General features: G+C 37.8%; 63 protein-coding genes and 1 other RNA gene (2 of these 64 cut by a window edge). 31 read left to right on the top strand and 33 right to left on the bottom strand.

Features of this window, described 5'->3' with window-relative positions:
- The 6 genes in view from rseP to lpxA are tightly spaced (at most 41 nt apart) and all read left to right on the top strand, a layout consistent with a single transcriptional unit that may run on beyond the window.
- Positions 1–977, top strand: the 3' portion of a protein-coding gene (gene rseP, locus BMW42_RS02940) for an RIP metalloprotease RseP (RefSeq protein WP_092766347.1). The gene continues 379 nt to the left of window position 1, outside the view; 977 of the gene's 1,356 nt are visible here — the last part of the coding sequence; the start codon falls outside the window, past its left edge; its stop codon occupies positions 975–977.
- Positions 978–1,018: 41 nt separating this feature from the next.
- Entirely contained in the window at positions 1,019–3,541 is a 2,523-nt protein-coding gene (bamA, locus tag BMW42_RS02935; protein WP_092766346.1) for an outer membrane protein assembly factor BamA, read from the top strand.
- A 28-nt stretch (positions 3,542–3,569) separates the two neighbouring features.
- Positions 3,570–4,058, top strand: coding sequence for an OmpH family outer membrane protein (locus BMW42_RS02930; RefSeq protein WP_416224312.1), 489 nt, complete (start codon positions 3,570–3,572; stop codon positions 4,056–4,058).
- 3 nt (positions 4,059–4,061) lie between these two features.
- A complete protein-coding gene (gene lpxD, locus BMW42_RS02925) occupies positions 4,062–5,132 on the top strand; it encodes a UDP-3-O-(3-hydroxymyristoyl)glucosamine N-acyltransferase (protein ID WP_092766345.1) in 1,071 nt (356 codons plus the stop codon).
- 1 nt (position 5,133) lies between these two features.
- Positions 5,134–5,616 (top strand): 3-hydroxyacyl-ACP dehydratase FabZ, encoded by a 483-nt coding sequence (gene fabZ, locus BMW42_RS02920; RefSeq protein ID WP_035263658.1) that lies wholly within the window; start codon positions 5,134–5,136, stop codon positions 5,614–5,616.
- Entirely contained in the window at positions 5,613–6,401 is a 789-nt protein-coding gene (gene lpxA / locus BMW42_RS02915) for an acyl-ACP--UDP-N-acetylglucosamine O-acyltransferase (RefSeq protein ID WP_035263657.1), read from the top strand. The genes fabZ and lpxA overlap by 4 nt, the downstream gene beginning before the upstream one ends.
- A gap of 46 nt (positions 6,402–6,447) precedes the next feature.
- Here the strand turns inward: lpxA and BMW42_RS02910 are convergent, their stop codons facing one another.
- Entirely contained in the window at positions 6,448–7,275 is an 828-nt protein-coding gene (locus BMW42_RS02910; RefSeq protein ID WP_092766344.1) for a YbgF trimerization domain-containing protein, read from the bottom strand.
- A 285-nt stretch (positions 7,276–7,560) separates the two neighbouring features.
- Between BMW42_RS02910 and ffs the strand changes: the two genes are divergently transcribed.
- Positions 7,561–7,657: signal recognition particle sRNA small type (ffs, locus tag BMW42_RS02905), an RNA gene on the top strand.
- 27 nt (positions 7,658–7,684) lie between these two features.
- Here the strand turns inward: ffs and BMW42_RS02900 are convergent.
- The 4 genes from BMW42_RS02900 to BMW42_RS02885 all read right to left on the bottom strand — a co-directional run bounded on the left by BMW42_RS02900 (position 7,685) and on the right by BMW42_RS02885 (position 10,686).
- Complete coding sequence (locus BMW42_RS02900; protein ID WP_416224311.1) at positions 7,685–8,260, bottom strand: regulatory protein RecX; 576 nt, start codon at positions 8,258–8,260, stop codon at positions 7,685–7,687.
- A 119-nt stretch (positions 8,261–8,379) separates the two neighbouring features.
- A complete protein-coding gene (gene recA / locus BMW42_RS02895) occupies positions 8,380–9,423 on the bottom strand; it encodes a recombinase RecA (RefSeq protein ID WP_035263652.1) in 1,044 nt (347 codons plus the stop codon).
- A 146-nt stretch (positions 9,424–9,569) separates the two neighbouring features.
- Complete coding sequence (locus tag BMW42_RS02890) at positions 9,570–10,010, bottom strand: RNA-binding S4 domain-containing protein (protein ID WP_035263651.1); 441 nt, start codon at positions 10,008–10,010, stop codon at positions 9,570–9,572.
- On the bottom strand, positions 9,994–10,686 hold the full coding sequence (locus BMW42_RS02885; protein WP_092766342.1) for an HAD-IA family hydrolase: 693 nt from the start codon (positions 10,684–10,686) through the stop codon (positions 9,994–9,996). Before BMW42_RS02885 ends, BMW42_RS02890 begins: the two co-directional genes overlap by 17 nt.
- A 297-nt stretch (positions 10,687–10,983) precedes the next feature.
- Here BMW42_RS02885 and BMW42_RS14700 point away from each other — a divergent pair, with 297 nt between their 5' ends.
- The 3 genes from BMW42_RS14700 to BMW42_RS02875 all read left to right on the top strand — a co-directional run bounded on the left by BMW42_RS14700 (position 10,984) and on the right by BMW42_RS02875 (position 13,091).
- A complete protein-coding gene (locus BMW42_RS14700) occupies positions 10,984–11,121 on the top strand; it encodes a hypothetical protein (protein ID WP_171076720.1) in 138 nt (45 codons plus the stop codon).
- Positions 11,122–11,443: 322 nt separating this feature from the next.
- Complete coding sequence (locus BMW42_RS02880; RefSeq protein WP_092766341.1) at positions 11,444–12,292, top strand: 3'(2'),5'-bisphosphate nucleotidase CysQ family protein; 849 nt, start codon at positions 11,444–11,446, stop codon at positions 12,290–12,292.
- Between the two features lie 61 nt (positions 12,293–12,353).
- On the top strand, positions 12,354–13,091 hold the full coding sequence (locus tag BMW42_RS02875; RefSeq protein WP_092766340.1) for a histidine phosphatase family protein: 738 nt from the start codon (positions 12,354–12,356) through the stop codon (positions 13,089–13,091).
- 78 nt (positions 13,092–13,169) lie between these two features.
- Here the strand turns inward: BMW42_RS02875 and rpsT are convergent, their stop codons facing one another.
- Positions 13,170–13,439 carry a 30S ribosomal protein S20 gene (rpsT, locus tag BMW42_RS02870; RefSeq protein WP_035263646.1) on the bottom strand — a complete coding sequence of 90 codons (270 nt, stop codon included), beginning with the start codon at positions 13,437–13,439 and terminating at the stop codon, positions 13,170–13,172.
- A 215-nt stretch (positions 13,440–13,654) separates the two neighbouring features.
- On the opposite strand from rpsT, the gene BMW42_RS02865 reads away from it, so the two are divergent.
- The 7 genes from BMW42_RS02865 (at position 13,655) to BMW42_RS02835 (ending at position 21,824) form a co-directional block, all read left to right on the top strand.
- On the top strand, positions 13,655–14,320 hold the full coding sequence (locus BMW42_RS02865; RefSeq protein WP_092766339.1) for a nucleoside-diphosphate sugar epimerase: 666 nt from the start codon (positions 13,655–13,657) through the stop codon (positions 14,318–14,320).
- Between the two features lie 11 nt (positions 14,321–14,331).
- Positions 14,332–14,841: a ribonuclease E activity regulator RraA gene (rraA, locus tag BMW42_RS02860; RefSeq protein WP_035263643.1), complete on the top strand. Its 510-nt coding sequence runs from the start codon at positions 14,332–14,334 to the stop codon at positions 14,839–14,841.
- A 30-nt stretch (positions 14,842–14,871) separates the two neighbouring features.
- Positions 14,872–15,657: a glutathione S-transferase N-terminal domain-containing protein gene (locus BMW42_RS02855; RefSeq protein WP_092766338.1), complete on the top strand. Its 786-nt coding sequence runs from the start codon at positions 14,872–14,874 to the stop codon at positions 15,655–15,657.
- A gap of 99 nt (positions 15,658–15,756) precedes the next feature.
- Positions 15,757–16,107: a hypothetical protein gene (locus BMW42_RS02850; RefSeq protein WP_092766337.1), complete on the top strand. Its 351-nt coding sequence runs from the start codon at positions 15,757–15,759 to the stop codon at positions 16,105–16,107.
- A 101-nt stretch (positions 16,108–16,208) separates the two neighbouring features.
- A complete protein-coding gene (mfd, locus tag BMW42_RS02845) occupies positions 16,209–19,667 on the top strand; it encodes a transcription-repair coupling factor (protein ID WP_092766446.1) in 3,459 nt (1,152 codons plus the stop codon).
- A gap of 224 nt (positions 19,668–19,891) precedes the next feature.
- A complete protein-coding gene (locus tag BMW42_RS02840) occupies positions 19,892–20,329 on the top strand; it encodes an HIT domain-containing protein (protein WP_035263634.1) in 438 nt (145 codons plus the stop codon).
- A gap of 52 nt (positions 20,330–20,381) precedes the next feature.
- Positions 20,382–21,824, top strand: a complete 1,443-nt coding sequence (locus BMW42_RS02835) for an adenylate/guanylate cyclase domain-containing protein (RefSeq protein WP_035263632.1) — start codon at positions 20,382–20,384, stop codon at positions 21,822–21,824.
- Positions 21,825–21,889: 65 nt separating this feature from the next.
- On the opposite strand, the gene fdx is transcribed toward BMW42_RS02835, so the two are convergent.
- From fdx to BMW42_RS02795, 8 genes are all read right to left on the bottom strand, one after another.
- On the bottom strand, positions 21,890–22,228 hold the full coding sequence (gene fdx / locus BMW42_RS02830; protein ID WP_035263630.1) for an ISC system 2Fe-2S type ferredoxin: 339 nt from the start codon (positions 22,226–22,228) through the stop codon (positions 21,890–21,892).
- A 16-nt stretch (positions 22,229–22,244) separates the two neighbouring features.
- Positions 22,245–24,104: a Fe-S protein assembly chaperone HscA gene (hscA, locus tag BMW42_RS02825; protein WP_092766336.1), complete on the bottom strand. Its 1,860-nt coding sequence runs from the start codon at positions 24,102–24,104 to the stop codon at positions 22,245–22,247.
- Between the two features lie 37 nt (positions 24,105–24,141).
- The gene (gene hscB / locus BMW42_RS02820) at positions 24,142–24,657 is read right to left on the bottom strand and encodes a Fe-S protein assembly co-chaperone HscB (RefSeq protein WP_092766335.1); all 516 of its coding nucleotides are present in this window, start codon (positions 24,655–24,657) and stop codon (positions 24,142–24,144) included.
- Between the two features lie 101 nt (positions 24,658–24,758).
- Positions 24,759–25,079 carry an iron-sulfur cluster assembly protein IscA gene (iscA, locus tag BMW42_RS02815; RefSeq protein ID WP_035263624.1) on the bottom strand — a complete coding sequence of 107 codons (321 nt, stop codon included), beginning with the start codon at positions 25,077–25,079 and terminating at the stop codon, positions 24,759–24,761.
- Positions 25,080–25,109: 30 nt separating this feature from the next.
- On the bottom strand, positions 25,110–25,496 hold the full coding sequence (gene iscU / locus BMW42_RS02810; RefSeq protein ID WP_035263622.1) for a Fe-S cluster assembly scaffold IscU: 387 nt from the start codon (positions 25,494–25,496) through the stop codon (positions 25,110–25,112).
- 103 nt (positions 25,497–25,599) lie between these two features.
- On the bottom strand, positions 25,600–26,817 hold the full coding sequence (locus BMW42_RS02805; RefSeq protein WP_035263620.1) for an IscS subfamily cysteine desulfurase: 1,218 nt from the start codon (positions 26,815–26,817) through the stop codon (positions 25,600–25,602).
- Position 26,818: 1 nt separating this feature from the next.
- Positions 26,819–27,292 carry an Rrf2 family transcriptional regulator gene (locus BMW42_RS02800; RefSeq protein WP_035263618.1) on the bottom strand — a complete coding sequence of 158 codons (474 nt, stop codon included), beginning with the start codon at positions 27,290–27,292 and terminating at the stop codon, positions 26,819–26,821.
- Between the two features lie 139 nt (positions 27,293–27,431).
- Positions 27,432–28,082, bottom strand: a complete 651-nt coding sequence (locus tag BMW42_RS02795) for a hypothetical protein (RefSeq protein WP_092766334.1) — start codon at positions 28,080–28,082, stop codon at positions 27,432–27,434.
- Positions 28,083–28,315: 233 nt separating this feature from the next.
- Between BMW42_RS02795 and BMW42_RS02790 the strand changes: the two genes are divergently transcribed.
- The 3 genes from BMW42_RS02790 (at position 28,316) to BMW42_RS02780 (ending at position 31,179) form a co-directional block, all read left to right on the top strand.
- Positions 28,316–28,744 (top strand): phasin family protein, encoded by a 429-nt coding sequence (locus tag BMW42_RS02790; RefSeq protein ID WP_092766445.1) that lies wholly within the window; start codon positions 28,316–28,318, stop codon positions 28,742–28,744.
- 168 nt (positions 28,745–28,912) lie between these two features.
- Positions 28,913–29,185: an HU family DNA-binding protein gene (locus BMW42_RS02785; RefSeq protein WP_035263613.1), complete on the top strand. Its 273-nt coding sequence runs from the start codon at positions 28,913–28,915 to the stop codon at positions 29,183–29,185.
- Positions 29,186–29,313: 128 nt separating this feature from the next.
- Positions 29,314–31,179 (top strand): SurA N-terminal domain-containing protein, encoded by a 1,866-nt coding sequence (locus tag BMW42_RS02780; protein ID WP_092766333.1) that lies wholly within the window; start codon positions 29,314–29,316, stop codon positions 31,177–31,179.
- Positions 31,180–31,254: 75 nt separating this feature from the next.
- Here BMW42_RS02780 and BMW42_RS02775 read toward each other — a convergent pair whose 3' ends face one another.
- Positions 31,255–32,187 carry an AraC family transcriptional regulator gene (locus BMW42_RS02775; protein ID WP_092766332.1) on the bottom strand — a complete coding sequence of 311 codons (933 nt, stop codon included), beginning with the start codon at positions 32,185–32,187 and terminating at the stop codon, positions 31,255–31,257.
- Between the two features lie 188 nt (positions 32,188–32,375).
- Between BMW42_RS02775 and BMW42_RS02770 the strand changes: the two genes are divergently transcribed.
- Positions 32,376–33,587, top strand: a complete 1,212-nt coding sequence (locus tag BMW42_RS02770) for an alkane 1-monooxygenase (RefSeq protein ID WP_035263607.1) — start codon at positions 32,376–32,378, stop codon at positions 33,585–33,587.
- Positions 33,588–33,625: 38 nt separating this feature from the next.
- On the opposite strand, the gene BMW42_RS02765 is transcribed toward BMW42_RS02770, so the two are convergent.
- The 6 genes from BMW42_RS02765 to BMW42_RS02740 form a co-directional block, all read right to left on the bottom strand.
- Positions 33,626–34,111 (bottom strand): GNAT family N-acetyltransferase, encoded by a 486-nt coding sequence (locus tag BMW42_RS02765; protein WP_092766331.1) that lies wholly within the window; start codon positions 34,109–34,111, stop codon positions 33,626–33,628.
- Between the two features lie 73 nt (positions 34,112–34,184).
- Positions 34,185–35,384, bottom strand: a complete 1,200-nt coding sequence (locus BMW42_RS02760) for an acyl-CoA dehydrogenase family protein (protein WP_035263603.1) — start codon at positions 35,382–35,384, stop codon at positions 34,185–34,187.
- Between the two features lie 30 nt (positions 35,385–35,414).
- Complete coding sequence (locus BMW42_RS02755) at positions 35,415–36,710, bottom strand: acyl-CoA dehydrogenase family protein (RefSeq protein WP_092766330.1); 1,296 nt, start codon at positions 36,708–36,710, stop codon at positions 35,415–35,417.
- Positions 36,711–36,937: 227 nt separating this feature from the next.
- Positions 36,938–38,311: an ABC1 kinase family protein gene (locus BMW42_RS02750; RefSeq protein ID WP_092766329.1), complete on the bottom strand. Its 1,374-nt coding sequence runs from the start codon at positions 38,309–38,311 to the stop codon at positions 36,938–36,940.
- 144 nt (positions 38,312–38,455) lie between these two features.
- Positions 38,456–38,761 (bottom strand): hypothetical protein, encoded by a 306-nt coding sequence (locus tag BMW42_RS02745; protein WP_092766328.1) that lies wholly within the window; start codon positions 38,759–38,761, stop codon positions 38,456–38,458.
- 123 nt (positions 38,762–38,884) lie between these two features.
- Positions 38,885–39,094, bottom strand: coding sequence for a cold-shock protein (locus BMW42_RS02740; protein WP_035263597.1), 210 nt, complete (start codon positions 39,092–39,094; stop codon positions 38,885–38,887).
- A 371-nt stretch (positions 39,095–39,465) separates the two neighbouring features.
- On the opposite strand from BMW42_RS02740, the gene prmB reads away from it, so the two are divergent.
- From prmB to BMW42_RS02725, 3 genes are all read left to right on the top strand, one after another.
- Positions 39,466–40,476, top strand: coding sequence for a 50S ribosomal protein L3 N(5)-glutamine methyltransferase (prmB, locus tag BMW42_RS02735; RefSeq protein ID WP_092766327.1), 1,011 nt, complete (start codon positions 39,466–39,468; stop codon positions 40,474–40,476).
- 14 nt (positions 40,477–40,490) lie between these two features.
- Positions 40,491–41,576, top strand: a complete 1,086-nt coding sequence (gene aroC / locus BMW42_RS02730) for a chorismate synthase (RefSeq protein ID WP_092766326.1) — start codon at positions 40,491–40,493, stop codon at positions 41,574–41,576.
- A gap of 98 nt (positions 41,577–41,674) precedes the next feature.
- Positions 41,675–42,028 carry a hypothetical protein gene (locus tag BMW42_RS02725; protein ID WP_143047393.1) on the top strand — a complete coding sequence of 118 codons (354 nt, stop codon included), beginning with the start codon at positions 41,675–41,677 and terminating at the stop codon, positions 42,026–42,028.
- Positions 42,029–42,071: 43 nt separating this feature from the next.
- Here the strand turns inward: BMW42_RS02725 and BMW42_RS02720 are convergent, their stop codons facing one another.
- Positions 42,072–42,548 (bottom strand): hypothetical protein, encoded by a 477-nt coding sequence (locus BMW42_RS02720; protein WP_092766324.1) that lies wholly within the window; start codon positions 42,546–42,548, stop codon positions 42,072–42,074.
- 148 nt (positions 42,549–42,696) lie between these two features.
- Positions 42,697–43,245, bottom strand: a complete 549-nt coding sequence (locus tag BMW42_RS02715) for a hypothetical protein (protein ID WP_092766323.1) — start codon at positions 43,243–43,245, stop codon at positions 42,697–42,699.
- Positions 43,246–43,515: 270 nt separating this feature from the next.
- On the opposite strand from BMW42_RS02715, the gene BMW42_RS02710 reads away from it, so the two are divergent.
- Both BMW42_RS02710 and BMW42_RS02705 read left to right on the top strand, forming a co-directional pair.
- Positions 43,516–43,749 (top strand): hypothetical protein, encoded by a 234-nt coding sequence (locus BMW42_RS02710; RefSeq protein WP_035270711.1) that lies wholly within the window; start codon positions 43,516–43,518, stop codon positions 43,747–43,749.
- Positions 43,750–43,843: 94 nt separating this feature from the next.
- Positions 43,844–45,010 carry an MFS transporter gene (locus BMW42_RS02705; protein ID WP_092766322.1) on the top strand — a complete coding sequence of 389 codons (1,167 nt, stop codon included), beginning with the start codon at positions 43,844–43,846 and terminating at the stop codon, positions 45,008–45,010.
- Between the two features lie 4 nt (positions 45,011–45,014).
- Here BMW42_RS02705 and BMW42_RS02700 read toward each other — a convergent pair whose 3' ends face one another.
- A complete protein-coding gene (locus tag BMW42_RS02700; protein ID WP_035270707.1) occupies positions 45,015–46,481 on the bottom strand; it encodes a GGDEF domain-containing protein in 1,467 nt (488 codons plus the stop codon).
- A 252-nt stretch (positions 46,482–46,733) separates the two neighbouring features.
- On the opposite strand from BMW42_RS02700, the gene BMW42_RS02695 reads away from it, so the two are divergent.
- Entirely contained in the window at positions 46,734–47,216 is a 483-nt protein-coding gene (locus tag BMW42_RS02695) for a hypothetical protein (RefSeq protein WP_035270703.1), read from the top strand.
- An 83-nt stretch (positions 47,217–47,299) separates the two neighbouring features.
- Here BMW42_RS02695 and accC read toward each other — a convergent pair whose 3' ends face one another.
- The 5 genes from accC to BMW42_RS02670 form a co-directional block, all read right to left on the bottom strand.
- Entirely contained in the window at positions 47,300–48,664 is a 1,365-nt protein-coding gene (accC, locus tag BMW42_RS02690; protein ID WP_035267832.1) for an acetyl-CoA carboxylase biotin carboxylase subunit, read from the bottom strand.
- Positions 48,665–48,679: 15 nt separating this feature from the next.
- The gene (gene accB / locus BMW42_RS02685) at positions 48,680–49,099 is read right to left on the bottom strand and encodes an acetyl-CoA carboxylase biotin carboxyl carrier protein (protein ID WP_092766321.1); all 420 of its coding nucleotides are present in this window, start codon (positions 49,097–49,099) and stop codon (positions 48,680–48,682) included.
- Positions 49,100–49,117: 18 nt separating this feature from the next.
- Positions 49,118–49,573: a type II 3-dehydroquinate dehydratase gene (gene aroQ / locus BMW42_RS02680; protein WP_035267826.1), complete on the bottom strand. Its 456-nt coding sequence runs from the start codon at positions 49,571–49,573 to the stop codon at positions 49,118–49,120.
- Positions 49,574–49,810: 237 nt separating this feature from the next.
- Positions 49,811–51,142: a Y-family DNA polymerase gene (locus BMW42_RS02675; RefSeq protein WP_092766320.1), complete on the bottom strand. Its 1,332-nt coding sequence runs from the start codon at positions 51,140–51,142 to the stop codon at positions 49,811–49,813.
- Between the two features lie 28 nt (positions 51,143–51,170).
- Positions 51,171–51,788 carry a LexA family protein gene (locus BMW42_RS02670; RefSeq protein WP_092766319.1) on the bottom strand — a complete coding sequence of 206 codons (618 nt, stop codon included), beginning with the start codon at positions 51,786–51,788 and terminating at the stop codon, positions 51,171–51,173.
- 151 nt (positions 51,789–51,939) lie between these two features.
- Between BMW42_RS02670 and BMW42_RS02665 the strand changes: the two genes are divergently transcribed.
- Together BMW42_RS02665 and BMW42_RS02660 are read left to right on the top strand one after the other, a co-directional pair.
- Positions 51,940–52,290 (top strand): immunity protein Imm33 domain-containing protein, encoded by a 351-nt coding sequence (locus BMW42_RS02665; RefSeq protein WP_035267817.1) that lies wholly within the window; start codon positions 51,940–51,942, stop codon positions 52,288–52,290.
- The gene (locus tag BMW42_RS02660; RefSeq protein WP_051586583.1) at positions 52,290–52,661 is read left to right on the top strand and encodes a hypothetical protein; all 372 of its coding nucleotides are present in this window, start codon (positions 52,290–52,292) and stop codon (positions 52,659–52,661) included. Before BMW42_RS02665 ends, BMW42_RS02660 begins: the two co-directional genes overlap by 1 nt.
- Before the next feature lie 246 nt (positions 52,662–52,907).
- Here BMW42_RS02660 and BMW42_RS02655 read toward each other — a convergent pair whose 3' ends face one another.
- Genes BMW42_RS02655 through tusD form a run of 4 tightly spaced genes read right to left on the bottom strand, consistent with a single transcriptional unit; the run spans position 52,908 to position 54,327 of the window.
- Positions 52,908–53,231, bottom strand: coding sequence for a TusE/DsrC/DsvC family sulfur relay protein (locus BMW42_RS02655; RefSeq protein WP_035267814.1), 324 nt, complete (start codon positions 53,229–53,231; stop codon positions 52,908–52,910).
- Between the two features lie 27 nt (positions 53,232–53,258).
- Complete coding sequence (locus tag BMW42_RS02650) at positions 53,259–53,558, bottom strand: DsrH/TusB family sulfur metabolism protein (protein WP_035267811.1); 300 nt, start codon at positions 53,556–53,558, stop codon at positions 53,259–53,261.
- Between the two features lie 5 nt (positions 53,559–53,563).
- Positions 53,564–53,914: a hypothetical protein gene (locus BMW42_RS02645; protein ID WP_035267809.1), complete on the bottom strand. Its 351-nt coding sequence runs from the start codon at positions 53,912–53,914 to the stop codon at positions 53,564–53,566.
- Positions 53,915–53,958: 44 nt separating this feature from the next.
- A complete protein-coding gene (gene tusD / locus BMW42_RS02640) occupies positions 53,959–54,327 on the bottom strand; it encodes a sulfurtransferase complex subunit TusD (protein WP_035267807.1) in 369 nt (122 codons plus the stop codon).
- A gap of 71 nt (positions 54,328–54,398) precedes the next feature.
- Here tusD and BMW42_RS02635 point away from each other — a divergent pair, with 71 nt between their 5' ends.
- Both BMW42_RS02635 and fumC read left to right on the top strand, forming a co-directional pair.
- Entirely contained in the window at positions 54,399–55,400 is a 1,002-nt protein-coding gene (locus tag BMW42_RS02635) for an NAD-dependent epimerase/dehydratase family protein (protein ID WP_092766318.1), read from the top strand.
- A gap of 110 nt (positions 55,401–55,510) precedes the next feature.
- Positions 55,511–56,856, top strand: the 5' portion of a protein-coding gene (gene fumC / locus BMW42_RS02630) for a class II fumarate hydratase (protein ID WP_092766317.1). The gene runs 49 nt beyond the window's last position; the window shows 1,346 of its 1,395 coding nt (coding positions 1–1,346); the start codon lies at positions 55,511–55,513; the stop codon falls past the right edge of the window.

The raw sequence follows: 56,856 nt of genomic DNA, 5'->3' as shown, positions 1-56,856 counted from the left end.
TAAACACTCGAGTTGGTAAAGTGATTGAAAATACGCCAGCCGCACAAGTAGAGATGCGTTCTGGTGATAAAATCATAGCAGTGGATGGAACTGCGACACCAACTTGGGAAAAATTGAATTATGCGCTGATTGATCGCGTAGGTGAAACTGGTACGATTCAAATTCAAGCTGATCGTGATGGTCAGGTACAAACTTTTAATTTACCGATTCAGCAATTTTTAAAAGATCAGTCTCAATCACCATTGGATGTCTTGGGGTTTTTACCATATCGACCTCATATTCAACCAGTTGTACATAAATTATCTGAAGATGGTGCTGCTATACGCCAAGGGATGAAAGAAGGTGATGTAATTGTCGCGATTGATAATAAAAAAATTAACGATTGGTTAGAAGTTGTTGATATAGTACAAAAATCACCAGAAAAACTATTGAATATCGAAGTGATGCGTCAAGGCGAGATTGTTCAATTAAAGGTCATGCCGCAAGGAAAGCGTGACAATATGGGCAATATGACAGGAATGTTGGGAGTGCAAGCTCAATCTGGTCAGATCAATATTCCTGCTGAATATAAGCATACAATTCAATATGATCCAGCGGAAGCTTTTGTGGTTGCGGTTGAAAAAACGGGTCAATTATCTTCTATGATCCTTGGCTCAATTGTCAAAATGATTCGAGGATTGATTGGGTTGGATAATCTCTCGGGTCCAATTACGATTGCTAAAGTTGCAGGTCAAAGTGCTGAAATGGGGTGGCAAACTTTCATTTCATTTATGGCATTAATGAGTGTAAGTTTGGGGATATTAAATTTGCTTCCGATTCCGATGTTGGATGGTGGGCATTTAGTTTATTACATAATTGAATTAATTCGTGGTAAACCTGTTTCTGAACAAATACAATTGGTTGGATTAAAAATTGGTATGGTGTTGCTGGGAAGTATGATGTTTCTCGCAATATTTAATGATTTTATGCGTTTATAAGCGTTATAGATGGATAATTAACTTACTGGAAAACAATAGGCATGCAGCACAAACATTTATTTATGCCATTGGCACTCGTTAGCGCCATGGCAGCAGTACAACAAGTATATGCAGCAGACGAGTTTATCGCGCGGGATGTGCGTGTTGATGGATTAGTTCGACTAACGCAAGCTAATGTACTCGCAATGTTACCGGTGAATGCTGGGGATCGCATTAATGATCCAGTGATTGCGAATGCGATTCGTGCGTTGTATGCCTCTAATTCGTTTGATGATATTCAAGCTTTCAAAGAAAACGATGTTTTGGTTTTCAAAGTCGTTGAACGTCCTATTATTTCTAAAATCAATTTCAAGGGTAATAAGCTCATTCCAAAAGAAGCCTTGGAAGAGGGCTTGAAGAAAATGGGTCTAGCTGAAGGTGAGGTGCTCACTAAATCTGCACTTCAGACGCTAGAAACTGAGCTTGAACAGCAGTATTCACAACAAGGTCGCTATAATGCGGATATTCAGGTCGAAACTGTTGCAAAAGCCAATAACCGTGTTGATGTCAATATTAATTTCATTGAAGGTAAACCAGCTAAAGTTTTTGAAATTAATTTAATTGGTAATACTGTATTTAAAGACGATGAAATTAAGCAAGTCTTTGCTGTCAAGGAAAGCGGATGGTTATCTGTCATTTCCAGAAATGATCGCTACGCGCGTGAAAAAATGGCAGCAAGCCTTGAAGCATTAAGAGCTTTATACCTTAATAAAGGTTATATCAATTTTGAAATTACCAACTCTAATTTGAATATCAGTGAAGATAAAAAAAATATTTTCATTGAAGTTTCAATGAATGAGGGTGAGCAATTTAAATTTGGTGAAACCAAATTTTTAGGTGATGCTTTATATAAAGACGAAGATCTTCGTGCACTAAAGATTTATAAAGATGATGCAACTTACTCACAAGAGTTGGTGAATGCAGTAAAACAGTTGTTACAGCGTAAGTATGGTAATGCTGGTTATTACTATGCTGAAATTAATGTTGTGCCTCAAATTGACAATGAAACAAAAAAAGTTAATTTGAATTATTACATCAATCCGGGTCAGCAAGTTACGGTTAGACGTATTAATTTTACAGGTAATACCAAGACTGCTGATGAAGTTTTACGTCGTGAAATGCGCCAGATGGAAGGTGCATTAGCGAGTAACGAAAAAATTGATCTTTCAAAAGTCCGTTTAATGCGTACTGGATTTTTCAGTAAAGTAGATGTTAAGCCGGTACGTGTTCCGGGGGCGCCTGATCAGATTGATTTGAATATCGCTGTTGAAGAACAACACTCAGGATCAAGTACTTTAGCTGTGGGTTATTCGCAAAACGGGGGTATTACGTTCCAAGCAGGTTTAAGTCAAACTAACTTCTTAGGTACAGGTAACCGTGTAGCGATTGATCTTTCTCGTTCTGAGACACAAGATTATTATAACCTAAGTGTTACTGATCCATACTTTACAATTGATGGTGTCAGCCGTGGTTACAATCTCTATTATCGTAAGACGAAATTAGACGAAGACTATAACGTTAACAATTATGTTACAGATAGCTTCGGTGGTGGTCTGAGCTTTGGTTACCCTATTGATGAGAATCAGAGCTTAAGTGCTGGTATTAATATTGATCAAACTGAAGTAACGACTGGTCCATTTGTTTCTACTTATGTGCGTGATTATTTACTTGCCAATGGGGGTAGGGAAACAAGTACTGGTAAGTATTGTCCAGTCGACTTAGAGCCAATTAAAGATGATAACGGTAATGTAATTGGTTATGAACCTTGCTCTGAACCTGAAGTTGAGTACGGTAATGAGTTTAAAGGTGATTTCTTTACTTATAGTTTAAATTTAGGTTGGTCTTATAACACATTAAATAATCCACGCTTCCCAACGTCGGGTATGTCTCATCGTGTTAATGCAGAGATTGCATTGCCGGGTAGTGATGTTGAATATCAGAAGGTAACATACGATACTCAAGCCTTTATTCCTTTAGGAAAGGATTTTGTATGGCGTGGTTATGGTAAGGTAGGTTTCGGTAATGATTTACCATTCTATAAAAACTATTACGCTGGTGGTTATGGGTCTGTTCGTGGTTATGATAATAGTACATTAGGTCCAAAATATCCGAGTATTACAGATGCTGCTCTAACTCGAGAAGATAGAAACCCTGAAGAGGTGGGGGGTAATGCATTAGTTCAATTTGGTACTGAATTAATCTTACCAGTTCCTTTTAAAGGCGACTGGGCGCGACAGGTCCGTCCTGTTATTTTTGCAGAAGGTGCTCAAGTGTTCGACACTCAATGTGACGTACCTACTGGAAATATTTATTTTGGCGCAACCAATTCGACTGCATTCGATGCTAGACAATACTGTAAAGACAACTTTGGTTTCGATGCTGGAAATATGCGATATAGTGTTGGTGTAGGCTTCACATGGATTACGATGATTGGTCCACTATCATTAAGCTATGCGTACCCATTGAATGATAAGCCTGGTGATGAAACTAAGTCTGTTCAATTTGAAATTGGTCGTACTTTCTAGTACGGCCTTTTGCCTTTAAGGAATAATAATGAATATGTTTAAAACAACGATTTCAACGGTTTTACTCACATCTGTAGTTGGCTTTGCGCATGCAGCAGGATATGGAGTAATTGATTTAGAAAAAGTCGTTGAAAATAGCACGTACTTAAAACAGCAGAATACTCAGCTTGAGCAGTCAATTAAACCGCAAACGGTAAAATTAGAACAATTGGGTAAAGAAATTGAAGCGTTGGCTAAATCAGCTCAAGCCAATCAATCGAATGCCCAGCAACTATCCTCTCAATATCAAACGAAGATGAACGAATTTCAATCTTTGCAACAGACTGTTCAATCACGTGTTCAAAGCACCATTCAAAATACCAATAAAGTTTTCGACTTAAGAATTAAACAAATTGCTGAACAATTGCGCAAAGAAAATAATCTTGATTTAGTTTTAAATAAAAATGCTGCCTTGGCATATGACCCAAAATACGATTTAACTGCTAAAATGATTCAAAAGGTTAATGCAATCAAATAGTCAATGAAATCAAATCAATTTCGTCTCGATCACTTGGCCAAACTTGTACAAGGCCAAGTTATTGGTGATGCAGATCTGTTGCTAGAGGGTCTTGCAAGTTTAACTCAAGCGAACTCAAACCAAATTTCTTTTGTAAATTCTGATAAGTATTTAGACGAAGCGATTTCATCTCAAGCAGGTGCCTTAATTGTCACTTCTGAGATGCAGGCTCAGCTTAATCAGCATAATAATTTTATTGTCGTACAAAATCCGTATCTTGCTTTCGCGATTTTAACTCATGTGTTCGAATCTAAAACTGTGCAACGTGGTATCGAGGCCACCGCAGTAATCGATCCGAGTGCTATGATTGGAGATAATGTATACATTGGTCATTACGTTGTAGTTGGCCCACATGCCGTGATTGGTTCAAATACAGTAATTCATTCGCAAACTAAAATTGATGAGTATGTTGAAATCGGTGAGGATTGTTTCATTGATTCACATGTCACGATTACGGGTCGATCTAAAATTGCTAAACGTGTTCGTATCCATGCGAATACCGTAATTGGAGGAGAGGGTTTTGGCTTTGCTCCTTATCAAGGTAAGTGGAACCGAATTGCTCAACTCGGGTCTGTTCAAATTGGAAATGATGTCAGAATTGGTTCTAACTGTAGTATTGATCGTGGCGCTTTGGATGACACTATACTTCATGATGGTGTGATTATTGATAATCTTGTGCAAGTCGCACACAACGTTCAAATCGGTGAAAATACTGCAATTGCTGCAAAATGCGGTATTGCGGGCAGTACTGTGATTGGCAAAAACTGTATCCTTGCAGGTGCTTGTGGTATCTCAGGACATCTAAAAATTGTAGATAATGTGACGCTAACTGGAATGTCAATGGTCACAGGTAGCATTTTAGAAGCTGGTACATATTCTTCAGGAATGGGATTGCTCGAAAATTCTCGTTGGAAACGAACAGTTGTTCGTCTAAGACAATTAGCAGATGTGCCATTGACCAAATTAGTCAAACAAATAGATGATATGCAGGCTCAGTTAGAGTCAATCGAATCAACTTTAAAATTGCGTAAATAATATGACAGAGTCTACTTTATCTTTTTCAATTCCTGAATTGCCGATGAATATTCAAACAATTCGTGAATATTTGCCGCATCGTTATCCATTTCTATTGGTAGACCGTGTTACAGAAGTGACTGAGAATGGAATTGTCGGATTTAAAAATGTCTCCATAAATGAAGAGTTTATGCAAGGTCATTTTCCAGGTTATCCAATCATGCCGGGTGTCTTAATCGTTGAGGCGATGGCACAAATTTCTGGCGTTCTTGGCTTTATTATGAACAATGAAAAACCCAAACCTGGTTCACTTTTTCTTTTCGCTGGCGCTGAAAAAGTTCGTTTTAAAAAACAAGTCGTTCCTGGTGATCAACTCGTGTTAAAATCAGAGCTTGTAATGCAGAAACGTGGTATTTACAAGTATCTTTGTAGTGCGAGCGTTGATGGTGTAATTGCAGCGACAGCTGAAATTATTATTTCTCATCAGAAACTAGAGCAAGCATGAGTAACAGTGATTTAATCCACCCTACAGCAATTATTGATCCTACGGCAACGATTGCTTCTGATGTAAAAATTGGTCCTTATTCGATTATTGGTCCTCATGTGACGATTGATAGTGGGACAGTGTTACATTCTCATGTGGTGGTTGGTGGATATACCCGCATCGGTAAATCAAACGAAATTTTCCAGTTTGCCAGTGTGGGTGAGGTGTGTCAGGATCTTAAGTATGCTGGTGAAGAAACTTGGCTTGAGATTGGCGACAACAACAAAATTCGTGAGCATTGCAGTCTGCATCGCGGTACAGTGCAGGATCAAAGTATTACTAAAATTGGTAGTAATAATCTGTTGATGGTCAATACGCATATTGCGCATGACTGTGTGGTGGGTAATAACAACATTTTTGCAAACAATGTTGGTGTCGCAGGTCATGTGCATGTTGGTGACTTCGTTGTTGTCGGTGGCAACTCCGGTATTCATCAATTCTGTAAAATCGACTCATACAGCATGATTGGTGGAGCATCATTGATTTTGAAGGATGTTCCTGCTTATGTGATGGTGTCTGGTAATCCGGCGCATGCATTTGGAATGAATGTAGAAGGTATGCGTCGTAAGGGTTGGTCCAAAGATGTAATCAATGGTTTACGAGAATCATTTAAGTTGATTTATAAAAGTGGTCTGACGACACAACAAGCCATTGAGCAGATTACTGCTGAAATTTTACCAAATGTTTCTGAAGCTCAGCTCCTCATAGATTCTCTAAATGAATCTAAGCGCGGTATTGTTCGTTAAGAGCTTTTGCTAGCAATAAAAAGACATCTTATGATGTCTTTTTTATTTAACTTTTTTTGAAATATCCAGCTTCTTCTGAGTCAGGATAGGTGCTTAGTAGTTTATTTTTATAAATTTCAGCAGTTTGAGCATTTTTATTTACATCTTTCGCGATGCTATACAGCTGATATAAAGATCGCGCTGCTTTTCCTGAATTTGGAAACTTCGAAGCGACAGTTTCATAGTGTTTTCTTGCTTCTTCATAATTGGGTGGTTCAATTGCTAAATTGAATTCAGCTAACCAAAAATAGGCATTACCTGTATACACACTATTTGGATTGTTACGTACAAAGTTTTGCATAGGTGCAATGGCTTTTTTTGCGCCACCTTGTTTGTATGCATCTAAGGCAACTGTATAAGCCGCTTTATCAAGTTCTTGTTGGTTGGTTTGATTCAAGTTCGTTGCATTTTGTGATGCTGTGGTATTGGAGTTAGTGCTAGTGCTTGGTGCAGTTGGCTCGTTAGGAATGGGTGGTGCAGCATTAGGATCATCGGCATTGGACTCCTCCACAGGATCAATTTTTTGTTGAAGGAGTTCTAATCTTTGATCTAGATCTGTATAGCGATTTTTTAATTCGTTGGTCAGTTGATTAATTTGATGTTCTTGTTCTTCTAATTTGCCTTGAAGTGCACGAATTTGATTTTCTAAGCGTTGATTTTGTTGGATAAGCTGCCAACTGGTATTGGTAGGGGCTGTAGCGGTGTTATTCGCTGCGACTGCTGTTTGGTTCAAACTCGAATTTTGGCTTAATCCTTTTGATTCGATAGGAATATTGGCAAAAACTGATGTTGGGCTCATCAATGCTAGTGCAAGAAAAGTACGCTTATTGAGCATGTTCATTATTCCATTTGTGTCCATACTCAAATTTGAACTTTGAGTATTTTCAATTCTTAATAATCAGATCATTAAAAACGTCATAGCATTTAAAATCAATATAAATTTACAATGAAACTGTATAAATGAAGAAATTTAAGTTGAAGTTATTTAGATGAAAAATATCAAGTTTGTTGTTAATAGATTAGTAAATATTCACTTGAACTTTTTTAGTGCCTTTAAAGCCCATTATGGTCTTGCAAGATCGTTAAAAATCTCTATACTCTGTTCTTGCAATGGTAGCCCTGCTGGTGGCTTCGCAATTATACTCTGAGAACCCCGCCAGGACCGGAAGGTAGCAACGGTATCAGAACTATGATGTGCCGGAGTTTTGCTAGTAGGGTTGCCACCATTATAATAATTTTATTTCTTATTCTTCATTCTCTTTTCTTTTTATAGCTTTCATAATCGCATCCATTTCAAAGCCTCTATATTGTAAAAAGCGAATTTGTTTTGCTTTTAATTTTGCGTCCTGAGCAACTTCATAGCCATATTTTTTGACCTTCAATAAGTATGCTTGTTCATACCAATTTATTTCTTCCATTTCTGGTTCAGCCAAGGCTTTATCAACGTGTTTGCTTTTAAGCGCTAGCTTTATTCGATTTGGACCTTTTCCTTTACGTAATTGGCTGCGTACCGTCATTTCTGCAACGCGAGCATCACTTTGATAATTTTCTCGCGCTAGCTCATCAACTAAGCTCAAAACCTCTTCCTTATTTTGTGCATACAAAGCAAGTTTATCGATTAAGTCTTTTTTTGAGTATTCTTTGCGAGTTAAGACTGCAAATGCATACGATCTCAAACGAGTTCCTGTTAAGCCTTTATTTTGTGCTAGAGCTGATGAAAGGTTGTCATCTAAATCACATTCATCTGATGCTTGATTTTTCGGGTGTTGGCTAGCAACATGTTGATCATTGATGAGATGTTGAGGTTCATCTTCATTCATTATTGATTTTAAGTCCTCATAATGAATGAACTTGGGAAACTTCTCTGACATTTTAAATCCATGCTCTTAAACAAAAGCGCCCATAATTTGGGCGCTTCGATTTCAAATTTTTTGAAAAATTATACTTCAAATAAATCTGCTTCTTCGTCATTTTCTTCAGTTGGAGCTGGTGTCGCTGTGGTTAACAACTGTTCACGAATCATGCGATCAAGATCTTGTGCAAGTTGAGGATTTTCCTCAAGATGACGAATCACGTTGTTCTTACCTTGTCCAATCTTGTTACCTTGGTATGAATACCAAGCACCAGCTTTTTGAACAAGTTCTTGTTGTACAGCGAGATCGACCAATTCAGCAAGCTGATTTGTACCTTTACCGTACATGATTTGGAATAATGCTTCACGGAAAGGAGGTGCCATTTTGTTCTTCACCACTTTAACGCGTGTTTCAGAACCAACAATCTCATCGCCTTCTTTCACTTGACCAATGCGGCGAATATCTAAGCGTACAGAAGCATAGAATTTGAGCGCATTACCACCAGTAGTGGTTTCTGGACTTCCAAACATGACACCAATTTTCATACGAATTTGGTTAATGAAGATCACCATGCAGTTGGAGCGCTTTGCATTACCTGTAATTTTACGCAATGCTTGGCTCATCAAGCGTGCTTGTAGACCCATATGAGAGTCACCCATTTCACCTTCAATTTCGGCTTTAGGGGTTAAGGCTGCTACAGAATCGACAACAATTAAGTCGATAGCGCCAGATCGTACCAGCATATCTGCAATTTCTAGTGCTTGTTCACCGTGATCAGGTTGTGACACCAATAAGTTATCGATATCAACACCAAGTTTGCGAGCATATTGAGGATCTAAAGCATGCTCAGCATCGATAAATGCACAAGTACCACCAGCTTTTTGACATTGCGCAATCGCTTGAAGTGTCATGGTGGTTTTACCTGATGATTCTGGACCATAAATTTCAATAATACGGCCTTTAGGTAAACCACCAATACCTAATGCGATATCCAGTGTAAGAGAGCCTGTAGATACAGCTTCTACAGCTTGAACAGTATTGTCACCAAGGCGCATTACCGTATTTTTACCAAATTGTTTTTCAATTTGGCTTAAAGCAGCACTCAGTGCTTTGCTTTTATTATCATCCATCTCATAACCTCAAAACGATGTAAATCACTGATAACTTAAGTGGATGTCTTTAATTAAGTCTAATGTCCACGGCATTTATAGTGACAGAAAAAATCGGACTGTTCTATAATTTTAAACTTCAAAACGACAGTATTTGTCGCTTTAACTTATTCATCATCGTATGACCAAACTTCGTCATATTGCTGACCATTTTGTTGACGGAATCTTGTAATATCACGTCGATCTTTTTTGCTTGGTCGATGATCTGGTCGTGCAAGATTATGCAATTTTCTTTGTGCAGAAAGCAACTCACGACGCGCGATACTGACTTCAGTTTCTTCATAGAGTAATTGTGCAGTAGGTGCCCCGCCTCTTACAGATGATAATGCTTTCACAATGACGGTTTTCTTTTCAAATCCCTGCTGAATCGTTAACTCCATTCCTACACGTACTTCTCTGGAAACTTTAACACGATCATTGTTGTGATGAACTTTACCACCTTCGATTGCTGCTTTGGCAATTGAGCGGGTTTTAAAAAAGCGTGCTGCCCAAAGCCACTTATCAATTCGCATTGAATCTGTGATTTTAGTTTCATGCTGTTTTGACATTCATTTCTTTCTCATGGTTAATTTGGTCTAAATAGGGGATTAATGATCTTAGATCATTGATTGCAGGATACTGAAGTTTAGATCTTTCACGCTCAGGTTGAGAGCTAGATGGTTGGGTAATTGTGATTAGATGCTCAATACCAAAAGATTTAGCACCTTCGAGTACAACCGCAGTATCATCAACGAGAACGCAGTGACGAGGTTCAAATGGGTGCATGTGCTGTAATTGATCCCAAAATTCAAAACGCTCTTTAGCAAAACCGATTGTTTCACTACTGATCATCACTTCAAAATAAGAGGAGAGGTCAACTTGATTCATTTTCAATGCCAATCCTCTTTCATCAGCATTGGTGACTAACCATATTCGGTATCCAGCTTGCTTAAGGCTTGATAATAACGCAATGCATCCCTGTCTCGGCTTGATGAATTCTTTGTGATCGTGTTGAAGCTGAAAAGTATCAACGCCGACTTTGGCTGTCCAAAAGCGCGTAGAATACCAATCGAGCGTGTGCTTATGATCTTGATAAAATTTAAATAGAATTTGATTGCTCTGCTCTAAACTGATTTGATGAGTTTTGGCATGTCGCTCAGGGAGTTTGTGATTCCAAATTAAATCGTCAAAAGCAAGATCGAGTAGGGTTCCATCCATGTCGAACATGATGATGGGTTTATTCATTCATCTTTCCTCAGGTATTGTTGCAATTTAGCACAAATAAAAACAACAAAATGGGTGTTATTTAAATATCAATTTACACCATCATTTGATGCAAATGGTTGGACTCGCATCAGCATTTTAAAATAGAACTTCAAGAATGGGTGTGCGTGGAGACTTCTATATTTCATTCCATTCGTATTATATCGAATTAGATGTGTGAGGTCACAAATTTAGATCTTGATAATGAATACAAAAATAGTATAGAAGTCGCTATGAAAGCATCATATTTTTTGAAAATGGTGCATAGGAGTTTGAAGTATGACAAAACATGATAATAGTTCGAAACCACACAAAGAATCTAATGAGGATAAAGGGAATCAGGACTCTTTTAAAAATAAAGAGCCTGTAAAAAAACCGAATGAACAGCCTGAAAGTCCAGTCAAAGAGCAAAAATAAAAAACAAGCCTTCTTTAAGAAGGCTTGTTTTTTTATGTTTATACTGACTCTAAGGCGCGCTCTGATTTTTGGAACTATTGCGGGTGTTATTTAAGATGTATTGAGGGTTGTTGGCAATCACGCTTCGGATTTTGTTTTAAAAGTGTTAGAGTTCTTATGATTGAAATGGGTTATGTGTTTCAAAGTGGTTATATTTTATAGGTTTGCTACTATAAATATAAATCCAACAATGCAAATTAAATCACGCTGCATTTTAGGCTGAGGTTCTTAATATGATCGTCGTGCTTAGAGTGTGTAGCGCCAGAAAAAATAGGTTTTATCCATGTTTATCACAACGCATGCTCCCCAAGATCAACAAATGTTAAATTTGGTTCCGATTTTGGCTGTAGCAAGCCAAATATTATTAGAAGAATATCAAAACTATTGTGCTGGACGTGATTTTAAAATCAACGAAAAAGATGACCGTTCTCCTGTAACTCAAGCAGATTTAAAGGTCAATCAATATCTGCTCAGAGAGCTTGCAAAACTTACACCTGATATTCCGATCATTTCTGAAGAAAGTGATTATTCAGAGCGACATGAATGGCCTCAATGTTGGATGCTAGACCCTTTGGATGGTACGAAGGAGTTTATTCATGAACGTGATGAATTTACAATTAATCTGAGTCTTATTCAGAACCATCAAACTGTATTTTCAGTCATAGTCGTGCCGACTGAGAAAGTTATGTATATGGGCTATTTGACGGATCTTCCTTATAAATATTCATTTATGAACAATATTTGGGAAAAATATTGCAAATTTAAAGCCTCACCAGTCGATGCCATCCAAATTGGGCTGAGTCATAGTAGTAAAAATCCTAAGTATCAACACTATATTGATTATATTGAAAGAGAAATACCGGTTATACGTCGTGAAGCTGGAAGTGCTTATAAATTTTGTATGATGCTTGAGGGTGAAATAGATATTTACCCAAGATTTCATCCAACCTCCGAGTGGGACACTAGTGCTGGACAAGGCTTGCTAGAGAGCATAGGAGGTGGTTTGTTGACCTTGGATTCTGTGCCATTTACCTATAATCAGCGTGATACTGTTTTGAATAATGGTTTTATCGCCTATCGTGATCCTGAAATGAGGCAATTGGCTTTAGATGCGTTGTCAAATGTACTTTAGGGGAGTGGAACTATAATTTCATCGTGTTATAGTCAAATTAATTTCATTTATTAGAATTATTATGTCGCTGAAATTGCTTCCTCCAAGTATGCTCAGAGCGGTTGATTTACTGCCCGATGTTGCTGTGCCTGTTACACTATTTACTCGCCACTCAATTCGTGAAATGGTGGTGGGCCAAGGACTCGCTGGATATGATTTGCAATTAACAGATCAAGGTAAGGATCTGGCGCAGGCTTGGGGGGCTTATCTTATTGATCAAACAGATCGTGTGATTGAACACTGTATTTCTAGTCCAATTCAACGTTGTATTGATACTGCAGCACTGATGATTCAAGGTGCTGATCAAATCAATCCTAAGTCAAATACCCATCATATTAAAATTGTTGAGCAGGGGCTTTTGGTCGAGCCTGGTAGCTTCGTTTTAGATATCGAGCAAGCTGCGCCATATTTTAAGCAACAAGGTGCTTTGGGATTTATCAATAGCTTTGTAAACAATACTTTACCTGGGATGAAGCAGCCAATTACAGGTGTGATTGATGTTTTACATTTGCTTTATCAAACTCACCCTCAACAGAATCATGGATTAAGTTTGGCGGTTAGCCATGACACTATTCTGGCTGGTATTCTGGCTGTGATTTCAGGTAAAACACAGATTATTCAGCAGGATTGGCCAGAAATGATGGAAGGTTTGTTTGTTTGGTTTGAAGGTGAAGCATTCATAGATGCAAAATTGAAATGGATATGGCGTGGTGAACGTAATGAGCTGTCTATTCGTGAATTTGTAGAGCAAGAAAGATAGTAATTTTAATATTATTTAAGTATTGTTGATAAATTTAAGATATAAAAAAAGCCCTTAAAGGGCTTTTTTTAACGCAACTTAGTTAGAAGCTAAAGCTTTAACTTGTGCATTTAAACGGCTCTTATGACGAGCAGCTTTGTTCTTGTGGATGATACCTTTGTCAGCCATACGGTCGATTACAGGTACTGCAGTTTTGTAAGCTTCAGAAGCTGCTGCATAGTCACCCGCAGCGATCGCTGCTACTGTGCGTTTAAGGTAAGTACGAACCATAGAACGTAAGCTTGCGTTGTGTTTACGTGCTTTAACGTTTTGACGAGCACGTTTTTTTGCTTGAGCAGAGTTTGCCACTCGTGCACTCCTTGAAATTGATTGGTCTGGGCGGGCTGAAATTTCAACTAAATACAAACATTAGAAGAATTTACACCAGCCCGTAAACAAGTGCCATATTGTGATTAAATGATGCGGCAAAGTCAAGTCTTGACATGCTTTGACAACATTTTTGATGCAGATAAAATGCGGTTAGCGCGTTAGATTATATGAATATAGGAAGGAATGGCGAAAAAATGATTAAAAATATTAAAAGTGCAATAGTTATAGGGGCAACTGGTTTAGTTGGTCGATCTTTGGTAAATCATTTGAATCAATTGGTAGATTGCGAAAGAATTGTCGTAGTTGTTCGTAACCATGATGAACAATTTGAAAAGTTCACTAAAGTTGATCAGTTGGTCATTGATGACTTTTTAATGTTAAATGATGAGGACGCTTCTGGATTCTCACATGCGTTTAGTTGCCTAGGAAGTACAATTAAAAAAGCAGGCTCTAAAGAAAATTTTTACAATATCGATTTTGAGATAAATGCTCATTTTGCTGATTTGCTCGTGAATACCGATACTTTTTTTGCAATTGTAAGTGCGGAAGGTGCGAATGAAAGATCTCCATTCTTTTATAATCAAGTGAAGGGAAAGTTAGAAAATTATCTAAAATCATTATCACTCTATCAATTGGCGATCATTCGACCTTCACTCTTAATTGGTGAAAGAGCTGAAACAAGGACACTCGAAGATATTTCTCAGAGTATTTTCAAGCGGGTATCGCAATTTCTGCCAAATACATTCAAATATAAGCCAGTGACAGCAGAGCAAGTCGCTAATACTATGGTCGTGAGCGCAAGAACTCAAAATGAAAAAATTAAGATTTATGATAATTTAGAGATTCAAAAACATAACTGAGGGTATAAAAAGTGACAACGCCAACATTTGTGACGTGTGATTTACTGGATGACCATCCTGATTTAGATATTCAAGTATTGTATCCATCTATTGATGGAAAATTCTTCAAAAGTTACGGTGGTGTAAAAAGCTTTGGGGGTGAAGCTGTCACTGTTAAATGTTTTGAGGACAATTCACGAGTAAAAGAGTTACTCGCTACAGATGGGCAAGGCAAAGTTTTAGTTGTAGATGGTGGTTCTTCCATGCGTTGTGCATTGATGGGAGATATGATTGCTGAGTCTGCCGTTAAATATGGATGGAGTGGTGTCATTATTAATGGTTGTGTTAGAGATGTTGATGCCATTGCGAGTTTAAATCTAGGCGTGCACGCACTTGCGGCTATACCTCAAAAAAGTAATCGCAAAGGGGTGGGCGAAACCAATATCACGATTCAAATTGGAAATATCACAATCCAACCAGGTGATTATATCTATGCAGACAATAATGGAATTATTGTGTCCAAGACAAAATTAGTCGATTAATTTAAATAAAACAAAAACGAGGTAATCAGTATGGTGATTCATCAATTAAAAGTGGCTCAGGCGCTAGCTTCAGCTGTTGCAGAAGGTGGACGTGGGACTTCAGGTACACCGTTTCCTAAACAGCCAGAAAAAGCATTAAAGCTTTACGAATTTGAAGGATCACCATTCTGTCGTCGTGTAAGAGAGGTGTTGACTTTACTTAATCTTGACTACGAAGTGTATCCTTGTCCGAAAGGTGGAAGGGTCTATCGAGATCAAGTAAAAACACTTGGTGGTAAGATTCAATTTCCTTTTTTAATTGATGAAAATACTGGGGCTAAACTTTACGAGTCTCAGGATATTATTTACTATCTTTTTAAGCATTATGGTGAGACAGGTCAAACACCGAAGCAATTCTCACACTACCCCAAATTGCCTGTAGTTGCTCTAGCTGGAACACTGATTAATGGTGCTCGTGGGATTTTTATAAATAAAGCGATTAAGCAGAGACCACAACCCGAGCATTTAATTGAGCTGTGGGGGTTTGAAGCGAGTCCATACACCAGAATCGTGCGCGCTGAACTCACAGAACTTGAATTACCATTTAAGTTTCATAATGTTGCTAAAGAACGTTGGCAGGATCAAGGACCAGCGATTTTACGATTGAAGCCTGGGAAATATATTCCTTTGGCAGGCGGTAAACGCGAGCAGGTTGTAAAGGTAATGAATCGCAAGGGGAAGGATATACAAGTCCCGTATTTAGTTGATCCTAATACAGGCGTAAAATTGTTCGAATCGAAGAAGATTGTAGAATATTTAAGAAAAAATTACGGTTAATTTTAGTTTGAGTGCTTTTTGGTCATGAATATAGGTGTATTCGTAACCAGATGCTAAGATAGACCATCATTTTGAGTTTTCAGCTTTTCTTCCCAAACTATGTTTAAAAAAATTTCTGATTTGTTTCAAAAAAAACCATCGGCTGAGCAAGTTTATTTACAGACCCATCAAATTCGTCATGATCCTGAATTAGGATATATTATCGATGACGTTGTTTTGAATGAACTAAATGAAAGATTGTCATATTTTTCGAACCGAAAGGTTACTCGTTTTGATGATTTGGAAAATTTATTTTATCGGGGAATGTTGATCAAAGAGAAAATAGATCTCGAGTTGAATACAGGTCGTTTTACTACGAGATTAGGTAATAATCAACAGAATCTAGAACAGTTAAAAAAATTCGTGATATTGCTCAATGATTATTATCGTGAATTCAAACGTGAGTGCTAATGTTTGCGACTGAATGTTTGTGATATCTAAAAATAACTCATTCTCGATTTTGAACATGATAAAATAGTGCAATGTCCTACCAGACTTTTAAAGCGATCTTCATGTTCCAAAAAGAAATTTCTCAACTTAATCTATCACAAATAAAATCTGGCGAAAAAAGATGGTTAGGGGCGCTTAAAGGCTCTGCCATCGCTTTGCTTTTAAAAGAAATAAGTCAAAACTCTGATCGACTCTTTGTTCTGGTAGCTAGAAATAATCAACATTTAGCTCAACTTGAGAGTGAACTTGAATTTTATGGTGTGAAGCCCACCATCTTTCCAGATTGGGAGATCTTACCTTACGATCGGTTGTCTCCGCATCAAGATATTGTCTCAGAAAGATTATCAGTGCTCTCTAATATGCCAGCAAAAGGGATACTACTCATTTCAAGCACAACTTTGGCACAACGTGTTGCGCCGACGTCTTGGGTGTTAGGTGAGCATTTTGATATTAGCGTTGGGCAAAAATTTGATTTAGAAAAGCAGAAACAACGCCTGATTCAGGCTGGTTATCATTTGGTCGATACTGTATATGATCATGGAGAGTTTGCTGTTCGGGGAAGTTTAGTTGATATTTTTGCTTCAGGGCAAGATGCTCCAATTCGAATAGATTTGTTTGATGATGAAATTGATTCTTTAAAATTTTTTGATCCAGAAACTCAAAGGACCACGACGAAACTTGAACATTTTAAGGTTTTACCAGCTAAAGAGTTTCCTTTAAAAGAAGGTAGAGCTCAATTTCGAGACCGTTATGCTGAAGAGTTTCCAACGGCGAACCCGAAAAAAAATCCGATTTATCAGGATGTAATGGAGGGTATATCTTCACCCGGATTGGACTATTACTTTCCGCTGTTCTTTTCAAAAAAAGAAATGCTAGAACAAAGTGGTATTACATCATACTTACCAAATCATTCTATTGTCATTACAGATCGAAATATTGAAAGTGAATTAACTCAATTTTGGAAAGATATTTATCAGCGTTATGAAGACCGACGTCATAATGTTGATCAACCTTTATTAGCTCCAGAACAAATCTTCTTTCAACAAAATCAAATTTTTGAACAACTCAATCAGTTTCCTCGTATTATCGCATCTGACGAAGTTTTTGAACCTAAAGCGGGTGTAATTAATACCTCTGCTGAACAGCCACCTCGTTTAGCGGTAGAGCCTAAACATCAACAGCCATTTCATGCTGTAAAATCATTTATTGATGCTGCACAACACCCTGTCTTACTCGTTGCTGAAAGTGCGGGACGTCGTGAATCGTTAAAGGACTCCTTGCGAGCAAGTATGGGTGAAATTCCTGTTGTAGAGCATTATCAGGAGTTTATTAATCAACAATATTCAGTAGCAGTAACGCATGCACCACTTGAACGTGGCTTGGAGATTAAAGGACAAATATCTGTCATTTCAGAAAATCAACTCTATGATCATCGTGTTGTACAACGCCGTAGAAAACGCCAGCATGAAGTTTCTGAAGAGTTCTTAGTTAAAAGTTTAACTGAATTAAGTATAGGTGCTCCTGTAGTTCATATTGATCACGGTGTAGGTCGCTATGCGGGATTAGTGACTTTATGTATTGATGAGCAAGACCACGAATTTTTGCAACTTAATTATGCTGATGATGCCAAAGTCTATGTTCCTGTCACCAATTTGCATCTGATCAGTCGATACAGTGGAGGTGATCCTGATTTAGCACCACTGCATAAACTTGGTACTGATGCTTGGAATAAAGCTAAGCGCAAAGCACTAGAGCAAATACATGATGTTGCAGCCGAACTTCTTCATATTCAAGCAAGACGCCACTCAAAACCAGGTATTCAATTTGAATTAGATCACACTACTTATATGCAGTTTGTTAGTGGTTTTGCTTATGAAGAAACGCTTGATCAAGCGAATGCTATCGAAGCGACTTTATACGACATGCAACAAGCTAAACCAATGGATCGTTTAGTCTGTGGTGATGTTGGATTTGGTAAGACAGAAGTGGCGATGAGAGCTGCTTTTGTTGCTGTACAGAACAATAAGCAAGTTGCTGTTTTAGTTCCAACAACTTTACTTGCGCAACAGCATTATGAATCTTTCAAAGATCGATTTGCTGATTGGCCTATCCGTATTGAAGTGTTATCTCGATTTGGCTCAAATAAAACACACTTAAAAACGATCGAAGATTTGGCAGAGGGTAAAGTTGATATCGTCATTGGAACGCATAAAATTTTGCAGGAAAATGTCCAGTTTAAACAACTTGGATTGATGATTGTTGATGAAGAACATCGCTTTGGTGTGCGAGATAAAGAACGTATTAAAGCGATGCGTGCCGATGTAGATATGCTGACGCTAACCGCTACGCCAATCCCGCGTACCTTAAATATGGCGTTTTCAGGTATGCGTGACCTCTCAATTATTGCTACACCACCTGCACGCCGTCTCGCTGTTAAGACCTTTGTCAATGAGCAGACCGATGCCACGATGAAAGAGGCGATCTTGCGTGAACTATTACGTGGTGGTCAGGTTTATATTTTGCATAATGAAGTGGATACCATTGAACGAGCGGCTGAAAATATTCGGTTGTTAGTTCCTGAAGCTCGGGTTGCAGTTGCGCATGGTCAAATGCGTGAGCGTGAGTTAGAACAGGTCATGCAGCAGTTTTATCATAAAGAATATAATGTATTGGTGTGTTCGACCATTATTGAAACGGGAATTGATGTACCAAATGCCAATACAATTATCATTGAGCGAGCAGACAAGCTAGGTTTGGCACAACTTCATCAACTGCGTGGTCGTGTGGGGCGCTCTCATCATCAAGCCTATGCGTATCTGATGGTTCCGTCTATTAAAGGCTTAAAAGGTGATGCTGAAAAACGACTTGATGCCATTCAGCGTGCTTCTACTTTAGGCGCTGGTTTTGTATTGGCGACAGAGGATTTAGAAATACGTGGAGCAGGCGAGCTTCTAGGTGAGCAGCAAAGTGGTTCAATGCATGCAATTGGATATAGTCTATATATGGAAATGCTTGAGAAAGCGACTAAAGTCATCCAAAATGGTAAGACTCCTAACTTTGATGCACCTTTGTCACTCACCGCAGAAATTAGTTTACATATGCCTGCATTAATTCCAGATGAATATTTAGGTGATGTGCATCAGCGTTTATTGTTCTATAAGCGAATTAGTAATACGGATACACAAGAAAAACTCGATCATATCCGTATGGAGCTTATCGATCGTTTTGGTGTGCTACCTCAACAAGTGAAATATCTTTTTACTGTTCATCAGGTGCGTATAAAAGCAGAAAAATTAGGTATTACCAAGATTGATTTGAGTAAGCAGGGTGGCCAAATTGAATTTTCACCTGATACTCCTGTTCAAGCGATGAGTATTATCCAAATGATGCAAAAACATCCGACATTTTTTAGAATGGACGGTGGTCAACGTCTGAAAGTGATGGTTATGCTTGAGGAAAATGATAAAAGAATTCAGTTTATTAATGATCTTTTAGATGAGTTGATGAGAGGGCTCAACTGATCTAAGTTGGGCTTGAATCAATACTTGTTCATTGCTCAAAATGCACTGGCTGACAGTCAACCTTATAGGTTGATTTTTTAGCGATGCATTGCAATGAATGAGTGAGATTCAAATCAATGAAATACATATTTTTTTGTATCGAAACACATGACTAATAATACTCAGTCTAAAACTGTTGTGTTAGTATTAGCTATCCATTTAATTTTTGCGTCATTTATAAATATATGTTTAGTTTGCATCCACAACTTGCTCAAGATACTTTTTTTGTTGGCGACTTTCCACTTTCAACTTGTCGTTTAATGAATGACATGCAATTTCCATGGTTGATTTTGGTACCGCGTGTTCCTGGTGTAACTGAATTATATGAATTAAGCCAAGCAGACCAAGAACAATTTTTAAGAGAATCTAGCTGGTTATCTAGTCAATTATCTCGAGTTTTCCGTGCGGATAAAATGAACGTTGCAGCACTAGGAAATATGGTTCCTCAACTTCATTTTCATCATGTAGTTCGTTATCAGAATGATTCTGCATGGCCTAAGCCTGTTTGGGGTGCTTCACCTGCAGTTCCTTACAGTAATGATGTTTTAGCGCATATGCGTCAAACGCTCATGCTCGCGCTACGTGGTCAAGGTGACATGCCTTTCGATTGGCGTATGGAGTAAATACGTCAATTTCAAGGAAGAATAAAAATAATGTGAATTGAGGTAATAGCAATTGCCATTTGAACGAATGCTGGATAAAGAGCCACAGCAGTTTGAAGTACTCCTCAGGATGATGGGGTATGTGATGATCGCGATTCTTGTTGTGATCTATTATTTCACTTCACAAAACCAAAATTATCAGATTTTATACCCTCTATTTATTTTCTTGCTGATTCTATTGGCACCCCGAATTTCACACAGTATCCAATATCGTTATGGTAGTAAAACCAGACGTTTTGCGTTCTTTATTATTGATGTAGTTGTTGTAGCTACCGCCTTAGCAGCAGTGCATTTAAGTTTGTTGCCAACATTTGTTTTCCTGTTTGGATTGGTGTTTACCGCCGTTAATAATAAAATTTCGATGATGGTGAGTTCGATTGCAATTTTAGTTGCGATCATTGTTTTTTATATTTGTACAATTTTTATTTTTGGTTTTGAAGATTATTTCCAGCAAACTTCAATCGAATTGTCCGTAGTCTCGTGTATATGTGCGATTCTTTTTGTGAATTTTGCTAATTATTATCAGAATCGACGTGTAAAAAAATTAGATGTTCAACGTCAAACTTATTTTAAAGAAATGAATCGATATATTGAGTTATCGAATCAGTTAAGTCGCTATGCACCAATTCAATTGTGGCAATCAATCATGCGTGGTGAAACTGAAGCGAAACTTGAATATAAACGAAAAAAAATTACGATTTTTTTCTCTGATATTCAGGGATTTACTGAGCTTTCAGAGACTCTTATTCCAGATGACTTAGCTTTTGTTTTGAATGATTATCTGAGCCATATGACTGAAATTGCCAAGCAATATGGTGGAACAATTGACAAGTTTATGGGAGACGCGATTCTCATTTTCTTTGGAGATCCAGATTCGCAAGGGGTTGAGCAGGATGCCAAAAATTGCATCGATATGGCGATGGCAATGCGTCAACAAATGAAATTTTTGCGTGAACGCTGGGTGAAAATGGGATACTCAGCACTGCATATACGTATGGGCATTAGTACAGGTTATTGTCACGTTGGTAACTATGGCGCAGTTCATCGAATGGCATATACCATTGTTGGGCGGGATGCAAATTTAGCTGCAAGACTTCAAAATGCTGCAGAAATTGATGAAATTTTAATCTCGGATGAGACTTATAAGTTAGTTAAAAACTATTATCTTTGTGCACCTCAGGAACCTATAGAGCTGAAAGGGATTCATGGTTCAATTAAAAGTTGGCAGGTCATGGAAAAATATAGCACCAAGCAAACCCATCAACATTGGTTTGATTACGAGTACAAAGGGTTTCAACTGGTGCTGAATATGGAAGAAGTACAAAATTACGAATATGCTGAATTAATCGCAGTTTTAGAAAAAATGATTGAACGTATTAAACTTCAGCAGGATTTAACCAACTCTTCTGGTATTGTGAAGTTAAAACTATCTGATGAAGTAAAATATCTAAATTAGGATTTTATATCTACATAAATAAAAAGGTCACTTAAGTGACCTTTTTTATATGGTTTTACAAATGATTAATGATTTTCAGAAGCATGGTTAATCGTGTACTTCGGAATTTCAACTTCTAAATCATCATTTTCAATTTTTACTTGACAAGAAAGACGTGAATCAGGCTCTAAACCCCAAGCACGATCGAGTAAATCTGCTTCTACATCATTCATTTCTTCAAGACCGTCAAAACCTTTACGAACAATGACATGGCAGGTCGTACAAGCTGCAGACATATCACAAGCATGTTCAATTTTGATACCATTTTTTAGAAGGCTTTCGCAAAGATTGGCATTTTGCTCAACTTCAAACTCAGCACCTTCAGGGCAAATTTGCGCATGTGGAAGAACTTTAATACGTGGCATAAATTTTTACCTATGTTTAGTTTGAGTTTGACCAATCGTCAAGCTTAGTGCCTTTGAGAGCATGATCAATATGTTGATTCATTCGTTTTGCAGCAAATGCATCACTATGAACTTTTAACGCAGCAACAGCAGCTTCAATTGCTTCAATATCAGAAGTTTCAAGTTGTTGAGCCAAATGAGTTTGTGCAGAAATTAAGTCCTGAGCTTCCTGTTCAGTCAAGAGTTTAATATCAGCTTTAAGCGCTTGAGAAAGAGCTTCAAGTTCTCGTTGAGCTTCAACTTTAGTTTCATGTAAATGACGAAGGGCTTTATCTTCTGCTGCAAATTTAAAACCATCAACCAGTAGGCGCTCCATATCAGTATCAGATAAACCGTATGATGGTTTAATATCAATCTGAGCTGAGACGTTAGATGTTGTTTCACGAGCAGATACCGATAAGAGACCGTCAGCATCGACTTGATAAGTCACTTCAATGCGTGCTTGACCAGCAGTCATCGGTGGAATGCCGCGTAAAACAAAACGTCCGAGACTACGGCAATGTTCTACTAAATCGCGCTCACCTTGGACAACATGGATTAACATCGCAGTTTGACCATCTTGATACGTGGTGAACTCTTGACGACGAGCGACAGGAATTGCAGTATTGCGTGAAATTAATCGCTCTACTAATCCACCCATGGTTTCAATACCAAGTGATAATGGTGTTACATCAAGTAGTAAAGAACCATCGGTGCTATTACCAATTAATTGGTTGGCAGTAATTGCAGCACCAATTGCAACGACTTCATCTGGATTAATGGTACACAGGGGTTCTTGACTAAATACTTCTGCTACAGCTTTTTGTACCGCATAAGAGCGAGTAGAGCCACCAACTAAAACGACATTTTTAATATCGTCTAATTCCAATTTAGCATCACGTAATACTCGTTTGCACACTGAAATCGTTTTATCTAGAGCAACTTTAATGATGCTTTCAAACGTTGCACGATCCAATGTTAATTCGTTTTCTAAAAGCTGAAGATTAACTTGATCTTGGTCCGATAAAGCTTCTTTCGCTTTACGTGCTGCAACAAGGAAGTGTGCATACTCGTTATCATCTAAGGTCTCGATATTGAGCGATTTTTTAGCCCACTTGACGATAAGACGATCTAAATCATCACCTCCAAGTGCAGTGTGTCCACCTGTAGCGAGTACCTCAAATACACCCTGTGATAAACGTAGGATGGATACGTCGAAAGTACCACCACCTAAGTCATAAATCACATAGTTTTGATCTGTACTTAAATTTGTTGCTTGATCTAAACCATACGCTACAGCTGCTGCTGTAGGTTCGTTTAATAATCTCAGTACGTTTAAACCAGCGAGCTGTGCAGCGTCTCGTGTTGCTTGACGTTGTGCCTCATCAAAATAGGCAGGTACTGTAATGACAGCACCATTTATGTGATTTTTTAAACTTGCTTCAGCACGATCTTTTAGATTTTTTAGAATTTCAGCAGAAATTTCGACAGGTGTTTTACGACCTTGCGCTGTTTCAAAAGCAGGCATCTGATTGTCTTCACCCACCAATTGATATGGGTGTTGAAATTTAATATCAGCTTTTGAGCGTCCCATAAAACGTTTTACAGAGACAATAGTATTCTGTGGGTCACGAGTTATAAACGGTTTTGCGTCATTGCCGAGCACAGTAGAGTTTTCAGCATAATGTACGATAGAAGGAAGTAACACTTGACCTTGTTCATCGTTTAGAACTTTAGGTTTGCCAGAAAGCACAGTTGCTACAAGAGAGTGGGTCGTACCTAAATCAATACCAATAGCAATGCGATGTTCATGTGGCGCACTTGATTGTCCAGGTTCAGCAATTTGCAAGAGTGCCATGTGTTAAATCCCTTGAAAATAAAACAAAAAAATAAAATTAGAATTCGTCATCTAAGTCAAAATCTTCATCATCGAGAATACGATCTTCAGCTTGATGTATATCATTCATCACTTTTTGGAAGAAACGTAATTTTCGAACAGTATCGCGAGACTCAGCCCAATCTTCAGCTTCATAGTCTATTTTGAATTCGCGAACTAAACCATCAATCCATTGTTGCACTTCAGTTTTTAAAGATGAAAGTTGTTCAGAACTTTGAGCTTCATCTAACTGTTCACGAATTTCTAATGCAGATTGTAAAAATTCGAAATCATTGATGGATTGATCTAAATGATAGTCTTGTTTTTTGAGTGTAAGTAAATATCCAGCACGGCTGTCAACTTGAGATAAAACTTTATAAGCTTGATTGATTTCGCTAGATTTGATCAAGGCTTGGTCTTTATTTTCAGCTTTATCTGGATGATATTGTTGCTGCAATTTTAGAAAGTTCGCTTTCAAAGTTGCTAAATCAATATCGAGTGCTACAGGGAGATTAAACAACTCAAAATGATTCATGGATTGGAAATTCCAAAATAGTGAAAAATAAAAGTGGGCGCTGAATAGAATTAAAACAGTGCTGGGCACTGTTTTAATCAGGTAAAAAGAGAATGATTATCTTAAACAGTGAAAGATTCACCACAACCACATTCACCTTTTTTGTTTGGGTTGTTGAATTCAAAACCTTCGTTTAGACCATTTTTAACATAGTCCATTTCCATACCTTCTAGATAAACAAGGCTCTTCGGATCAACGAAAACTTTAACCCCAAACTGTTCAAAGACTTGATCATGTTCGTCAACTTCATCAACGAATTCGAGAACATAAGCCAATCCAGAACAACCTGAAGTTTTCACACCAACGCGAATACCTTCACCCTTACCGCGATTCAATAAATAATTGCTGATATGAGTTGCAGCATTTTCAGTTAAATTGATCATGAAAACTCCATTCAATCATCAAGCGCTAAATTAAGCTTTCGCTTTTTTGCTACGGTAGTCTTCTACAGCAGCTTTAATTGCATCTTCTGCAAGTACAGAGCAGTGTACTTTTACAGGAGGAAGCGCAAGTTCATTTGCAATATCAATATTCTTGATTTGCTGTGCTTGGTCTAAAGTTTTACCTTTTAGCCATTCAGTTACAAGTGAACTTGAAGCAATTGCAGAACCACATCCGTAAGTTTTGAAGCGAGCTTCTTCAATTACACCATTCTCATCCACTTGGATTTGAAGACGCATAACGTCACCACAAGCTGGTGCACCGACCATACCTGTACCTACGTTTTCTGCGTTTTTATCTAAAACACCAACATTACGAGGATTTTCGTAATGATCAATCACTTTTTCGCTATAAGCCATGATGCGTCTCCAAACCTCAGGGTCGGCTGATAATATTTAATATGGGTGCATCTTATTAAATTTCAATATTTAAGCTTAATAAGATGCATGTGTTTGGTTTAAATTAGTGTTCTGTCCATTCAACTTTCGACAGATCAATCCCTTCTTTGTACATATCCCAAAGTGGAGAAAGGTCACGTAATTTTTCTACAGCAGCTTTAGTTACTTCTAGCACATGATCAATATCTTCTTCAGTCGTATATTTACCAAAACTGAAGCGAATTGAACTGTGTGCTAACTCATCAGATAAGCCTAATGCACGAAGAACATAAGAAGGTTCTAATGTTGCAGAAGTACAAGCTGAACCAGATGAAACAGCAGCATCTTTAAGTGACATCATTAAAGATTCACCCTCAACGAAGTTAAAACTTACGTTTAAGTAGTTTGCTACGTTTTGAGTCGGATGACCATTTAAGAAAACTTGTTCAAGATCTTGTAGACCATTCCAAAGTTTGTCACGTAGAGTGCGTAAGCGAGTTTGTTCAGCAACTAGGTTTTTACCTGCAAGTTCAAATGCTTCACCCATACCAACGATTTGGTGAGTTGCAAGCGTACCAGAACGCATACCGCGCTCATGACCACCACCATGCATTTGAGCTTTAAGACGCACACGTGGACTACGACGTACGTAAAGTGCACCGATACCTTTAGGGCCATAAATTTTGTGAGCAGAGAAACTCATTAAATCAATTTTCATGGTTGATAAATCGATTTCAACTTTACCAGCAGCTTGAGCGGCATCTACGTGGAAATATGTCTTATTCGCACGAGTTAATTCACCAATAGCGGCAACATCAGTCACAGTACCAATTTCATTATTGACCATCATTAATGAAACAAGAATTGTATCTGGACGTAAAGCAGCTTGAACCATTTCAGGAGTAATTAGACCTGTTTGAGCTTCTGGTTCAAGATAGGTAATTTCAAAGCCTTCTTGTTCTAATTCACGGCAAGTATCTAAAATTGCTTTATGTTCAATTTTACTCGTAATGATGTGTTTGCCTTTTGAAGCGTAGAACTGTGCAACACCTTTCAGTGCAAGGTTGTCAGATTCTGTAGCGCCAGATGTCCAAACGATTTCGCGTGGATCTGCTTTTACAAGATTTGCAACTTGCTCACGAGCGTATTCAACTTTTTCTTCAGCTTGCCAACCATATGCGTGCGAACGTGATGCAGGGTTACCAAAAGTCCCATCGAATGTAAGGCATTCCATCATGCGCTCAGCAACTTGTGGGTCGACTGGAGTCGTTGCAGCATAATCAAGATAAATTGGACGTTTCATGTCAAATACCTGTAACCGATAAAAGGGCTGAATCTAATGGAGCTGTATTCTGGCGGATCGCAACAGTTTGAACGTTATCGCGAGCAACTAAATCAGCAAGAGAGATTTTAGCTAAGTAATCGGCAATGTGGAGGGAGAGTTCTTGCCATAAATCGTGAGTTAGACACATTGCGCCATTTTGGCAGTTACCTTTGTGGTCACAACGTGTTGCATCAACAGTTTCGTTTACAGCTTCAATAATTTCTAAGACCGTAATATCAGAAGCATTACGCGCTAAATGGTATCCACCATTAGCACCACGTACACTCGAAACCAAGCCATGACGCTTTAATTTAGCAAATAGTTGTTCTAAATAAGCCACAGAAATAGTTTGGCGAGTAGCAATTTCTGCCAAAGTAATGGTTTGTTCAGTCGGCTGCAAAGCTAGATCAAGTAATGCAGTCACTGCGTAGCGACCGCGAGTGGTTAAGCGCATGATTCGATACACGTGTAAAAGGCTAGATGATGAAATTTTATGAATTCCGACTAATTTAGTCAAGTATTTTTTCTAAAAACCAACTAAATTAATCGGAATTAAATATGGCGAGGATTCAAACAGATAAAACTTTATTATTTTAATAAATATTCAATAAATTATACACGATTAAAGCCACAAATAGAACCGAAACTATCCCGAATGCAATGTTGATACGTTTTTGGTTGGATTGCATGCGACGAATACGATTTTTATATTGTTTTACCTCTACTTGAAGTGTATTGATTTTAGATCTTTGTAAGTCAATTTTTTCAAGTAATGGTGCAATGCGTTTTCTCGAAGCCTTTGTATCTTGGTCTTCAGAAGCTGTTGTTAACCAATTTTTCCAATCTGAAAGTAATTTCGGTGTTGAGAGATGCAATGCTAAATCTCTGAATTCGTCTTTAAGGGTTTGATCACCTTCAATACGCATTTTTTTCAAACTTCTGCGGTTTGCGAACCCGAAAATTTGAATGATATCGACTAAAGTACTACTTACCTTGAGGTCAGGTTCTTTTTCTGGCGCTTGAAGGTCAAATAAGATGCCTTTATCCGTAAATTGGATATAAAAGTCAAAATAGGGGATATAGCTATTCATTTTAATTGTAATTTGTTGTTCTACAAATTTTTTTGCTTGAAGGCGAACAACACGGTCATGTTTTAAGACGAAAGAATAGAATGTCTCTAAAACTAACATAACAATGTTAAGCAACAAACGGGTATGACCTTGTTGTTGTTGCGATTCACTCATAAAAAAATCCTATTCAAATTTAATAAATCTAAAAAGTTCTATTAACACAAACTTAAATTAAGTCTAAGATTACATCATTTATCATTGCTTTGTAGAACAGTTTTGAACAAGGTTCAATAGCGATATTTGATATTATCAATGTATTTTATGCACGAATAGTCAGTTTAGAGGCTAAAATATACAGGAGTGTAACGGTGGATCAAGATGTAAATAACAATAAAGAACAGGAATTAATGGACAACTCACAACCTGCAAACTCACGTAAAACAAAGCATCAACGTAAGTCCACACTTGATTTTCGTAAATATACTAAACAAATTTGGCTTGCTGGTTTAGGTGCTTTTTCTCGCGCAGAGGAAGAAGGTAATAAAATGTTTGACTCTTTAGTCAAAGTTGGTGAAGAGCTTGAATCAAAAACGGTTGAATTTACAGATCAAACAGTAAACAAAGTTGCGGAAAAAACTAAAGAGTCTGTTACGGATAAAAAAGATAAGGTCGAAAAACTTTTAGATCATGGGGTGAGTACTTCGCTTAATCGTATTGGGCTCGTCTCAACTAAAGATGTACAACATCTTGAGAATATGATTTTAGATATTCACCAGAAATTAGATGTGCTCATTGCTGAAAATCAAGCTTTACGAGCCAAACTCGAAAAAAAATGATGGATTTAGAGATAAAACTGTATTTTTGGTATTTTTTGTCGCTTATTTTGATCAAAACAGGTCGAGCAGTATTGCGTTTCCCCCCAAAGCATTGCTATAAAGTCGTCATGGCCTTTTAAAATACAAGCCTTGGATTTTAAACAAACGATATAAGAGGACGTAATCTTCATGAATAAATCAGAATTGATTGATGCGATTGCAGAGAAAGGGGGATTGTCTAAGACTGATGCTGGTAAGGCATTGGACGCGACTATTGCTTCTATTGGCGAAGCGCTGAAAAAAGGTGACTCTGTTACTTTAGTAGGATTTGGTACTTTCAGCGTTAAAGATCGTGCTGCACGCACTGGTCGTAACCCGAAAACTGGCGAAGAATTACAAATTAAAGCAAGCAAAGTTCCTAGCTTTAAAGCTGGTAAAGGTTTAAAAGATTCTGTAGCTTAATTCTTATTAAGTCCAAAACGCGCCGACTTGGCGCGTTTTTTATTAAAAAGAAAATTTATGGCTTCATCTGATATATTCGGTTTGGATTATCAGTTAGAATCGCTTTGAAATAAAATATTGGAATACCTATGGAATCGTTTCGTAAACTCATTAAAGGGTGGCTCGGCAAAGTCCTTCTAGTATTATTTTTGACACCATTGGCATTGGTCGGTATTGAAGGCTATTTCGGTGGTGGAAACAAAGATGGGATTGCTAAAACCGTTAATGATTTAGAAATTTCTAATAAAGAGCTAGAAGTTCAAACGAAGAATTATAAAGATCAATTCTTACAAATGGTTCAAGGTGATGAATCACTTCTGAATCAATCGTATATTGAACAAATGGCTCTAGATAGTTTAATTGATCGTGCTTTATTGGTTCAGCAGGCTGAAAAGTTAGGCATCAGTTTAAGTGATGCTCAGATTGAACAAATGATTGCTCAACAGCCAAGTCTGCAGGTTGATGGTAAATTTTCACAACAAGCTTATGAAAACTATCTTCGATCAATTAATATGACGAGCCAGGGTCTAATCCAAAATTTAAGACAAGATCATGCGCTTCAAATGTTAGTTTCAAGCATTCGTGATAATTCTTTGGTAAGCCAAAGTGATATTCAGCAAATCGCAAATCTACAAGGTGAGCAACGTACGTTATTTATGTCATCTGTAAAATTGGATGATTACAAAACGTCTGTAAAAATAACTGATGCTGAAGTCGCTGCTTATTATGAAAAACATAAAGTGCTGTTTAAGCAACCTGCCTCAGTTGATCTTGATTATGTATTGGTAACGCCTGCTATGGTAGCAAATGCCACAACAACTGTTACAGATGCAGAATTAAAACAAGCTTATGATCAATATGTAACTCAACAAAATAAAAATGCCAAAGTTGAAGTCCAACATATTTTGATTACAACAGATAATCGTACTGCGCTTGAGGCTGAAAAAATAGCCAATGATGTCTATGCAAAAATTCAATCAGGATTATCTTTTGCAGAGGCTGCTCAACAGTATTCTGAAGATTCTAGTTCCAAAGATAATGCGGGTCGAGTTGATGGTTATGAAGCCGGTGTATTCGGTGATGCTTTTGATAATGCAGTTCAAGCTTCAAAAGGTACGATTTCTAAGCCAGTAAAAACCGATTTTGGTGTACATATTATTCAAGCTAAAGCTGCTCAAGTGAATGTTGCTAGTTTTGAGTCTGAAAAAGCACGTCTTGAAGCTGATTTATTAAAATCTAAAAATGCCAATGCTTATTCTGATCTAGTAAATGGTTTGAATGAGCTCGTTGTAAGTAGCGATGCTTTAGATGTAGTCCCTCAGGAATTAAAATCGGCTAAATTGGTTACTGCGAATAATGTAACTCTTGCCACTCAAAATACAGTCCTAGCGGATCCTGCTGTAAAAGCTAAGATCTTTAGTCAAGATGTAAAAAATGGTGATCGTAATGCGACCAGCAATATACAATTGGCGAATGGTGATACAGTTTGGTTGAAAGTTCGTGAATACCGTGAAGCTGGTGTTCAACCTTTATCAGTAGCCAAAGCGAAGGTTAAAGAAAAGCTGTTGAATCAAAAGGCATATGAAGCTGCTCAAGCAAAAGTTGCTGCAATGTTAAAGGATTTTAAAACACTACCTTCACAGCAGGTTTTAACTAAGCATCAGCAATCTTTCGTAAATGCAGGTGTGTTTACTCGTTCTCAAGGTCTTAAACGAGAAATTGAACGTGCTGCATTTAGTGTGCCTGAACCTAAAGCAGGAATGTGGTCTGTGACTACAGCTCAATTACCAAATGAAATGGTAATTATCGGTGTGGCTGAGGTAAAAAAACCATCTATGGATTCGATTTCGGCTGAAGAAAAACAGCAGCTTGCACAGCTTTATCAAAACTATCGTGGTACACAATTACTTAAAGATTACACTGAGTATTTAAAGTCAGTTGCAAAAATTAAGTAACTCACCAGTAATTCTATCTTCATAAAAAAAGCACTTCGGTGCTTTTTTTATTTTGCTATGATTTATTTAATTCGATTAATTCAAATAAGTATTCCGATACTGGCTTGGACTGCATAGATAATGTTTTTTGAAGGCTTGACTAAATGCAGTCTCTGATGAATAACCAACTTTGTGCGCGATTTGTTGGATTGAAAGCTGGCTCAAGCGTAAAAGTTGACTGGCTAATCTTAAACGGTGTTTCTGTAAGTATGCTAATGGTGTTTCATTCACCATATTTTGAAATAAATGAGCGAATTTTGAACGCGACATAAAGCAAGTTTCTGCCAATGATTCTACAGTCCAGTTTCGTTCTGGTTGGCTGTGAATCGCTGAAAATGCAGGGCTCAATTCTGGGTGAGTAAGTGCATTTAACCAGTTATTCTGATCTGTAAGCGTGGAAATGTAATCTCTCACGCATTCGATTAACATAATACTCACCACGTGATCCATAATCTTATGGCGACCAGGTCGGTTCATCTTGGTTTCATCAGCCACGAAATAAAGCCCGATCCTTAACCACTCCGGCTCTCTAGCATTCAGTGCATTGTTTAAATGGATATAAGTGGGTAAGGCTTGAATCAATGGTCCACCCATAATACTGTCCATGTTAGATCGTATACTGAAGATGAGAGATTTCTCAGATTTATCATCTTCGTCACCGAGGATAATTTCATCATCTCTTAAACCTTTAAATAAATGATCTATTTGAGTAATGTTGACTAATGTTTGTTCTTGATGGCTATAGGCTTGATGTGACATTCCAGAAGGAATAATTGCCATATCTCCAGCTTTTAAGTGTAGCTGTTCGCCATTTTGAAATTTAAAAAAGGCTTCACCGTATAATAAAATATAGGTAATCATGGCTGTTTGATGACTTAACTCAAAAGCCCATTTACCTTGTGCTTGAAGGTAGAGATATTCCGTATTTTTGAGGTGAATATCTTCAAAAACTTGACTGAGGGCATCCATGTTTTTCGTATATTCCCTATACGCTTACAATTGCTGAATCTTAACATGTGTAAAGATTTCTATAATGTATTTTAGCTTCAAAATCGTTGTGGAAATACGACTCAATAGCTTTTTTGGACGATTACGACTGTATTTGAAATTTGAAATGAACAAAGATAAAAATAAGAAATAGAAAAGGAAAATTGCAAGTGAATGCAAAGGTAAAAGTTGAAGAGTTATTGAGTCAGAACCCGATAGCGCAAGGCTTACAACTGGATAAGAAGCGTTACTTATGGTTGCTTAGTCCAGCACTACCTGTATTAGGGATGGGCTTTTTGGCTGGATATCAATACGGACCTAAAGCAACTAAAAAATTGTTTGCATTAGGTGGACCTTTATTATTACACGTAATTATTCCCACCATTGATGCTTTGGTCGGTACTGATGAGAATAATCCGAGTGATGAGCAGATCAAAAAATTAGTCAGTGATCCTTACTATGATCGTATAGTAAAAATGTTTGTTCCTTTACAATATGCAGCCAATTTTTTTGCTGGATACGTGGTCTCTCGTAAAGAAACCCCATTGTTGGATCAGTTGTTGATTGGTTGTACTATGGGGTTGATCAACGGTATTGGTGTGAATACTGCCCATGAACTATGCCATCGACCGAAGCGTGCAGATCATTATTGGTCACACGTGACACTAGCACCACTTGGATACAATCATTTCCGTATTGAGCACCCATATGGGCATCATAAGCGCGCAGCTACTCCAGAAGATCCAGCGACTTCTAAAATGGGTGAGACCTTTTACGAGTTTCTTCCAAGAACCATTAGCGGTGGCTTGAAGTCAGCAATACAGATTGAAAAACATCGATTAAATCGTAAGGGTGAGTCGTTCTTTTCACTGAAAAATGAGTTATTTCACGGCGCAGCCATTAGTGCAACTTTTCACGCAACGATGCTAAAACTGTATGGTAAGAAAATTTTACCATTCTTAGCCATACAGTCACTTTACGGTGTGACTTTATTTGAAATGGTCAACTATCTTGAGCACTACGGTTTATTGCGAGAAAAGAAAGAAGATGGAAGTTATTCGCGTACTATGCCTGAACATAGTTGGAATAATAATAACATCACAACCAATCTATTCTTATACCAGTTGCAGCGCCATTCGGATCATCATGCTTATCCGACACGACCATTCCAAGCATTGAGAAACTTTGAAGAAGCGCCAGTGTTGCCAAGTGGATATGCGACGATGTTGATCCCAGTTTTAATACCTAAGTTATGGTTTAAAATTATGGATAAGCGCGTATTTGACCATTATGGTGGCGATTTAAATAAAGCCAATATTCATCCAAAACGACGAGCAAAAATTTTTAAAAAATTTGGTGTTATTGATAAATTATTGGGCTAACACTCAAAAATAAAAAAACCGACCATGGGTCGGTTTTTTTATAATACTTTTAACATGCGTATTTCGCATGCATCACTATGTCCAGTATTTCCTAATGGGTGTTGTAGATGTTGAAAACCTAATTTTTCATATAATTTTACAGCCTGCCAGAGAGATGCTGTGGTTTCGAGATAAATTTGCGTGTAACTCTGATCTCGTGCAAATTGGATACATTTTTCTAGAATTTGTTTTGCAAAACCCAAACCTCGTATTGAGGGCATAAAATACATTTTTTGTATCTCTAGGGTGTTTTCGTGGCCCAGCAAAGGTGCAATGCCCCCACCACCAAAGACCTCGTGTTGGTCATTGCTAATAACCCAATATATGGAGTGAGGTTTTGTATAAACGTCATAGAGTTGATCTAGAATTGGATCTGCTACTGCGAAGCCTGATTCAGCAGCGAGAGCAAACTCCACTGAGACTTCACGAATGATTTTTGCAATATGGGGATTATCTTGGGGTTGAATAGTTCGAATAAAGTACATAATCGATGAAACTTAGTAAATCTTCACAGAGTGTATCTAAGTTTCATCGGAGTTGAGTTTAATTCAACGTGATTTATTTCAATTCGCTTGATGATTTTCCAAGTTCACGGCGCGCAACAATAAGCTGTTGAATTTGTTGTGTACCCTCGAAGATATCTAGTATTTTGGAGTCACGCGCCCATTTTTCCAACAACTCATCTTCGGTATAGCCTACACTTGCAGCAAGTTCGACACACTTCAATGTAATTTCATTACAAATTCGTCCAGCTTTCGCTTTTGCAATTGAAGCTTCACGCGAGTTAGGCTTTTTATTGTCAGCCATCCATGCAGCTTTTAGGGTTAATAAACGAGCAGCTTCCCATTCTGCTTCCATACGATAAATCTGAGCTGCAATATTTGAGGATTGAAGGTAGGGGGTGGCATATTCAGCATCTAGTTGGTCTTTAAAAATTTCCTTGATACGCTCTAAAGACGCTTTAGAGCACCCAACTGCCATTGCAGCCACAAGAGGGCGTGTATTATCAAAAGTTTCCATGACGCCAGCGAAACCTTTTGCAACATCGATTTCAGCATTGCCTAATAAATTTGCAGCAGGGACACGACAATCGATAAAGCGAATGACAGCAGTATCTGAAGCTTTAATTCCGAGTTTATGTTCAAGACGTTCAACGGTCATGCCAGGCGTGCCTTTAGGAACAACAAATGATTTGATTGCTGCACGCCCAAGTTTTTTATCGAGTGTTGCCCAAACCACGACTGAATCAGCTCGTTCACCAGAAGTGACGAAAATTTTCTCGCCATTTAAAATATAATCATCACCATCTTTAGTCGCTGTGGTGCGTATTGCTGCAGAATCAGATCCACAGCCTGGCTCGGTAATTGCCATCGCAGCCCAAGTTCCTTTGAAGCGTTCAAGTTGCTCTTCATTGGCTACAGCAGCAATTGCAGAGTTACCTAATCCTTGGCGAGGCATGGTAAGTAATAAACCAGTATCGCCATAACACATCTCAATTACACCCAAAGCAGTAGACATGTTCACGCCATTTTTGTTGCCTTGAGTCGTATCTCCACGTTTATTGACGGCAGCGCCAGCATTCATGCCATCGCCACCTTCATTCATACCATCCAATAGGGATGCTAACATGTCGAGTTCTTTGGGATAAGCATGTTCAGCTTTATCATATTTGCGTGAAATAGGGCGAAGCACGTTTAACGCTGTCTGATGAGCTTGATCAACAAGCATTTTAAATTTTTTCGGATTTTCTAAATTCATCATCTTTGTCCTTAAATTTTTATTATTTGATTAAGCATGTAAACCAGAATGCATAATGGCAGTAGCACGCAAATCCCGATACCAACGTTCAACTGGATGTTCTTTGGTAAAGCCATGTCCACCTAAGAGTTGTACGCCATCAGTGCCAATTTTCATTGATTTTTCTGCACACAAAATTCGTGCTAAGTATGCTTCACGATGGAAACTTAAACCTGATTCTGCGCGACTTGCAGCATTCAAAACCAACATTTTCATAGCATCAATTTCAATAGCCATATCCGCGATCATAAATGCAACACTTTGACGGTGGGATATTGGTTCACCAAATGCAGTGCGTTCATTGGCATATTGAATGCAATATTGTTTAACCGCTTGGCATGTACCCACTGCCATTGCACACCACATTAAATTGCCCAGATCAATGAACGCTGAATAATCAAAATCTTGCTCATTTAGTTTAAATGCTGGTGTGTTGTTAAATTTTAGGCTCACAGATTGGGTTGCTTTCAGCCCCATTGCTGGATTTGCTTTATATGAAATCGTTTCATTTCGCTCAACAATGAAAACCTGAGCTGTTCCATCTAAATCTGCGGAAACCAATAAAAGATCTGCCTGCTCACCTAGAATAACGATAGTTTTTTCACCATTAATGACAAAATGATCGCCTTGGCGTGTCGCTTTTGTTTTTAATTGGAAAGGGTTGAAAGCAGGTGTATTTTCCTGAACAGCAAAAGTTGCAAATAGATCATCTTGTTCGCTAAATGCCGACAAATACTTATTTTGAATCTCTGCTGAACCCCACTGTGTAATTGCATTAATGACTGAGAACGTGGAGAGTAATGTAGCTGTTAATGAGAAGTCACCTTGTGCAAGTTGCTCTGCGATCAGCACATTTGTAACCACATTCTTTTCTGAAGCAACGCCGCCGTATTGTTCAGGCAATGCATAATAATTGACACCTAAATCTTTAAATTGAGCCCATAAGTTTTCTGGAAAAGTAGCTTGGTGGTCGGCTGTATGTGCTAGGGGGTAGAGAACTTCATGAGCAAATTGTTGCATCGCATCAACAGTCATCTGTTGTTCTTCAGAAAGGCTGAGATCAAATAACCCTTTTTGCTGATTGGATAGACGTTGAGTCGGAGTATTGGATTTTTGTTTAAAAATTTTCTGTGTAGAGCCCAAGGTTTTAAATCCAGCCTTAGAACCTTGATAAAGCGAGCGTTCGATAATTTTTCTTAGTTTTAATTGATCGATTAAATCACTGCCTGCGAGCTTAGTGATCAAGGCTAAGCCTAAACCTTGCGCTTTGTTTGCGATATCATTCATTGTTGTAAATTCCCTGATGGTTTTTTTATACAACAAGATCGTGACATGTGTTTAGTGAAATGACTATGTCGAAAATGACTAGCTTAAAAGACTTTTTTGACCAAACAGATAAATGGTAATTGAATAGGTATTCTAATGAAATTTAAGATATATTCTTTTTGGTAATTAAATTTTTTATTTAATAAATTGACCATAGTGACACGATAGATCACTATGGTCTTTGTTCCTTAAACATATGATTGGATCATTTTGCGCACATTTGTTTTTGCTTCGATCACAGTCATGAATGTATATGCACCTATGAACTTACGACTGATGAACATAAATTCTTTCGGTGGAACTGAAAAATAGCGCGATGCCATCGACTTGGATGCTCGTTGCATCACACGGCTATGCAGTTGGCTTTGTTTCCAATCATAGCGCTGCTGTTCATCCATAATGCCTGTTGGTAGGTCTGGATTATTGCTATAAGTACTAAAAGCTTCAGTAGCTAGAAGGAACACTTTTGCCATGTCAGGTTTAATGCTTAATGGCATTGCATCGAAAAACTCATAACCTGTCATAGCATTGACCATGGCTTGAGCATCATGATGATAGCCCGCGGTAATTAAATTACGAGCTACCTTGAGGAGTTGATCATCAAATTGACGGATCGCACCGAAGTCTAAAAGAATGATTTTATCTTCAATTTGCGCGCCGTCACCTAAGCGTACTAGGTAGTTACCAAAGTTAGGATCAGTCTGCATCTCGCCCCATTCAAACACTTCACGAACGGCAATTTCAAGCGATGCTTCACCTAATTTGTTGCGACGCTCCTGAGGGAGTGAAAGCATGACTGGGCTATTAATCGGAACACCACGCTCAAAAGTCATACAAAGCACTTGATCTGTACAATATTGATCAATAATTTGTGGAACAACATAACGCGGATCATCTTTTAAACGCGCTCTAAAACGACGTGTTGTTTCAGCTTCAATTTTGTAATTTACTTCACGGTGCATCATTTCGCGAACCTCATCAAACCATTGATCAAATTCACGAGTTTGAGGAACCATGCGTGTAAGTTTGAGCATGTTCTTAAACAAGCTCATATCTGAGTCAATTGCGCTTGCTACACCTGGATATTGAACTTTGAGCACCAATTCAAGACCATCAGACTTACGTGTTGCACGGTGAACCTGTGCTAATGATGCGGTGCCTAAAGGCTCATGATCAATGGTGAGATCATCGAGTTTAGAGCCAAGTTGGTTGCGCAGTTGCTCATGGATCGCAGGCCACGCGAGGGCAACGGTCTGATTATTTAAAGTGTTTAAAGCTTGCGTGATCTCTTCAGGTAGAAAATGCTCACCATATAACGCCATCATTTGACCAATTTTGACGATAGAGCCTTTTAATTTACCGATTTCAGCAACAAGATAGTCAGCTTGTTCTTTCATCGCTTGTTTACGTTTTTTTTCTTTTTCTTCTTCGCTTGAAAAAATAGAACTCGCACTTGAAGCAGCCCAGCGTGTGCCAGCCAGTAGAGAAGCTTTCGCAATCGAAAGACGGCGATCCATTGAAGAAGTTTTTAATTGTTTAAGCTTTTCATTCTGATCTGACATGAAGTTTAGGTCCTTTAAGCGAATCGCGCAGAGAAATCATTGTATTGAATATTACATGTTATGAACGTATTAAAATAGTTCAAGTATTTCAATATCAGGTGTATAAATGGTCAATTTATTCAAACTTAAATAGCCTAAGCATTTTTAAAGTCGATATTTAACTGGGAGTTGAACTCGAGCCGACAGAGACACGCGATACTCTGAAATGAATAATTTCATTAAGTTGACAACAGTTTCATGAATAAATCCAAGGGCATATGCTTTGATAATAATGACGCTAGGTAAGCTGAAGACAAAATATTTAACATCATCCGAACTTGGATTTTCAAAAATTTGATGATCCATCAAAAATTGCTTAAGAAATTGTTTTTCTGTTGTGACACGAGGGGAAGAATCATCACTCCAGTAATTTTGACGCATTGCCATTAAATTATTGTGTTTATAACTCATACTTTAACTTTTGAAATTCACTTTAACTTTTATTAGTTTGAGTCTAAATTTTCTTTTTCAAGTCTGGTGAACTTTTCGAGAGACGAAAAAAAGCGGGCAAAGCCCGCTTTTTTTAACAGTTAATTAAACTGCTACGATGTCAACAGCATTAGGACCTTTAGGACCTTGAGTTACGCTGAATTCAACTTGTTGGCCTTCAGCCAAAGTTTTGAAGCCTGAACCTTTGATTTCGCTGAAGTGAGCAAAAACGTCAGGACCGTTTTCTTGTTGGATGAAACCGAAACCTTTAGTTTCGTTGAACCATTTAACTGTACCTTTAACAGTATTAGACATAATAGGAATCCTAATAAAACTTTAATGTTATGAGTTTGAACTCAATGATGTAACTTGGAAAAAAAATGAAACTTAAAATCTGAAACCAAACGTAGGATTATGACTAACACTGCGAAATAAAAGATTTAATGAAACAACATAAATTTTCTAGTTGGCTTCGAGTATACACGATTATTTTCAATATCGTTAGTTTTAATCAACTTTCTCGCTATTTTAAAACTTGAATGAGTAGACCTTATTCAATAGATAATTCTAACTATTCAAATTTTCAATACAAATTTGCCGAATAACACGGATAGAACTTTTTATTAATAGGACAAAACAAGGTATCATAGACCGTTTTTAAAAATTCGACCTTGGAGACGCCTTAAGTGGATCGACCGACTATTAGCCCTGAACATCTACAGGAAGCCGCTGAAAACTTAACAACTATTCGAGATTTTATTCGTTTTGGAGTTACAGCATTACGTCAATACGATGCACACTTAGGTCAAGGTACTGAAGATTATTTTGCTGAAAGTTCTGCTTTAGTTTTACAAACTCTGTCACTGGACTGGAATGCCGATGCTGAGATTTTAGACTCAAAATTGCTGCCAAGCGAAGTTGCGGAATTCTTGAGCTTACTCGAACGTCGTATCAATGACCGTGTTCCTACTTCATATTTATTAAATCTTGCTTATTTCTTTGGTAAACCATTTTATGTAGATGAGCGTGTACTGATTCCACGCTCACCAATCGTTGAGCTGATTGAAAATCGTTTTGCACCTTATTGTTTGACTGAAAATGGTGAAATGGGTGAAGCGGTCAATAATTTGCCAGTAAATCCAAATCCTAAAACTCCACAGCGTATTTTGGATATGTGTACTGGCTCTGGTTGTATCGCAATTGCTTTGGCATATGCATTCCCTGATTCTGAAGTCGATGCTACTGATATTTCAAAAGAAGCCCTTGAGGTTGCTCAAATCAACTGTGAGCATCACAATAAACAGTATCAAGTCGCTTTATTGGAATCTGATCTTTTCGCTAAAATACCTGCTGAAAATCAATACGATTTAATTATTTCTAATCCGCCGTATGTCGATGCTGAAGATATGGCAGATTTACCAGATGAGTTTCATCACGAGCCAGAATTGGCATTGGCAGCGGGTCAAGATGGTTTGGATCTTGTGCGTAAAATGCTGGCTCAAGCCGCAGACTATTTAACTGAAGATGGTTTAATCGTCATTGAAGTGGGCAACTCAGAATGGGCGATGAAGCAAAACTTTAATACTGTTGATTTCTACTGGTTGCAATTCCAACGTGGTGGATCAGGTATTTTTGCACTGACTGCAGCACAATGCCGTCAATATCGTGATTTATTCATTCAATCTGTTCAAGTTTAAAGGAGTTGTTGAGCATGGCTGGCAATAGTATTGGACAATTGTTCCGTGTAACAACTTGTGGTGAATCTCACGGTGTTGGTTTGATGGCGATTGTAGATGGAGTTCCACCAGGTCTAAAGTTATCAGCTGAGGACTTACAAATAGACTTAGATCGTCGTAAACCAGGTACCTCTAAATTTGCAACACAACGCAAAGAACCAGATGAAGTTGAAATTATTTCAGGTGTGTTCGAAGGTAAAACCACTGGGACATCCATTGGTCTTTTAATTCGTAATACAGACCAAAAATCTAAAGATTACGGTAATATCGCACAAACTTTCCGTCCAGGTCATGCAGACTATACTTATACACAAAAGTATGGTTTCCGTGATTACCGTGGTGGTGGTCGCTCAAGCGCACGTGAAACAGCGATGCGTGTTGCAGCGGGTGCAATTGCTAAAAAATTCTTATTTGAAAAATTTGGTATTGAAATCCGAGGGCATGTAACACAAATCGGAACTGAAAAAACAGCAAAATTAGATTGGAATGAAGTGCCGAATAATCCATTCTTTTGTGGTGATGTTGATGCCGTACCACGCTTTGAAGCACTTGTGACATCATTGCGTGAAAAAGGAACAAGCTGTGGAGCACGACTTGAAATTATTGCTTCTAAAGTACCCGTAGGCTGGGGAGAACCTGTTTTCGACCGTTTAGATGCTGATATCGCTCATGCGATGATGTCAATTAATGCGGTTAAAGGTGTAGAGATTGGTGATGGTTTTGGCGTGGCTGAACAATTTGGTCATGAAACACGTGATGAACTGACAACTGATGGCTTCTTAGCGAATCACGCTGGTGGTATATTAGGTGGTATCTCAAGTGGTCAAGATATTCGTGTATCAATTGCACTAAAACCTACTGCTTCTATTACCACACCAGGCAAAACGATTACCATTAATCGTGAAGATACGGATGTTCTTACTAAAGGTCGTCACGATCCTTGTGTGGGTGTTCGTGCGACACCAATCGCTGAAGCGATGCTTGCAATCGTGTTAATGGATCACTTTATGCGTCATCGTGCCCAAAATGCCGACGTTGTTGCGCCATTTGAGCCAATTTAACCAAAGTAAAAAAGCGTATGATGTAAAAAGCCAGATGATTGATCTGGCTTTTTAATATAATTTTAAAATTGCAATTGAACGTTTTATGGGGAATTCAATTGAAAATAAGGATATTGGTTGGGGCGATGGTCTTATGCGGATTATCGTATAGTTATGCGAATGGCTTAACACAATCTCAGTTTGATATTGAAGTGAAGTCAATTTATAACGAAATTGAAGCGAGTCAAATTCGATTACATCAATCGGTCGATAGTAAGCAGAATATTTCGTTGATCATTCAAAGAGCTTGTGAATATGCAGATGCATTAAATGCTTTAGAGCGAATAGCACAAAAGAATATTCATATGGCTAAAGCAAAAGAAGAAGCATTATTTGCAAAAAAAATGAGAAATTCTTTTGAGTTATCATTCCAAGATTTAGGAACAAGTTATCAAAAAAGTTGTAAGCCTTAAAAAAAGCCAGTTCAACGAACTGGCTTTTTAGTGAATAATTCATTTATTCGATAGTTTGACCTGTATAACCTTTGATAAATGTTAAGTAAGCAGAAGACTTCTGACCGTCAGCTTGCAGGATGGGACGAGTCACTTCGCCGTTAGCTGTCACGATTTTTAGATCAATTTGTTTTGCGTCTCTAAATGAGTTTAAAAAACTTACAGGAACGACAATAAAATTAGATGAATTCGTTACACCAGCTGCAGTTGCATATTGGGTTGGTTGAATTGTTGAATAGACATAAGGCTGACCATCAACAATAAAGTTCAATTGTTTTATATCGTGCTGTATAGTGTCATTTACATCTGCAGTTATTTTAAAACCATTACGCTTTTCATCATTCCAACGGAGTGCAAGCTCAGGGCAAATTTCATCAGTAGCACAGATGAGAGGTCCTTTGGTTACAACACGTTCTGGATAACTTCCTGCACAACCTGTTAATGCAACCAATGCTGAAATAAGCGCTAGTTTGATTTTCATGATTTTACCTATTGTCTTGTTTATTATAACTGTGTACACAATTTGTTAAATCTAACGAAAAATTCTAAAAAATGAAATGCCTAGCAGTCTAATAACACGTTGCAGTTTTGTATCGATGATTAAAAAAAGACCCATAGTGGGTCTTTTTTTACTTTTGCTTAAATTGTTGGTAGCCACTTTTAAATGTTTGATAGGCAAATGATGCATGCCCATCTTTTAAAATGCTATGCGTAATAGCACCTTGATCTGTCACTACAGCAATATCGATAGATTTAGACTGATCAAACATAACGACAAAATTCATTGGTACATCAATGTAATTTGAAGAGTTAATGAGATCGGAATTGTTGACTGATCGTGTATTGGTTTGAGTTAAAGTTGTGTAAGGATAAGTTTGACCATCTAGCGTGAAAATCACTTGCTTGATATCAAAAGATTTTCGATCAAATAGATTGGTATGTACTCTAAATAAATTATTGCTCTGCTGTTTCCAATCAAATGTTAACTCAGTACATGGTTTTGATGGTTCACAAATCACCTGACCACGTGTTTCAATTCGCTTGGCATTTTCTGAAGGTTTAAAATCAATAACATTAGATGCATAAGCTTTTGCAGAACTTGCATTTGGTTTATTGGATACAACGATACACCCACTCAGTGAAAGAGCAGTAAGAATAGATATAAATTGAACTTTCATTATTATCAACCAGTTAAATAGATGTTGTTTTTGTATATGCTAAATTTAGCATACAATCCATATAAATGTTAACCAGTTATCAAAAAATATATTTATTGTCGTGTTTTGCTATTTTTCTTTTTGTGATGCTTGTCAGGTTGCTTGAATTAAGTTTAAAGGTGGTAAAAAATAATTGATTGAGTCCTTTATGGTCAAACGTTTCTATTTTTGATTGAACACTTTTCAAAAGGTGATATAACTAAAAATAAAGCGTTAATAAAAGAGTATGAAATGAAAACGACTGTGAAATATGTGGTGCTGAAGAGCAAAGACTATCAATTGGGCACTCCATTGTTTGAAGAAACCATCGAGGCAGACTATGCGTATTTCGATTCAATTCCATCAGTCATTCAGTACCAGAATCATGAGTTTAAAGTGAAGTCAAAAGAACTTAATCGAAAGCAAATATTTGATGACTTTGAAGAATCACAAACAATCTTAGTTAAAGTCATCGCACTGAATTAATTTAAAGGCAGCTTTGAGCTGCCTTTCTTATTCTCATCACTATTCATTATCTATTTTATAATATAGTTCTATTCGAAATTAGGCACGGTTCAATATGCACCAAACATTCCCAATCCAAAGTAGGTTAGGTGGATTCTACTTTTTCTACTATGCGATTGTCGGTACCTTCATGCCGTATTGGAGTCTATATCTGCAAGATCAGGAATTTAGCTTTTTAGAGATAGGGTGGCTTAGTGCAATTGCAATCATGACACGTTTTTTTGCGCCGTTTATTTGGGGGTTGGTGGCGGATAAAACGGGTAAAAGAATGCTATTGGTGCGAATCGCAACATGGATGGAAGCGAGTATATGGTTCCTCATTTTTATTATACCTAATAATTTTCAATCAATTGCTTTGTTAATGTTGATCTTCAGCTTTTTTCAAAATGCGATACTTGCTCAATTTGAAGGCGTTACATTATTTTGGTTAGGCGAAAAACGAAATGAACTTTATGGCAAAGTGAGAAAATGGGGATCGATTGGGTTTATTGTTGGTGTTTTCTTTATTGGTCTAATTCTTGAAATCATCGATATTCAGTATCTCCCGATTTTATTACTGAGTATTTCATTTCTAGCGTTCTTATGGTCATTTACAGTAAAAGAACCGAAGGGCGCACCAAAAGCCCAAAAAACACTTGAATCCATTATTCCAGTTTTAAAACAACCAGTTGTGAAAGCAATTTTCTTAATTGAGTTCATTATGTTGTTTGCTCAAGCACCATTCTATAGTTTTTATAGCAATTACTTACAGTCATCTGGATTTAGTACCACAGCAACAGGATTTCTTTGGTCAACAGGTGTTATTGCTGAAATCATGATGTTTGCCTATGCATCATTTTTTTTTAATCGTTTTACATGGCGTCAGTTGGTTGCGATCTGTTTATGGATGACTGGACTTAGGTTTTTGATTGTTGGTTTATTTCCTGAAAGTTTTGTTCTCCAATTTCTCTCCCAGACAATGCATGCATTCAGTTTCGGTTTATTTCACTTATTGGCGATGCGCATTATTTTTGAGTACTTTTCTGCTGGGCAGCAGGGTAGAGCTCAAGCTTTGTATAGTACGATGTGGGGCTTGGGTGTGGCATCTGGAAGCGTATTGGCAGGACAATATTGGGAGTTGATTTCTGGCAGCTATATTTTTATCATTGCAGGAGCTTCAACGTTGATTGGTTTCATATTTTTATCCGCTTTACCAAATTTCAAGCCCACTGAAGCAAGATAGTGACTTATGATGTTTGAGTAAATAGTAATTGCGGATCCACGCATAATCTATTTCGTCCTTCAGATTTCGCTTGATAAAGGGCAACATCTGCACGATTAATCAATTGTTGGAATGGGGTGCCAGACGGAAGTTGTTGATAACTTAAACCTATGCTTACACTAATATTGAGATGTTGATTTTGCCTGATCATAATCGGTGTTTCTGCCACGCGGTCGCATATACGCTGTGCGATTTTAATGCAGGCTGGTAGGTTACTATCTTTAATTAAGATGGCAAATTCTTCACCGCCAACTCTACCGAATAAATCATTTGATCTAATTTGAGATCTGACGATATTGCTAAAGTCTTTGAGAACAATATCACCTATTTCATGTCCATATTGATCATTAATTTTTTTAAAGTGGTCAATATCGAGTAGTAGAATAGACACGCTGTGAATATTGGATTTCGCCTCCCTATGAGTTGAGTCTATCGTCTTTTCGCTTTCTTCATAAAAATATCGGCGATTCATAGTCGTTGTTAAACTGTCATGGTTCGCTAAATATAATATTTGGTGATATAGCTTTTGGCGATTCAAACTAATAATTGATAATGTTAGTGGGCCTAAAGCCAGCATGAAAAGACCGATGCGAACAGACAGTGTTGTCGAAATAAATGCCTCTGGAGATTCTGTTAGATAATATGCACTTAAGCTGTTGTATAAGAACATACATACAAAGCAGTTGATGATTGCAACCAACAATAAATTGTAGGTTAATGCTGCCCAGATGAGTGCTCCGATCGGGAACATGATGGCGCCAGGGCCAATAAAAAAGTGAGTTAGAATTACAGATACAACGACAAATATGAAGGGTAAGACAAAGGGCAAACTTAAACGTTGATTTTTTTGATTTACAAAATATTGTTGAACTGTAGTTTTGTTTGGTAATGCGAGAACAATAGGTAAAAAAGCGACAAAGTTAAGAATTTCACCACTCCACCACATGCCAAAATCAACCCAAATACGGCTGAGTTCCATAAAGCTGTTAGGAACATAAGGGATGGTTAAAATCGCAAAGGTTGGGCTCGCTAGGCACCCGCCAAAAGCACTAATTAAAAATAAGTAAACAAATGTAAGACCTTTATTGAATTCTTGATAATTGATTTTTAATCGGTTCAGTAGGTATAAGGTCACTAATGGGTTTAGCAAGTTAGCAAGAGTTAACAACCAAGTAAGTTGTAAAGTGTTGCCAGTACCTAGGTCTGCAAGCATATACCCAGAAAAGGCCCCAAGCCAGCCACCAAGATTATTGAGATAACTAAATCTTAAAAAAAGACCAAGTAGTACGGCATTTGCAGGCCAGAAAATTGCAAGAAATGAGAGAGGTCGACCAAGTATTCCAGCCAAAGCACAAAGTGTAATGATCAGCATGACAATCAAAAAAGATTGTGCATTGTTTTTAATCAGCTCTGTTCGTATCCATATGGTCATACTTAACGTATATTCCCTTGCATAAAATCTTATATTTTTAAGCTTTCTGTGAGGTATAGAATGAATATTATTCTGATAAGAATATATTTTTGCACTAATAAATCAATAGATCGCATTAAACTGCTGATGATTTAAAGTTCATCAATAGGGAATTCATTTTCTTATATAAAATTGTTCTTATCACGTTAATTCTATGAGTTTTCTTGCTGAAATGTGCTAATTTAGTTCTAAACGTTGACCTATAGATGTTGTATGAAAAAAACAGTTTTTTTTGCACCTTTACTTTTATTAATGACGTCTTTTTCTTCTGCCGATCAAAATGTCCAAGCGCAAGCTAAAGGTGCTGATTTACAACAGCCTGAAAATAATATTCGAATCAACATGCGCCCAGAAATTTTAGGTTTATGGGGAATGGAAATTCCAAATAATAAAAAATGTGTTGAGTATTATAATTTCCGTGGTAACAATGAGGTGGTCGTGAATAGTGCTAAAGAGTGGTCGGTCGGTTTATTTGAGTATCAACCATCTCAAGACAGCTCTTCGGGCTTGTTGCCTACCTTGGTCATGCAAGTCAATTATGAGAACAACGAAAAAGACTGCTCTGGTAATCAAGTAGATCAGGCAGGAGATTTGTCTCAATATTTTGTAAAATGGGACAATCCGAATCAAATCAATTTCTGTGCATCTGAAAAGGGTGGACAATGTTTTGCAAAGCTTAATCGTATATTGCCTTAAGCTAAAATCTTTGCAGTCTATTCTTCAATAATAAAAAAGCCTCTTGAAAAAGAGGCTTTTTTATTCATCTTGTAAAGCTGTAATTACTCAGCTTCGCTATGTCCTTGTACCTGTTTCAACAAATGTTTCTCTAAGTAGTGAATATCCATAGCCTGTTCTGCAAAGTTCTTATCTTCAAGGATGAGATCTTTGTGTAGCGGAATATTGGTTTTGATTCCAGTTAAGATCATTTCATCTAAGGCTTGTTTCATACGAGCCAAAGCGGTTTCGCGATCTTTACCATGTGCGATTAATTTAGCAATCATCGAATCATAGTAAGGTGGAATGCTATAACCTGGATAGATATGAGAATCTAAACGGATGCCTGCACCACCTGGTGTGTAGAATTGCTCGATTTTACCTGGTGATGGAAGGAAGGTGGTTGGATCTTCTGCATTAATACGGCATTCAATTGCATGACCGTGTACTTTGATTTGATCTTGTTCTAGATTTAAACCAAGACCAGCGGCTACACGAAGCTGTTGTTCAATAATATCGACACCCGTTACCATTTCAGTCACAGGATGTTCTACTTGAACACGTGTATTCATCTCAATAAAGAAGAACTCACCATCTTCAAATAAGAATTCGAACGTGCCTGCGCCACGATACTGCATTAATTCGCATGCTTTTACGCAAGCTGCTAAAATTTCAGCACGAGCTTCTTCTGGAAGGTTCGGAGCAGGAGCTTCCTCAAGAACTTTTTGATGACGACGTTGTAATGAACAGTCACGATCATATAAATGTACGGCGTGACCATTACCATCGCCAATCACCTGTACTTCAACATGGCGTGGCTTTTGAAGGAAACGTTCCATGTAAACCGTATCATCACCGAACCACATTTCAGCATCACGTTGAGCTGCTTGTACAGACTCCAACAGTGTATCAACACGTTCAACAATTCGCATACCGCGACCGCCACCACCAGCAGCAGCTTTAACGATAAGTGGGAAGCCAATCTCTTTTGCTTCGGCCAAGGCATTGTTTGGTGTTACAGCATGAGCTGAACCTGGAACGGTTGGTACACCAGCTTTACGCATCGCCATAATCGCTGACACTTTATTCCCCATAAGGCGAATATGTTCAGGACGTGGACCAATAAAGATAAAACCAGAACTTTCTACAATCTCAGCAAATTCAGCATTTTCTGATAAAAAGCCATAACCTGGATGAATTGCATCTGCACCAGTCACTTCCGCTGCTGTAATAATTGCAGGAATATTTAGATAACTTTCGCTACTTGCACCAGGACCAATACAAACGGCTTCATCAACAAAGCGTAAATGCATGAGATCTTTATCGGCATCCGAGTAGATACCGACTGTTTTAATACCGAGTGTTTTGCAAGCACGTGTAATACGCAGTGCAATTTCACCTCGGTTGGCAATGAGAACTTTTTGCAACATACCAACCCCCAACGATTACGCGCGGTAGCGGAATAAAGGTTGACCGAATTGGATTACATCACCATTTTTAACTAAAATTTCTTCAATCACACCACTTTGAGTTGCCTCAATTGGGTTCATGATTTTCATTGCTTCAATAATTCCAAGCGTTTCGCCTGCTGAAACAGTTTGTCCTACATTTACAAATGGTGCTTCGCCTGGACTTGGTGCAGCATAGAACACGCCAACCATTGGTGAGGTTTCAACAGCACCACGAGAAGCTGGTTTCACAACTGGAGCTTCTGGCACAGCAGATTGTATTGGTGCAACACCAGCGGCTACGATAGGATTACGACGCGCTAAAGCAATGGATTGATCACCTTCTTTTACTTCAATAGATTGAAGATCCGATTCAATCATTAAGTCGATGAGCTTTTTAATTTTGCGAATATCCATGAATTCGTATTCCTAAGGTTAAAGATGTGTAGAAGTTTGAATTTTTTGCACGGCATGAGTTAATGCAAATGAATAACCCTGTGCGCCTAGTCCACAAATGACACCGACAGCTTTATCTGAGAGATAAGAGTGGTGTCTAAATGCTTCACGTGCGTGAACATTTGAAAGGTGAACTTCAATAAATGGGATCGCAACACCTAATAGGGCATCACGTACTGCTACTGAGGTGTGGGTCAGTGCAGCAGGATTGATGATGATAAATTTTATACCATCAATTTGGGCTTGATGAATTCGGTCGACAATGGCACCTTCCCAATTGCTTTGGAAGGTTTCAAGTTGAATTGAACTTTCTTGAGCTTGCTGTATGAGTTGATGATTGATATCGTCTAAAGTTAAATGTCCGTAAACTTCAGGTTCTCGCTTTCCTAGCAAATTTAAATTTGGTCCATGTATGACCAAAATGGTCGAACTCATGAAGACAGCTCCAATATGAAAGTTGCAATATAACCTTGCAAGATGTCTGCAAAGTTTGCATATTATGGCATGTTTTTAAGCTTTTTCATTTATATTTTGTTTCAAAAATAGCAAAAAAACAATGTCGTCAATGAGCTGTATTTTGAGAACTTTGCAGTCAATTGGCAATGTTAAAAAATTACATTTTTCTTTTAATTCTTCGAGTCTGCTATTTTAAACCGAATTGACCAAAAGTATTCATTTGTTTTGTGTAACCGCCATATGTGAGTCATCAATAGTCAGCATTTCTGACCATGAGGTGGTATAGCGTGGAGAGTGGTGCAATTGCTTCATTTTCCATTGTTGTTGATTGGTATGATAGCCCACTTGAATACAATGCTTTCCAAAGCGGTTTTTCATAGCGCCAAGTGTTGTCATGAGTGAATCTCGCTGCTGGATTAAATCATGAGGCTGCCAAAGGTCATGTGTATGTGTTTTTTTAGCACTCAAAGCAGAAAACATGACGGAAACTTTTACATAACGTATATTTTCTTTAAATAAAACATCAATTTGCTGTTGTGCTGCATGGGTCAGGATTAATAAATCATCCGTCGGATATTCCAAACCAATTACATGAGAATGTGATTTCTTGAATGGTTTTACTGGAATTTTTTCATAAAGAGACACATGGACACAGGCGTATAATTGTTCTTGCTTGGTTAAACGCTCATGAGCCCGACTTAAATGAAAAATCATGGCTTGCTTGATTAATGCTTTATCCTTTAATGCTGATGCAAAACTTCGTGATGCTAAGATTCGTTTAGACGGTAAATCAGGATCTTCTAGTGAAATACAGGACTGACCTTTTAGCTCACGAATGGTACGCCCCATGAGCACTGAAAACTGCTTCATCAAATAGTGTTCATTGGCAAAAGTTAAGTCATAGCAATTATAAATACCGTAACTTTCAAGTTGTTTACTAATTTTTCGACCTACGCCCCAAATTTCCGATACTGAGGTTTCTATAAGTAATTGATCAAAACTGCATGGATCCAAATCCAATAAAGAACACACTCGGTTAAAACCAGAACGTTTTTTGGCAAAGTGATTGGCGAGTTTAGCTTGTGTTTTACTGTAACCAATCCCGATACAACAAGGTAAACCGATCCATTGTTGAATACGGTCGACTAATTCTCGACAAAATTTTTCTAAATCAAAAAGACTTTGATAATGTGTTAGGCGAATAAAACATTCATCAATTGAATAGGGCTCTAGATCTGAATCTGCATGAAAGTGTTGCTCTAAAATAGTGAAAAAGCGACTAGACATATCGCCGTAGAGGGCATAGTTGCTTGAAAATACTTTAACACCAGCCTTAAGCATATCTTTTTCAATTTCATACCATGGCACGGCCATGCCAATATTGAGAGCTTTCGCTTCCTCACTACGAGATACGACACAACCATCGTTATTACTTAAAACAACGACCGGTTGACCATTTAAACTTGGATTAAATACACGCTCACAACTGACATAGCAGTTATTAATATCAATGAGCGCAAAAATCTCTTGATGATAAATATTTTGCATAGGAGTAGGGTGAACTGCTTAGATCAATTTATTTCAGTTTTTTTAAAATACAAGTCACTACACCCCAGACCATGATTTGTTCTTCGCTACGAGGATAGATGTCAGGGTAGTCTGGATTCTCGGCTTTTAACCATAAAAGGATCGTTCCATCATTTTGTTTTTCTAACATTAATCTTTTTACTGTGAATTCATTATTAATCAACGCCAAGACGATATCACCATGTTCTGCATTCAAACTCCGGTCAATCAAGATTTGATCACCAACTTCAATCCCTGCATTTTTCATTGATAACGAATTTACGCGTAGTATAAAAGTAGAAGCTACGTTGTGAACCAAGTATTCATTTAGATCAATATGTCCTTCTACATAATCTTGTGCTGGGGAAGGGAAGCCTGCTGCCACAGATTCAATAGGATAGGCGATTTTTAAACGTGTTCTAAATTGGATCGGTGAAATTTCAATTTGTTGATTGAAATCATCTTCAGGTCGTATTTTTAACCATTCTTTAATTTGAATCACTTTTGATTCAGGAACACGCATTACTACTGTTTTTTCTGAAAACTGTGATTTTCGACCTGCATTGACACGTTTACCACCATGTTGAGAAGCGGTATTTGTTGCTGAAATATTCGAATTGCTGCTCATATGAAATTCCCCCATTTAATCTTGAATATGTAACAAAATCAAAATAGCAAAAAAAACATTGTAAAAACAGATTGTTTCGTCGGATTGATTGTGCTTATACGACACTATGCTTAAAATTAGGTCTGAATTTATGATGAAAATGGAATCATCCATGTTGCAAGATTTTATTGAAGAGCAAAAATTAGTCTGTGAGGAGTTTGATTCTGCTTACATCAAAGTGAATGAAGATGATGTTGTTGCTGTGGCTAAGCATACTTTAGATCAAGAGCCAATCGTCGGTTTGCGTAATAAGCCTGAACCTGGTGAGAAAGTGGCATGGTTTATTTATGGCGGTGAATTAGGCGAGGGCGAAGATTTTTTTGAGACGATGACGGTGAAAGAGCTTGAAGAAATTTTACCCGACGCAATTCCATTTCTTGCATTGGAAACAGGTTTCCGTTTTATGATTGATCGAGATGATTATGAGGATGTTTGGAAAGCTGAGCCTGATTTAGGAATCTAATGCGCATGTTATGGGTGAGGTTGATTTTTGTAGGTTTAAGTTTTTTTGTATCACAACAGGTTGTAGCGAATGATTTGATTGATGCACAACAGATGGTGTATCAGCAAAAACTAGATCATGAAATGCAGCTGATCGAACAAACCAAGCAGATTTTAGATGATGAACACAGTACAGCCACAGCGATGGAGCAACAACTTGCTTTATGCGGAAGGTTAAAGGCCTATCAAAACATTGTTGGTTTAGCAGACCAGTTCATTCAAGTTGAACAAGCACATGTAATGAAACGTATTGCGCAATTTTATTTAAATCAGCAATCTACGAGTTTTCAACAATCGGGCATGACAATTGATGATTGGTGTAGCGCAAACTAGCAAATTTGTCAGATATTGATATGAATTTGGACTGAATTGATAACTCGAACTTTATTATAATTTTTTGCGTTGAGTTGACGTATTCCAATTTCCCTGATTGACACGCGACATCTTAACCATCATTAGTCTAGGTGATGTCTAAACCCGCTGCATAGCGGGTTTTTTAATGTCTATTTCACTGATTAATTCATTTTTAAAGCTACGAACTGACTCGATATGCTATGTAAATCAAAAAGTAGTTTTGGTTTACAGACAATTGGCAGGCTTTGGTATTCCGGCTAATCGACTTAGATGGCGAGCAACTAGGCCTGTTTTAAACTTTTCTTGCAATACTGCATTATCAATGTCAGCGCTGACGTGTTTCATTAAAAATTTGATTAAGGGACGAGTTGCAGGAGAATGACCAAATTGAGCGTAGAACTGACGCACCGCATGCAATACTTCGAAATGCCAAGCTGTTAGCTCAAGCTCGAGCGTATTCGCGAGTACTTGCGCTACATTTTCATTCCAAATGGTATAGTCAACTAAATGACCATCTTGATCGAGTTCAAGGGATAATTCAGTGGTCATGGTAAAACCTAAGTCAATAAATTTGTTTTATTTAAGGCTAATACAGCGTGTAAAGCCCAGAATGATATCTGCAAAAGTGGTGTAATCAATCACTTCAATTTGAAAATACTCGCCGTTCAATAGATGCGAAGGTAATAACTCAGCATCTCGATCTAAAACGTAGACCTTGTTTTGAATCGTAAGTACAGATGGTGTAAACAATGCCAACACCGCATCCCCCATAAGCACTAAAGCATCATTGGTATCCAGTGTTTTTTGAACCTGTTGAATACAATGTTCAGTATTTGCAAATTGAGATTGTATTAAATAAAGCGTTTTATCGGTCATATGAGTTACCAATACAGTACATGGTCAAAGCTTTGAATTAACTCTTTATTAAATTCAATAAATTTAATTTCATGCGTAGTATGTTGAACAAAGGGATTATCTTGTTGATTGGATTCAACCAAAATAGGGCTTAGATCATAAAACTCAAAGCTATCGACGAGGTTGGAAGCCAGTTTAAACGCATGTTTAATGGGTTCGAAGCTTAATTCGGAACGGAGTAAACTTAAGGCTGCGCCTTGCAATAAAACTTTTACTTCAGCGCCAAAAGTTGCTAAAACCATGGTTGCAGAAAGGCTCTCATGAACTTGTAGCGAGTTGAGATTTGATTGGGTTAATATAACCAGTACAGATTTCACACAATTTACCTTTCAATTGCAACAATCAATGAAAAATGAATAATTTAGAATTGAACTAGACGTGCTGAAGATGAGACAGCATCTGCCAATTCACCGAGTCCTACCAGCTGAAAACCTTCAGCCAGATTATGGGACTCAATGTGATGGCGTTGAGCATTTTCAGCATCAGTGATTCCACGTGCTAGGGCAGCACTTACGCAAACAGGAAGTTTGATATTTAATTTTTGCCACTCTTGTGTGAGACTTCTTTGATCATCTGGCGACCACTGTAAGTTGTTTGCAACTTGAACGCCGTCTTGATAAAAGAAAACTCGAAAAATTTCGCCTTTCGCTTGCAATGATTGTGCGAGTCCTAATGCATGCCAAGCATGGATTGAGCTAGGTGCCGAGGTAATTAGTAATAACGTACTCATTTAAAACTTCGCATAGGGTGATCAAACTGAAAATAGCTTGTTCAGGCTTTTAAACAAAAAGGTAGTATACAATGATTTTAGTGACAGGTGGATTAGGCTTTATAGGTTCACACGTTGTTTTAAGCTTATTGGCACATGGTCAAGAAGTTGTCATTGTAGATAATCTTGCCAATGCGAATTTACAAACGCTTGAACGTCTTGAATACATTTCTGGGATGTATGTACCTTTTGTAAAGCTAGATGTTAGAAATACGCCTGCTCTGAATAAAGTTTTTGAGCAGTACTCAATCCGTGCTGTTATACATACTGCAGGATTTAAGTCTTTAGAGGAGTCTCGCTTAAAACCGCTTGAATATTATAATGATAATGTCAGTTGCATTATGAGTCTGATGCGTGCAATGCAACGAACTGGTGTACGAACATTATTGCATCTTTCAAGTATGGCGGTTTATGGCACTTCGAGTTTGAATTTAAATGAAGAACATCCTCTCAATTTTGCCAATCCAAACCCTTATATTAAATCCCAGCAAATGATCGAAGAGATCATCCGTGATACCTCTAAAACGGACGAAGAATGGAGTATTGCGATCCTGAGACTAGCAAATGTAGCTGGTGCTTTTGAACATGGAGTTTTGGGTGAAGTGGTTGCCCCTTTACCTAAAAATATTTTGCCTTTGGTGTTACAAATCGCAGCCATGCAGCGCGATTCCATTCAATTACAACAGAATGCCAAGACAAAAGACCAAACGGTTGAACGAAGTTTTGTGCATGTCATTGATGTGTGCGAGGCAGTCATTGCAACTTTAAAGTGGTTATTTAATCAAAGATCAACGTGCGAAGCATTTGATATCGCAGGTCAGCCAACTTCAATTCAAAACTTGATTAATACGGTAGAAAAAGTGACTGAAACAAAAATTCGAATTGAGGAAACTGATTATGTTTTCCAAGAATTAGATCAAATTGGTTCGAATAGTTTAAAAGCATTTGAATTATTGAAATGGAAAGCACATCGATCACTAGAACAAATGATTGAAGATCAATGGCGATACTATCAAAGCACCTTTAATAATTAAAATGATAATCATTTACATTTATGGTTTTTTTGATTAGCATCAAATCAACGGTGGATGAATCCGAATCAAACATGATTCTTCCAAGGAATAGCGAAATATTTGAGGCTGATATGCAAACACGTATAGAACACGACACGATGGGTGATGTAGAAGTACCAAGTGATGCGATGTGGGGGGCTCAAACCCAGCGCAGTTTGCAAAATTTCAAAATTGGTGGTGAGCGACTTCCTCGTGCGATGATCCGTGGTATGGGGCTGGTCAAAAAAGCTGCTGCACTTACTAATGCTGAGTTAAATCAGATTCCTGCTGAATTGGCGAATTATATTGTGGGTGCTGCAGAAGAAGTGATTACGGGGCAATGGGACAGTCAATTTCCATTAGTGGTATGGCAAACAGGTTCTGGTACTCAAAGTAATATGAACTGTAATGAAGTCATTGCAAATATTGCGAATCAAAAACTGGGTAATCCGCTTGGAGCACAAAAACCCGTTCATCCAAATGATCATGTTAATCGAGCTCAATCTACAAATGATTCGTTTCCAACAGCGATTCATGTCGCTGCTAGTTTACAGATTAATGAGTTACTGATTCCAGCAGTTCAAGCTTTACGTGAAACTTTACATCAGAAGTCTAAAGAATTTTCAAATATCGTTAAGATTGGGCGTACACATTTACAAGATGCAACGCCGTTAACTTTAGGCCAGGAATTCAGTGGTTATGTATCCCAACTCGATCATGGATTAAAGCGTCTAGAGCAAGCTTTAGAAGGGTTATATGAATTGCCATTAGGAGGTACAGCTGTAGGGACAGGTCTAAATGCTCATCCTGATTATGCTATAAATGCAGCAAAGAAATTGGCTGAGCTTACGGGTTTACCTTTCGTGACTGCACCAAATAAATTTGAAGCACTAGCTGGACGTGATGCTGCAGTATTTGCTTCTGGCGCACTGAAAACACTTGCTGCGAGTTTAAATAAGATTGCCAATGATATTCGTTGGTTAGCGAGTGGTCCTCGTTGTGGTTTTGGGGAGATTCGTATTCCTGAAAATGAACCAGGTTCGAGTATTATGCCAGGTAAGGTGAATCCTACTCAAAGTGAAGCTATGACGATGGTTGTTGCGCAGGTTTTGGGTAATGACACGACGATTAATATCGCTGGTGCTTCAGGTAATTTTGAATTAAACGTTTTTATGCCGGTTATTGCTTATAATTTACTGCAATCAATTCAGCTGCTAGGTGATGCATGTAATAGCTTTAATGAGCATTGTGCTGTGGGGATTGAGCCGAACCAAGATAAGATTGATTATTTCTTGCATAACTCGTTGATGTTAGTGACTGCATTGAATCCTGTGATTGGTTATGAAAACGCGGCAAAAGTTGCTAAGACAGCATATAAGGAAGGTAAAACACTTAAACAAGTTGCTGTAGAGCTGAATTTAGTCACAGCTGAGCAGTT

The organism is Acinetobacter sp. DSM 11652 (genome assembly GCF_900109815.1).
Lineage (GTDB): Bacteria > Pseudomonadota > Gammaproteobacteria > Pseudomonadales > Moraxellaceae > Acinetobacter.
This window is presented reverse-complemented; position numbering and strand designations above follow the sequence as displayed.

Coding starts and splice junctions, on each gene's coding strand:
- bamA (WP_092766346.1), top strand. CDS start 1,019: ATGCAGCACAAACATTTATTTATGCCATTGGCACTCGTTAGCGCCATG.
- BMW42_RS02930 (WP_416224312.1), top strand. CDS start 3,570: ATGAATATGTTTAAAACAACGATTTCAACGGTTTTACTCACATCTGTA.
- lpxD (WP_092766345.1), top strand. CDS start 4,062: ATGAAATCAAATCAATTTCGTCTCGATCACTTGGCCAAACTTGTACAA.
- fabZ (WP_035263658.1), top strand. CDS start 5,134: ATGACAGAGTCTACTTTATCTTTTTCAATTCCTGAATTGCCGATGAAT.
- lpxA (WP_035263657.1), top strand. CDS start 5,613: ATGAGTAACAGTGATTTAATCCACCCTACAGCAATTATTGATCCTACG.
- BMW42_RS02910 (WP_092766344.1), bottom strand. CDS start 7,275: ATGCTCAATAAGCGTACTTTTCTTGCACTAGCATTGATGAGCCCAACA.
- BMW42_RS02900 (WP_416224311.1), bottom strand. CDS start 8,260: ATGAATGAAGATGAACCTCAACATCTCATCAATGATCAACATGTTGCT.
- recA (WP_035263652.1), bottom strand. CDS start 9,423: ATGGATGATAATAAAAGCAAAGCACTGAGTGCTGCTTTAAGCCAAATT.
- BMW42_RS02890 (WP_035263651.1), bottom strand. CDS start 10,010: ATGTCAAAACAGCATGAAACTAAAATCACAGATTCAATGCGAATTGAT.
- BMW42_RS02885 (WP_092766342.1), bottom strand. CDS start 10,686: ATGAATAAACCCATCATCATGTTCGACATGGATGGAACCCTACTCGAT.
- BMW42_RS14700 (WP_171076720.1), top strand. CDS start 10,984: ATGACAAAACATGATAATAGTTCGAAACCACACAAAGAATCTAATGAG.
- BMW42_RS02880 (WP_092766341.1), top strand. CDS start 11,444: ATGTTTATCACAACGCATGCTCCCCAAGATCAACAAATGTTAAATTTG.
- BMW42_RS02875 (WP_092766340.1), top strand. CDS start 12,354: ATGTCGCTGAAATTGCTTCCTCCAAGTATGCTCAGAGCGGTTGATTTA.
- BMW42_RS02865 (WP_092766339.1), top strand. CDS start 13,655: ATGATTAAAAATATTAAAAGTGCAATAGTTATAGGGGCAACTGGTTTA.
- BMW42_RS02855 (WP_092766338.1), top strand. CDS start 14,872: ATGGTGATTCATCAATTAAAAGTGGCTCAGGCGCTAGCTTCAGCTGTT.
- BMW42_RS02850 (WP_092766337.1), top strand. CDS start 15,757: ATGTTTAAAAAAATTTCTGATTTGTTTCAAAAAAAACCATCGGCTGAG.
- mfd (WP_092766446.1), top strand. CDS start 16,209: ATGTTCCAAAAAGAAATTTCTCAACTTAATCTATCACAAATAAAATCT.
- BMW42_RS02840 (WP_035263634.1), top strand. CDS start 19,892: ATGTTTAGTTTGCATCCACAACTTGCTCAAGATACTTTTTTTGTTGGC.
- fdx (WP_035263630.1), bottom strand. CDS start 22,228: ATGCCACGTATTAAAGTTCTTCCACATGCGCAAATTTGCCCTGAAGGT.
- hscA (WP_092766336.1), bottom strand. CDS start 24,104: ATGGCACTCTTGCAAATTGCTGAACCTGGACAATCAAGTGCGCCACAT.
- hscB (WP_092766335.1), bottom strand. CDS start 24,657: ATGAATCATTTTGAGTTGTTTAATCTCCCTGTAGCACTCGATATTGAT.
- iscA (WP_035263624.1), bottom strand. CDS start 25,079: ATGATCAATTTAACTGAAAATGCTGCAACTCATATCAGCAATTATTTA.
- iscU (WP_035263622.1), bottom strand. CDS start 25,496: ATGGCTTATAGCGAAAAAGTGATTGATCATTACGAAAATCCTCGTAAT.
- BMW42_RS02805 (WP_035263620.1), bottom strand. CDS start 26,817: ATGAAACGTCCAATTTATCTTGATTATGCTGCAACGACTCCAGTCGAC.
- BMW42_RS02800 (WP_035263618.1), bottom strand. CDS start 27,292: ATGCGCTTAACCACTCGCGGTCGCTACGCAGTGACTGCATTACTTGAT.
- BMW42_RS02795 (WP_092766334.1), bottom strand. CDS start 28,082: ATGAGTGAATCGCAACAACAACAAGGTCATACCCGTTTGTTGCTTAAC.
- BMW42_RS02790 (WP_092766445.1), top strand. CDS start 28,316: ATGGACAACTCACAACCTGCAAACTCACGTAAAACAAAGCATCAACGT.
- BMW42_RS02785 (WP_035263613.1), top strand. CDS start 28,913: ATGAATAAATCAGAATTGATTGATGCGATTGCAGAGAAAGGGGGATTG.
- BMW42_RS02780 (WP_092766333.1), top strand. CDS start 29,314: ATGGAATCGTTTCGTAAACTCATTAAAGGGTGGCTCGGCAAAGTCCTT.
- BMW42_RS02775 (WP_092766332.1), bottom strand. CDS start 32,187: ATGGATGCCCTCAGTCAAGTTTTTGAAGATATTCACCTCAAAAATACG.
- BMW42_RS02765 (WP_092766331.1), bottom strand. CDS start 34,111: ATGTACTTTATTCGAACTATTCAACCCCAAGATAATCCCCATATTGCA.
- BMW42_RS02760 (WP_035263603.1), bottom strand. CDS start 35,384: ATGAATTTAGAAAATCCGAAAAAATTTAAAATGCTTGTTGATCAAGCT.
- BMW42_RS02755 (WP_092766330.1), bottom strand. CDS start 36,710: ATGAATGATATCGCAAACAAAGCGCAAGGTTTAGGCTTAGCCTTGATC.
- BMW42_RS02750 (WP_092766329.1), bottom strand. CDS start 38,311: ATGTCAGATCAGAATGAAAAGCTTAAACAATTAAAAACTTCTTCAATG.
- BMW42_RS02745 (WP_092766328.1), bottom strand. CDS start 38,761: ATGAGTTATAAACACAATAATTTAATGGCAATGCGTCAAAATTACTGG.
- BMW42_RS02740 (WP_035263597.1), bottom strand. CDS start 39,094: ATGTCTAATACTGTTAAAGGTACAGTTAAATGGTTCAACGAAACTAAA.
- aroC (WP_092766326.1), top strand. CDS start 40,491: ATGGCTGGCAATAGTATTGGACAATTGTTCCGTGTAACAACTTGTGGT.
- BMW42_RS02720 (WP_092766324.1), bottom strand. CDS start 42,548: ATGAAAATCAAACTAGCGCTTATTTCAGCATTGGTTGCATTAACAGGT.
- BMW42_RS02715 (WP_092766323.1), bottom strand. CDS start 43,245: ATGAAAGTTCAATTTATATCTATTCTTACTGCTCTTTCACTGAGTGGG.
- BMW42_RS02710 (WP_035270711.1), top strand. CDS start 43,516: ATGAAAACGACTGTGAAATATGTGGTGCTGAAGAGCAAAGACTATCAA.
- BMW42_RS02705 (WP_092766322.1), top strand. CDS start 43,844: ATGCACCAAACATTCCCAATCCAAAGTAGGTTAGGTGGATTCTACTTT.
- BMW42_RS02700 (WP_035270707.1), bottom strand. CDS start 46,481: ATGACCATATGGATACGAACAGAGCTGATTAAAAACAATGCACAATCT.
- BMW42_RS02695 (WP_035270703.1), top strand. CDS start 46,734: ATGAAAAAAACAGTTTTTTTTGCACCTTTACTTTTATTAATGACGTCT.
- accC (WP_035267832.1), bottom strand. CDS start 48,664: ATGTTGCAAAAAGTTCTCATTGCCAACCGAGGTGAAATTGCACTGCGT.
- accB (WP_092766321.1), bottom strand. CDS start 49,099: ATGGATATTCGCAAAATTAAAAAGCTCATCGACTTAATGATTGAATCG.
- aroQ (WP_035267826.1), bottom strand. CDS start 49,573: ATGAGTTCGACCATTTTGGTCATACATGGACCAAATTTAAATTTGCTA.
- BMW42_RS02675 (WP_092766320.1), bottom strand. CDS start 51,142: ATGCAAAATATTTATCATCAAGAGATTTTTGCGCTCATTGATATTAAT.
- BMW42_RS02670 (WP_092766319.1), bottom strand. CDS start 51,788: ATGAGCAGCAATTCGAATATTTCAGCAACAAATACCGCTTCTCAACAT.
- BMW42_RS02665 (WP_035267817.1), top strand. CDS start 51,940: ATGTTGCAAGATTTTATTGAAGAGCAAAAATTAGTCTGTGAGGAGTTT.
- BMW42_RS02660 (WP_051586583.1), top strand. CDS start 52,290: ATGCGCATGTTATGGGTGAGGTTGATTTTTGTAGGTTTAAGTTTTTTT.
- BMW42_RS02655 (WP_035267814.1), bottom strand. CDS start 53,231: ATGACCACTGAATTATCCCTTGAACTCGATCAAGATGGTCATTTAGTT.
- BMW42_RS02650 (WP_035267811.1), bottom strand. CDS start 53,558: ATGACCGATAAAACGCTTTATTTAATACAATCTCAATTTGCAAATACT.
- tusD (WP_035267807.1), bottom strand. CDS start 54,327: ATGAGTACGTTATTACTAATTACCTCGGCACCTAGCTCAATCCATGCT.
- BMW42_RS02635 (WP_092766318.1), top strand. CDS start 54,399: ATGATTTTAGTGACAGGTGGATTAGGCTTTATAGGTTCACACGTTGTT.